47 protein-coding genes, 4 tRNA genes, 1 pseudogene and 1 riboswitch (1 of these 53 running past the window's edge) are annotated in these 57,671 nt (G+C 58.8%); of the genes and pseudogenes, 32 read left to right on the forward strand and 20 right to left on the reverse strand.

Features of this window, described 5'->3' with window-relative positions; all coding sequences use genetic code 11:
• Positions 1–81 precede the first annotated feature (81 nt).
• A complete protein-coding gene (locus KGA85_RS28550; protein ID WP_223455764.1) occupies positions 82–1,104 on the reverse strand; it encodes a transporter in 1,023 nt (340 codons plus the stop codon).
• A gap of 46 nt (positions 1,105–1,150) precedes the next feature.
• On the opposite strand from KGA85_RS28550, the gene KGA85_RS28555 reads away from it, so the two are divergent.
• Both KGA85_RS28555 and KGA85_RS28560 read left to right on the forward strand, forming a co-directional pair.
• A complete protein-coding gene (locus KGA85_RS28555) occupies positions 1,151–1,375 on the forward strand; it encodes a hypothetical protein (RefSeq protein WP_223455798.1) in 225 nt (74 codons plus the stop codon).
• A pseudogene (locus KGA85_RS28560) lies at positions 1,369–1,584 on the forward strand (integrase core domain-containing protein); the annotation flags it as partial. The gene KGA85_RS28555 and the pseudogene KGA85_RS28560, both read left to right, overlap by 7 nt.
• A 33-nt stretch (positions 1,585–1,617) precedes the next feature.
• Here the strand turns inward: KGA85_RS28560 and KGA85_RS28565 are convergent.
• Together KGA85_RS28565 and KGA85_RS28570 are read right to left on the reverse strand one after the other, a co-directional pair.
• The gene (locus KGA85_RS28565; protein WP_223455765.1) at positions 1,618–1,923 is read right to left on the reverse strand and encodes a PepSY domain-containing protein; all 306 of its coding nucleotides are present in this window, start codon (positions 1,921–1,923) and stop codon (positions 1,618–1,620) included.
• 207 nt (positions 1,924–2,130) lie between these two features.
• Positions 2,131–3,264 (reverse strand): glycerophosphodiester phosphodiesterase, encoded by a 1,134-nt coding sequence (locus tag KGA85_RS28570; RefSeq protein WP_223455766.1) that lies wholly within the window; start codon positions 3,262–3,264, stop codon positions 2,131–2,133.
• A gap of 211 nt (positions 3,265–3,475) precedes the next feature.
• Between KGA85_RS28570 and KGA85_RS28575 the strand changes: the two genes are divergently transcribed.
• On the forward strand, positions 3,476–3,802 hold the full coding sequence (locus KGA85_RS28575) for a DUF2025 family protein (RefSeq protein ID WP_223455767.1): 327 nt from the start codon (positions 3,476–3,478) through the stop codon (positions 3,800–3,802).
• A 157-nt stretch (positions 3,803–3,959) separates the two neighbouring features.
• Here KGA85_RS28575 and KGA85_RS28580 read toward each other — a convergent pair whose 3' ends face one another.
• The gene (locus KGA85_RS28580; protein ID WP_223455768.1) at positions 3,960–4,283 is read right to left on the reverse strand and encodes an antibiotic biosynthesis monooxygenase family protein; all 324 of its coding nucleotides are present in this window, start codon (positions 4,281–4,283) and stop codon (positions 3,960–3,962) included.
• Positions 4,280–4,987 carry a CTP synthase gene (locus KGA85_RS28585; RefSeq protein WP_223543564.1) on the reverse strand — a complete coding sequence of 236 codons (708 nt, stop codon included), beginning with the start codon at positions 4,985–4,987 and terminating at the stop codon, positions 4,280–4,282. Before KGA85_RS28585 ends, KGA85_RS28580 begins: the two co-directional genes overlap by 4 nt.
• Before the next feature lie 15 nt (positions 4,988–5,002).
• Between KGA85_RS28585 and KGA85_RS28590 the strand changes: the two genes are divergently transcribed.
• Positions 5,003–5,944 (forward strand): LysR family transcriptional regulator, encoded by a 942-nt coding sequence (locus tag KGA85_RS28590; protein ID WP_223455770.1) that lies wholly within the window; start codon positions 5,003–5,005, stop codon positions 5,942–5,944.
• Between the two features lie 6 nt (positions 5,945–5,950).
• Here the strand turns inward: KGA85_RS28590 and KGA85_RS28595 are convergent, their stop codons facing one another.
• Together KGA85_RS28595 and KGA85_RS28600 are read right to left on the reverse strand one after the other, a co-directional pair.
• On the reverse strand, positions 5,951–6,484 hold the full coding sequence (locus KGA85_RS28595; RefSeq protein WP_223455771.1) for a DUF1003 domain-containing protein: 534 nt from the start codon (positions 6,482–6,484) through the stop codon (positions 5,951–5,953).
• Between the two features lie 125 nt (positions 6,485–6,609).
• Complete coding sequence (locus tag KGA85_RS28600; RefSeq protein ID WP_223455772.1) at positions 6,610–7,221, reverse strand: TetR/AcrR family transcriptional regulator; 612 nt, start codon at positions 7,219–7,221, stop codon at positions 6,610–6,612.
• Positions 7,222–7,436: 215 nt separating this feature from the next.
• Between KGA85_RS28600 and KGA85_RS28605 the strand changes: the two genes are divergently transcribed.
• Positions 7,437–8,495 carry an MBL fold metallo-hydrolase gene (locus KGA85_RS28605; RefSeq protein WP_223455773.1) on the forward strand — a complete coding sequence of 353 codons (1,059 nt, stop codon included), beginning with the start codon at positions 7,437–7,439 and terminating at the stop codon, positions 8,493–8,495.
• Positions 8,496–8,556: 61 nt separating this feature from the next.
• On the opposite strand, the gene KGA85_RS28610 is transcribed toward KGA85_RS28605, so the two are convergent.
• From KGA85_RS28610 to KGA85_RS28620, 3 genes are all read right to left on the reverse strand, one after another.
• Positions 8,557–8,808 carry an XRE family transcriptional regulator gene (locus KGA85_RS28610; RefSeq protein WP_223455774.1) on the reverse strand — a complete coding sequence of 84 codons (252 nt, stop codon included), beginning with the start codon at positions 8,806–8,808 and terminating at the stop codon, positions 8,557–8,559.
• A gap of 10 nt (positions 8,809–8,818) precedes the next feature.
• Complete coding sequence (locus KGA85_RS28615) at positions 8,819–9,136, reverse strand: XRE family transcriptional regulator (RefSeq protein WP_046042301.1); 318 nt, start codon at positions 9,134–9,136, stop codon at positions 8,819–8,821.
• 119 nt (positions 9,137–9,255) lie between these two features.
• A complete protein-coding gene (locus tag KGA85_RS28620) occupies positions 9,256–10,221 on the reverse strand; it encodes a hypothetical protein (RefSeq protein WP_223543565.1) in 966 nt (321 codons plus the stop codon).
• 118 nt (positions 10,222–10,339) lie between these two features.
• Between KGA85_RS28620 and KGA85_RS28625 the strand changes: the two genes are divergently transcribed.
• From KGA85_RS28625 to KGA85_RS28640, 4 genes are all read left to right on the forward strand, one after another.
• Complete coding sequence (locus KGA85_RS28625; RefSeq protein WP_223543566.1) at positions 10,340–12,106, forward strand: SulP family inorganic anion transporter; 1,767 nt, start codon at positions 10,340–10,342, stop codon at positions 12,104–12,106.
• Positions 12,107–12,279: 173 nt separating this feature from the next.
• A complete protein-coding gene (locus KGA85_RS28630; RefSeq protein ID WP_223543567.1) occupies positions 12,280–15,783 on the forward strand; it encodes an alkaline phosphatase family protein in 3,504 nt (1,167 codons plus the stop codon).
• A gap of 413 nt (positions 15,784–16,196) precedes the next feature.
• Complete coding sequence (locus KGA85_RS28635) at positions 16,197–18,302, forward strand: AAA family ATPase (RefSeq protein ID WP_223455778.1); 2,106 nt, start codon at positions 16,197–16,199, stop codon at positions 18,300–18,302.
• Positions 18,299–19,594, forward strand: a complete 1,296-nt coding sequence (locus tag KGA85_RS28640; protein ID WP_223455779.1) for an McrC family protein — start codon at positions 18,299–18,301, stop codon at positions 19,592–19,594. Before KGA85_RS28635 ends, KGA85_RS28640 begins: the two co-directional genes overlap by 4 nt.
• Before the next feature lie 69 nt (positions 19,595–19,663).
• Here KGA85_RS28640 and KGA85_RS28645 read toward each other — a convergent pair whose 3' ends face one another.
• The 4 genes from KGA85_RS28645 to KGA85_RS28660 form a co-directional block, all read right to left on the reverse strand.
• Positions 19,664–20,161, reverse strand: coding sequence for a Bro-N domain-containing protein (locus KGA85_RS28645; RefSeq protein WP_223455780.1), 498 nt, complete (start codon positions 20,159–20,161; stop codon positions 19,664–19,666).
• Between the two features lie 406 nt (positions 20,162–20,567).
• Positions 20,568–21,815: a ribonucleotide-diphosphate reductase subunit beta gene (locus KGA85_RS28650; RefSeq protein ID WP_160389719.1), complete on the reverse strand. Its 1,248-nt coding sequence runs from the start codon at positions 21,813–21,815 to the stop codon at positions 20,568–20,570.
• Between the two features lie 527 nt (positions 21,816–22,342).
• Complete coding sequence (locus KGA85_RS28655) at positions 22,343–22,618, reverse strand: hypothetical protein (protein WP_223533447.1); 276 nt, start codon at positions 22,616–22,618, stop codon at positions 22,343–22,345.
• A 190-nt stretch (positions 22,619–22,808) separates the two neighbouring features.
• Entirely contained in the window at positions 22,809–23,072 is a 264-nt protein-coding gene (locus tag KGA85_RS28660; RefSeq protein WP_223455782.1) for a DUF2790 domain-containing protein, read from the reverse strand.
• A 474-nt stretch (positions 23,073–23,546) separates the two neighbouring features.
• Between KGA85_RS28660 and acs the strand changes: the two genes are divergently transcribed.
• The 6 genes from acs (at position 23,547) to argR (ending at position 30,350) form a co-directional block, all read left to right on the forward strand.
• The gene (acs, locus tag KGA85_RS28670) at positions 23,547–25,502 is read left to right on the forward strand and encodes an acetate--CoA ligase (protein ID WP_223533449.1); all 1,956 of its coding nucleotides are present in this window, start codon (positions 23,547–23,549) and stop codon (positions 25,500–25,502) included.
• A 700-nt stretch (positions 25,503–26,202) separates the two neighbouring features.
• Entirely contained in the window at positions 26,203–26,979 is a 777-nt protein-coding gene (locus KGA85_RS28675) for an ABC transporter substrate-binding protein (protein WP_223533450.1), read from the forward strand.
• Positions 26,980–27,069: 90 nt separating this feature from the next.
• Positions 27,070–27,759, forward strand: a complete 690-nt coding sequence (locus tag KGA85_RS28680; RefSeq protein WP_015096506.1) for an ABC transporter permease — start codon at positions 27,070–27,072, stop codon at positions 27,757–27,759.
• Positions 27,756–28,454, forward strand: coding sequence for an ABC transporter permease (locus tag KGA85_RS28685; protein ID WP_223455785.1), 699 nt, complete (start codon positions 27,756–27,758; stop codon positions 28,452–28,454). Before KGA85_RS28680 ends, KGA85_RS28685 begins: the two co-directional genes overlap by 4 nt.
• Before the next feature lie 37 nt (positions 28,455–28,491).
• Positions 28,492–29,256 (forward strand): ABC transporter ATP-binding protein, encoded by a 765-nt coding sequence (locus KGA85_RS28690; protein WP_223455786.1) that lies wholly within the window; start codon positions 28,492–28,494, stop codon positions 29,254–29,256.
• Positions 29,257–29,369: 113 nt separating this feature from the next.
• Positions 29,370–30,350, forward strand: a complete 981-nt coding sequence (argR, locus tag KGA85_RS28695) for a transcriptional regulator ArgR (protein WP_046042318.1) — start codon at positions 29,370–29,372, stop codon at positions 30,348–30,350.
• A 17-nt stretch (positions 30,351–30,367) separates the two neighbouring features.
• On the opposite strand, the gene KGA85_RS28700 is transcribed toward argR, so the two are convergent.
• Positions 30,368–35,398: a leucine-rich repeat domain-containing protein gene (locus KGA85_RS28700; protein ID WP_223543568.1), complete on the reverse strand. Its 5,031-nt coding sequence runs from the start codon at positions 35,396–35,398 to the stop codon at positions 30,368–30,370.
• A 309-nt stretch (positions 35,399–35,707) separates the two neighbouring features.
• Between KGA85_RS28700 and KGA85_RS28705 the strand changes: the two genes are divergently transcribed.
• The 7 genes from KGA85_RS28705 to astE all read left to right on the forward strand — a co-directional run bounded on the left by KGA85_RS28705 (position 35,708) and on the right by astE (position 43,598).
• A complete protein-coding gene (locus tag KGA85_RS28705; RefSeq protein ID WP_223543569.1) occupies positions 35,708–36,928 on the forward strand; it encodes an aspartate aminotransferase family protein in 1,221 nt (406 codons plus the stop codon).
• Between the two features lie 215 nt (positions 36,929–37,143).
• Positions 37,144–38,163: an arginine/ornithine succinyltransferase subunit alpha gene (gene aruF / locus KGA85_RS28710; protein WP_046042322.1), complete on the forward strand. Its 1,020-nt coding sequence runs from the start codon at positions 37,144–37,146 to the stop codon at positions 38,161–38,163.
• Positions 38,164–38,242: 79 nt separating this feature from the next.
• Complete coding sequence (gene astA, locus KGA85_RS28715; RefSeq protein WP_223455788.1) at positions 38,243–39,268, forward strand: arginine N-succinyltransferase; 1,026 nt, start codon at positions 38,243–38,245, stop codon at positions 39,266–39,268.
• Entirely contained in the window at positions 39,265–40,734 is a 1,470-nt protein-coding gene (gene astD, locus KGA85_RS28720; RefSeq protein ID WP_223455795.1) for a succinylglutamate-semialdehyde dehydrogenase, read from the forward strand. The genes astA and astD overlap by 4 nt, the downstream gene beginning before the upstream one ends.
• A gap of 142 nt (positions 40,735–40,876) precedes the next feature.
• Entirely contained in the window at positions 40,877–42,223 is a 1,347-nt protein-coding gene (gene astB, locus KGA85_RS28725; RefSeq protein ID WP_223543570.1) for an N-succinylarginine dihydrolase, read from the forward strand.
• A gap of 61 nt (positions 42,224–42,284) precedes the next feature.
• Positions 42,285–42,575 (forward strand): hypothetical protein, encoded by a 291-nt coding sequence (locus KGA85_RS28730; protein ID WP_046042326.1) that lies wholly within the window; start codon positions 42,285–42,287, stop codon positions 42,573–42,575.
• A 12-nt stretch (positions 42,576–42,587) separates the two neighbouring features.
• A complete protein-coding gene (astE, locus tag KGA85_RS28735; RefSeq protein WP_223534284.1) occupies positions 42,588–43,598 on the forward strand; it encodes a succinylglutamate desuccinylase in 1,011 nt (336 codons plus the stop codon).
• Between the two features lie 97 nt (positions 43,599–43,695).
• Here astE and KGA85_RS28740 read toward each other — a convergent pair whose 3' ends face one another.
• Positions 43,696–44,205: a 6,7-dimethyl-8-ribityllumazine synthase gene (locus KGA85_RS28740; protein ID WP_046042328.1), complete on the reverse strand. Its 510-nt coding sequence runs from the start codon at positions 44,203–44,205 to the stop codon at positions 43,696–43,698.
• A gap of 103 nt (positions 44,206–44,308) precedes the next feature.
• Positions 44,309–44,479, reverse strand: a riboswitch (FMN riboswitch).
• A gap of 196 nt (positions 44,480–44,675) precedes the next feature.
• Between KGA85_RS28740 and ltaE the strand changes: the two genes are divergently transcribed.
• From ltaE to KGA85_RS28775, 7 genes are all read left to right on the forward strand, one after another.
• Complete coding sequence (gene ltaE / locus KGA85_RS28745) at positions 44,676–45,680, forward strand: low-specificity L-threonine aldolase (RefSeq protein ID WP_223455791.1); 1,005 nt, start codon at positions 44,676–44,678, stop codon at positions 45,678–45,680.
• 146 nt (positions 45,681–45,826) lie between these two features.
• On the forward strand, positions 45,827–48,448 hold the full coding sequence (gene alaS / locus KGA85_RS28750) for an alanine--tRNA ligase (protein ID WP_223455792.1): 2,622 nt from the start codon (positions 45,827–45,829) through the stop codon (positions 48,446–48,448).
• Between the two features lie 91 nt (positions 48,449–48,539).
• Positions 48,540–49,781 (forward strand): aspartate kinase, encoded by a 1,242-nt coding sequence (locus tag KGA85_RS28755; protein ID WP_007971040.1) that lies wholly within the window; start codon positions 48,540–48,542, stop codon positions 49,779–49,781.
• A 188-nt stretch (positions 49,782–49,969) separates the two neighbouring features.
• The gene (gene csrA, locus KGA85_RS28760; RefSeq protein WP_002554426.1) at positions 49,970–50,158 is read left to right on the forward strand and encodes a carbon storage regulator CsrA; all 189 of its coding nucleotides are present in this window, start codon (positions 49,970–49,972) and stop codon (positions 50,156–50,158) included.
• A gap of 62 nt (positions 50,159–50,220) precedes the next feature.
• Positions 50,221–50,311 (forward strand) — tRNA-Ser (locus KGA85_RS28765).
• A 107-nt stretch (positions 50,312–50,418) separates the two neighbouring features.
• Positions 50,419–50,495, forward strand: a tRNA-Arg gene (locus tag KGA85_RS28770).
• A 72-nt stretch (positions 50,496–50,567) separates the two neighbouring features.
• A tRNA-Arg gene (locus tag KGA85_RS28775) sits at positions 50,568–50,644 on the forward strand.
• A gap of 19 nt (positions 50,645–50,663) precedes the next feature.
• Here the strand turns inward: KGA85_RS28775 and KGA85_RS28780 are convergent.
• A complete protein-coding gene (locus KGA85_RS28780) occupies positions 50,664–51,182 on the reverse strand; it encodes a cell envelope protein SmpA (protein WP_223455796.1) in 519 nt (172 codons plus the stop codon).
• Between the two features lie 321 nt (positions 51,183–51,503).
• Here KGA85_RS28780 and mgtE point away from each other — a divergent pair, with 321 nt between their 5' ends.
• Positions 51,504–52,946, forward strand: coding sequence for a magnesium transporter (gene mgtE, locus KGA85_RS28785; protein ID WP_103397747.1), 1,443 nt, complete (start codon positions 51,504–51,506; stop codon positions 52,944–52,946).
• Between the two features lie 100 nt (positions 52,947–53,046).
• Here mgtE and KGA85_RS28790 read toward each other — a convergent pair whose 3' ends face one another.
• From KGA85_RS28790 to KGA85_RS28800, 3 genes are all read right to left on the reverse strand, one after another.
• The gene (locus KGA85_RS28790; RefSeq protein ID WP_223455793.1) at positions 53,047–53,376 is read right to left on the reverse strand and encodes an Arc family DNA-binding protein; all 330 of its coding nucleotides are present in this window, start codon (positions 53,374–53,376) and stop codon (positions 53,047–53,049) included.
• A 411-nt stretch (positions 53,377–53,787) separates the two neighbouring features.
• The gene (locus KGA85_RS28795) at positions 53,788–53,967 is read right to left on the reverse strand and encodes a PA3371 family protein (protein WP_095944573.1); all 180 of its coding nucleotides are present in this window, start codon (positions 53,965–53,967) and stop codon (positions 53,788–53,790) included.
• Positions 53,968–53,986: 19 nt separating this feature from the next.
• Positions 53,987–54,211 carry a hypothetical protein gene (locus KGA85_RS28800; protein WP_223455794.1) on the reverse strand — a complete coding sequence of 75 codons (225 nt, stop codon included), beginning with the start codon at positions 54,209–54,211 and terminating at the stop codon, positions 53,987–53,989.
• A gap of 290 nt (positions 54,212–54,501) precedes the next feature.
• On the opposite strand from KGA85_RS28800, the gene KGA85_RS28805 reads away from it, so the two are divergent.
• Both KGA85_RS28805 and KGA85_RS28810 read left to right on the forward strand, forming a co-directional pair.
• Positions 54,502–54,578, forward strand: a tRNA-Arg gene (locus KGA85_RS28805).
• A 271-nt stretch (positions 54,579–54,849) separates the two neighbouring features.
• Positions 54,850–57,671 carry the 5' portion of a DUF5801 repeats-in-toxin domain-containing protein gene (locus KGA85_RS28810; RefSeq protein ID WP_223543571.1) on the forward strand. Its footprint extends 1,330 nt past the window's final position, so 2,822 of the gene's 4,152 nt are visible here — the first part of the coding sequence; the start codon lies at positions 54,850–54,852; its stop codon lies off the right edge, out of view.

Here is a 57,671-nt window from a genome sequence, read left to right on the forward strand (position 1 = left end):
GGCGGTGCGTCATTCAACATTGATATTGACTGGCCTGACGCCTTCGCGAGCAAGCCCGCTCCCACAAGATTCCAGCTGCGGTCAGTAATCCTGCTGCTTGCGAAACGCCCAGCGCCCGGCAATCACGGTAAAGGTCGCGACCAGCGCCACCAGGATCCAGAAACCCTCCGGATCGCCGGCCAGCGGAATGCCGCCCACGTTCATGCCGAAGAAACCGGCGATGATGTTGATCGGCAGCGCCAGCACTGTCACCACCGTCAGGGTGAACAGCGTGCGGTTGGTCTGTTCGTTGATGTTGGCGGCGATCTCTTCCTGCAACAGCTTGATCCGCTCACCCAGCGCCGTGAGGTCGTTGATGATCAGCGCAAACTCCTCGGTGGATTTGCGCAACTCCTTCACGTCTTCCTTTTGCAGCCATTGCGGCGGCCGGTTGAGCAGGCGCAGCAATGAGCCAGGCTCCAGCGCCAGCAGCCGTTGCAAGCGCACCAGCACTCGGCGGTTGGCGCCCAGTTCAGCGCGGTTGGTCGACAGCCGCGAAGAGAGCAATTCGTCTTCGATCTGATCTACGCTCTGGCTGGTCTTGCGCACGATCTGGGTCAGCACTTCACCTTGGTCGCGCAGCAAATGCACCAGCAACTCCAGCGGGGAGCGAAAGCATTCCCGGGCCTTCACCGACGAGCGTAATTTGTCCACCGAGTGCAGCGGTTGCAGGCGTGCGCTGATGATCAATTGGCTGCGGGCGCACACCCACAGCGTCGAGACATCCGACGAGACCATGTTGCTGAGGTTGAACACTACGTCGTTGACCACCGCCAGCAACGCGGAGTCGACATGTTCGATGCGCGTCGAGCGCGAGCCTTCGTGCAGCGCCTCGAAAAATTCCTCGGGCAACTCCAGATGACTTTTCATCCAGCGTTCGCACGCGGCATGGGCGAGGTTCAGGTGCAGCCAGAGAAATTGCTCGTCGCTTTCCGGTTGTTGCAGGTACTGCAAGGCCTCGGCGGAATTGATTTCCCGGCCGGCCTCACCGGGGCGAAAGCTGAAACCGTAAAGCAGGCCGAACAGATCCGTGTCTCGATGACTGTGATCGATGCTGTGGTTCATGAGGGCTCGCAAGGGGAGACGCCTGTCGCAGGTTTCGCAGGTTCACTTGAGCGGCATCATCGCAAGCGCTGATGACTTTTTTGTGACGCAAGTACTGGGGCAATTCGAAGATCGTCAGCGCGATGTGCAAAACATCCTATGCGAGCTTGCCACGCAGCAGGGCAACGAGCCGCAACTCAACAGCCGCATTGAGCGCTTGATGCAAACCACTGTGTACCGGGTTGCTTACCGAGTCGGTACACAGTCGATCTCAAGTACGGGCATGGGGTGACGATGACTGATGGCTACGACTGCTACCAAAATGCCTTGGCAGAGCGGGTCAACGGCATATTGAAAACAGAACTCTTGCTCCACCGGCCGACAGACCTGGCGCAAGCGGAGCAAATGGTGCGGGAGGCGATCTTGATCTACAACCAGGAGCGCCCACACCTGTCCTTGAAATACAAAACGCCCGATGCGGTGCATCGGGCGTTAGGGTGAAACAGGTGTAAACCTATTTCAGGACTAGACAGATTAAGTGTCCTGTTTGTTCTTCAGGACCTTGCCGTTGGAGGCATCGATGTCCACATCCCACTCGACGTTCTTGGCGTCACGCAGCTCGATCTCGTACTCGTAACCGTTGAAGTGGTTGTCCAGTTCGGTTTTGGTAATCGTTGCACCCGGGTGCAGATCCAGCGCGATCTTGTTCAGGTCTTCCAGCGGCTTGATCTTGCCGTCCTTGACCAGTTGCGGGATCTCATCGACCCGCACATCGGCCTGGGCCAGGCCCACGGTTAGGGTCAGGGTTGCAGCGGTCAACAAAGCAGTCAGGGTCTTCATGGGCTTCTTTCCTTGGGTGATCCGTTCAAGTGAGATCAGGTTAGCCTGTGTAACTTAATCCACCCTTAAAACCCTCTACATGTCCTGCATCAATTTCTGTGGGAGCGAGCCTGCTCGCGAAAGCGCAGTGTCAGTCAACGTTGATGTTGAAGCTGATGACCCCTTCGCGGGCAAGCCACGCTCCTACAGGTTTTGCGCAATTCTGGATCAATATCCGTTGTTCTGTAGCACCTGCGCCACACTCGCCGCCGCCGGGCGTTTATAGAACTTCAACAACTCGCTGGCGCGATTGGTGAAGATGCCGTCGACTCCGGCGTCCATGACTTTCTGGTAGTCCACCGCATCATCGATGGTGTAGACGTGCACCAGTAGGCCCTGATCGTGGGTGTACCGGTTCATCCACGGTTGCACCAGGTCCGAATAACTCTGGTCGCCGCCCTGGGTCAGTGCGGCGGACGGGCCGGTGCCGATGGCGCCCTGGGCTTTGGCGTAGTCGACCCAGTGCTGGAATTCGGCCTTGTCCTTCGGCTGCTGTTTGGCGTAGTAAGCGGCTTTATCCTTTTCGCCGGACTCGGCAAATGTCACCTTGGACTTGGGCTCGATACTGCCTTCACCGACCCACAACAGCAGGATCTTCGGCACCTTCGGCATCTCTTTTTGCAGCAGTTCGAGGCTGCTCTTCTCGAAGGTCTGCAGGACCACCTTGCCTTTGCCCTGGCCGACCGCCAGCTCGCTTTTTGCCAGTTTCGAAGCGGTCGGGCTCAGCCAGCCCCGGTCCTGAAGTTTTTCCTTGAGGTCGTGTTCGATGCCGGGGAACTGCTTGGGCTCCTTGGTCTCGATGTACAGGCCGGGCTTGTGCAGGCTGTTGCCCTCGGCTATGTCGATGATTTCATCAAGGGTCAGAATCTTCAGGCCAGCGAAGGCGGGACGCGCGCGATCCGGGTACGCGGCATTGAACCAGCTGCCCGCGTCCAGGGTTTTCAGTTCGGCCATGGTGAACGCATTCGCCGGGCTGTCCTTGCGCTCGGGAAATTTTGCCGCGACGTCGGTGGTGCGTTGCAGATTGTTGTCGTGCAGGGCAAACAGCACGCCATCCTTGCTGCGCTGCAGGTCCATTTCCAGATAGTCGGCGCCCAGGTCGCGGGCAGTCTTGTAGGCGGCGGCGGTGGATTCCGGCGCATCGAACGACGCGCCACGGTGGGCGATCACCGCTGGATGCGGAATGCCCAAACGAGTCGCCAGTGCCGCAGGGCCGGGTTCGCTGGCGGCCTGTGCCTGGCCGAGGCCGAGGCCGAGCAACAGGCTCAGTAACAGGGCACTTTTAGTAAAGGTTGCGGGCATGGTCGAGATCCTTTCGCAATGAGTGAGCGGTCCCTTTTAACAACTCATCTTTGCAGGCGCTATCGCGAGACCGACATAAACCTGTCTAAAGCTGATTTTCGTCAGCGCTTTTGTGCGCCCGTTTGCAGTACGCTGGGGCCCTGTAATTTCCCCAGCAGAGGGAAATGCAGGCCCTGCGTGCAAACCAACGATCACCATTGCGGGGTTTAACATGCGTATCACTTCCCAGCTCATCTGCCAGGCTGCCGACCAACTCAAGGGTTTCGTCGGCCTCAACCGCAAGACCGGGTACTACATCGTGCGCTTCAGCGAAGACTCGTTTGGCATGGACGTGGCGGACGACGGCATCATCCCTACCAGCGAATTCGTCTGGGCCATGGGGCCCGAGCAAACCATGATGCTCAAGCGTGAATTGATTCAGTTGCTGCTGGACCAGAACATCGATGACCGGATCAACATTACCGAGCCGTTGCGGGTGTACATGAACCGGCGGGAAGTGCCGGAGATATCGGCGGTTCGCAGCCTGGTTCAGGGCTGAGTTTTTGCGGTGATTTGACTGGCCTCTTCGCGAGCAAGTCGGATCGCCGCACCGCCGCTCCCACAGGGTGTGTGGGTGTACGCAAGCCATGTACCCGACACAAAACACTGTGGGAGCGGGCTTGCCCGCGAAGACGTCCTCAAGAACACCCCATCATTTACAGACTGAACCCGTAGGCCCGCTCAACCCGGCACACCCGCGTATGACACCGCGCATACCAGGTCGAGCGCCCACGCTCGCGAATCGCACTGTGCTCAGGATGATGTTTCCACGCCAGAATCGCCGCTTCACTGTCCCAGTACGACACCGTAATCCCAAGCCCATCCTCGCCCCGAGCCGATTCCACGCCGAGAAACCCCGGCTGTTCACGGGCCAGTTCCAGCATCCGCGCAGCCGCTTCGGCGTAACCCTGGTCACCTTCGGTGCGCAGTGAGGTGAAGATCACCGCGTAATAAGGCGCGGCTGGCGTATCGGCGATCATGACGAGCGCCCCGCACAGGCTTCGACAAAGGCGCCAACCAACGGCGGCAAGACGCCCTTGAGCGCCGCCCGCTCGGGCTGGAACAAGGTCGCGACAAAGAACGGATGACCGCTGAGTTCGACCGCGCGCAGCCCTTGTTCCGAATCGTGGCCGACGGCGTGCAAATCGTGCTTGAGCAACTCCCCTTCGAACTGCGGATTGACCCCATATCGACAGCGATAGCCTTCACGAATCTCGGCGCTTTCGTACGCCTGGGCGAGCAACGAACCCTCAAGCAAATCAATCGTATCGACCGCTTCCACCAGCGCGCACGACAGCGGCGTCAGTAGCGCCCGTGCTGCATCGGGATTTGTCTCGCTGTGTTCGGCATCCGACCAGCCCAGCACATTGCGCGCATATTCCAGCACCGCGTGTTGAAAACCGCCACAGGTGCCGAGGAAAGGTCGCCGTTGTTCGCGGGCAAAGCGAATCGCCAGCAGCGCACCGTCCATGTTCCGGTAAGGGGTGGCCGGCACACACCAGACCCCGTCGAATGTGTGCAACGGTGTCTCGGCGTGGATTTCATCGGTGGCCAGCCATTGCCATTGCACGTTCAGGCCACTGTGTTCAGCGGCTTTTTCGAGGGCGACGGGAATGGCCTGGTGGGCGGTGACTTGCGGGTCGTAGTCGCCGATCAGGACGATGCGAATCGGGCGGGTTTCCATGTGGGGCCTCTGCACTTGTTGATTGCTGGTGCCCACTATAGATTGGCGTTCACGCACTCAATATTGGCGTTTATCCAAGTGATCAATGCAGCAACGCACTATCGACTGGACTACCCGGACCTGGCCCTGATCCTCGCGCTGGTGCGCGGCGGCTCTTTGGCCCGGGCCGCGCAACTGCTGAAGGTGGATGTCTCGACGGTGTTTCGAGCGGTGCGCCGGCTGGAGGCTGCACTGGGTCAGCAACTGTTCGAAAAAAGCCGCGCCGGTTACCTGCCCACCACCCTGGCGCAGTCCCTGGCGGAACAGGCCGAGCGCGCTGAGCAGGCGCTAGAGGCGGCGCGCATCGGTGTGGAGCAGGGCGGTGAAGTGATCAGCGGCATCGTGCGTCTGACCTGTACCGATTCGGTCCTGCAAGGTTTGCTGTTGCCGGCGCTGGCGCAGTTCATGCCGAACTATCCGGCGCTGACCCTCGAGCTCAGCACGTCCAATGATTTTGCCAACCTCAGCCGCCGGGATGCCGATATCGCCCTGCGCCTGACCCGCACGCCACCGGAGCATCTGGTGGGACGGCGGCTGGCGGACATTTCCTACCGAGTGTGTGCCAGCGAGCGATACCTGCAATCGGTCAATACCCCTGACCTGGCCGCATTGACCTGGATCGCCCCGGATGACTTTCTGCCTGATCACCCGACCGTTACCTGGCGTCGCCAGGCCTTGCCGGGCGTAACGCCGGGCTATCGTTGCAACAGCATGCTTTCGGTGACCGAGCTGGTCAGGGCGGGGCTGGGTGTAGCGGCGTTGCCGGACTTCTTGATCGGCGACGGATTACAGCCGCTGAGCGAACCGTTGCACGGATACGACACTGCGCTGTGGCTGCTGACCCGTCCCGACTGCCGCGTCTTGCGCTCGGTGGTCACCTTGTTCGATGAGTTGGGGCGGGCGCTGAAACTGCCGTGAAACCGTTCAGGCCTTCGGCTCATCCTTGCGCACGAAGTGCTGATGCATTTCCGTGGTCAGGTTTTCGATGCGCTCGGTGAGGGCCTTGGTCATTTCCGTGAGGCGGGTGTTCTGCTCAAGCAACTCCAGCAGTTGCGCAGTGTTTTTCGCGGCTTGCGCCTGTCGCTCACTGTTGGCGGTCGCCAGCGCTTCGCGGTGTTGCGCATCGGCATCGGATTGGGCTTTGTCCCGCGCAGCCTGGCGAGTCTGGGCCAACAGAATCAATGGCGCGGCATAGGCCGATTGCAGGCTGAAAGCCAGGTTGAGCAGGATGAACGGGTACAAATCGAAATGGGTGAAACCGGACAGGTTGAGGCACACCCAGGCCACCACGATCAGCGTTTGTGCGCCGAGAAAAGTCGGTGTGCCGAAGAACCGCGCAAAGGCTTCGGCGCGCAGGGCAAACTTGTCATTGCCAAAGGTCGGCGCCAGGTGGGCATGAGGGCGATGGAAACGCAGGTGATCGACGGGGGCGACGGTTTCGTGGCTCGTGCTGGTCATGATGCTCTCTGTTTGGCGCTGGGACTGAGGCTCACTATAGCCTCAGCGCCAGTTTCATTCTGAAACACATCGCGCCATTCAAGTCAGCGCCATCAATCCTTCGACACCGCCGTCGACCTTGTCATTTATTGCACCTGATAGCAGGCCAGAAACATGTCCAGCGCGGAATCCGCCACCGTGTTTTGCTCCTTGGCTGACAAGCCGGGTTGCCCCATGGAAATCTGTGGCCAGAATGCAAAGGACTTGAGCAGGCCATGGATCTGTTGAGCGGCGAATTCGGGAGCCACGGCCTTCAATCGGCCATCCGCTTGAGCGGCCCGAATCCACACCGTCAGTCCCTCTTCGCGCGCGCCCATTCGGGCCACCATGTTCTGTGCCCGCTCTGGGGAATGAATCGTTGCCGCAATGGCCACCCGTGCCAGGTCGAGCAGATTGTCATCGCCCAACATTTGCAGCTTGGCCATCAGCAACACGCGCAGTTGATCGCGCAACGGCAGGTCGGGACGGTAGGCCGTTTCCTGTTCTGCCGTCACCCGGATCCATAACTGATTGAGGATCTCGGCGAACAACTCTTCCTTGCTGGGAAAGTGGTTGTACACCGTGCGCTTCGACACACCGGCAGTGGCAGCAATCTTGTCCATGCTGGTGATCTCGAAACCGTTGTCACGGAATTCGTTGATCGCGGCTTGAATGATCGCTTGGCGTTTTCGGTCGGTGAGGCGCTGTGGAGCTGTCATAAGTACGCTTCGGCAGGAAGAGAGGGGAAATTACACTCGGTAGTTTACTTGTCATCGACTTTGATGCAACCTAGAAACTACACTGTGCAGTGTAATGTTTTGTTAATCCTGCCCAGCAAAAATAGAAAGTCCGGCTGATGCGTGCGTGCCTTGGCCATTTATCGTCCCAAAGCGGAAAATCGTGATATGTGCGGTTTTTCTGGAGTCATTCAGTCATGGCCAATTCAAACTCCCCGGCGGACAACGCCTCCACACCTGAAGCGTCCCGACAGGCTCAAGGGCAGTATCAAAACTTCACGCCGGTTCAGCGTTTAAGCTTTGGCAAAACCATGGGCATCCTGTGGAACGTGCTGTTCCACAAACCGCAAAACACCCGCCCGAGCGCGCCCGTCCCGGTGCAAGCCCTGACTCAAGCCGCGCTGATTGCTGCGCCCAACCACAGCGTCTATCGCCTGGGCCACTCCACGGTGTTGCTCAAGCTGCGCGACAAGTTCTGGATCACCGACCCGGTCTTCGCCGAGCGTGCCTCGCCCGTGCAATGGGCCGGCCCCAAGCGTTTCCACCAGCCACCGATCAGCCTGGAAGAATTGCCACCGATTGAAGCGGTGATCTTGTCCCACGACCACTACGACCACCTGGATCATGCGGCCGTGCTGAAGCTCGCGGACAAGACCAAATACTTCCTGACCCCGCTGGGCGTAGGCGACACCCTGATCAAGTGGGGCATCGACGCCAGCAAAGTCCGCCAACTGGATTGGTGGCAAGGCACGGAAGTCGATGGCATCCAGTTCATCGCCACCCCGTCGCAGCACTTTTCCGGCCGTGGTCTGTTCGACAGCAACAGCACCCTCTGGGCCTCGTGGGTGATGATCGACGGTGACACACGCCTCTTCTTCAGCGGCGACAGCGGCTACTTCGACGGCTTCAAACGCATCGGCGAACAGTACGGCCCATTCGACCTGACCCTGATGGAAACCGGTGCCTACAACGTCGACTGGCCGCACGTGCACATGCAACCCGAACAAACCCTGCAAGCCCACCTCGACCTCAAGGGCCGCTGGTTACTGCCGATCCACAACGGCACCTTCGACCTGTCGATGCACGCCTGGTACGAACCCTTCGACCGCATCCTGGCCCTGGCCTGGGAGCGCAACGTATCGATAACCACGCCGCAGATGGGCGAGGCGTTCAACTTGATGCATCCGCAGCGTGGTGGGGCGTGGTGGCTGACGGTGGAAGGGGAGAGTGAGCGGGTGCTGGTGCAGAACGCGTAAAGTTGTGATCCCGGCCGGTCTGCGGACCGGCTTGGGAGCTCAACTAAATCAGTTAGCCACGCTAGTTCTTTAACTGCTCAAGGAACCCCGAGATCTTTGCCACGCTCAGGTCGCGAAACTTCCCTCGAAGTATTTCGTTTAGTTCTTCGGCAGATAATCCGAGCTTCTGCGCAGCATCAGTCTTACTCAACCGACCGCTTTCCAGCAGAAGGCCAATCTTCATAACGCATTCAGATTTGGCCCGCATATCACCAGCATCGGGAATGCCCAGTGCCTGATAAACGCAGTTATCGCCATCGTCGATTTCGTTCATCTGTTGACCCTCACTCCACCATCGCAAAATCCGCCCGCCCAACCGGGTTCGGCGTCGACCCCTTCACATTCATCCCTCGACCCGGCGCAAACCCCGGGAAGAACACCAACCCCTCCGATTCGAACCGATAGGCCAGCGCCAGGCGCGTGACATCCAGCACCTCCTGGCGTGCCTCGAAGCGTTGAATGGCATCCACCGAGACCCGGGACTCCCGCGACAGCTCTTGCACACTCCAGCCCAGCATCGCTCGGGCCTGGGCGCAGTGGGCCGGGGTGAATTGGAAGAGGGCGATACGTTCCAGGGTGATTTTCATCGCTTGAGAGGCCATGGTGTTCTCCGGGCTCGAGAGTGTAGGTCAAAATATACTGTGTTTTTGTACAGTTGTTTTGAGCCCGGATCAAACGCATTTTTTGATTTTTCTTTTCAGCCAGACGAACGGCACTGCGCTTATTTGCCCGCCAACCCCGGCGCTTCGCGCACAATAAAGTGATCCAGGTTTTCAATGTTGGCGCTGAACACCCCGAACGTCTGCTCGGGGGTTTTCTTGCTCGGCACCTGCTTCAGTTCGGGTGTTACGCCATAAAAGAAGCAGTACAACTCCCGCCCGCTCTCGATGGCGTGCTTGAGCTCCTCCAGGAACGCCTTGCGCTTGCGGTAGCTGTCTATGAGCTTCTTGCTCAGGTAGACATTGACCGAGTAAGGCTTTTTCTCGAACCAGACCTTCTTCTCGAAATCGATGCGAAAGCTCTGGGTGTAGTCCTTGATCTCCTTGATCTTGCCCCAGTAAATCAGCCCTTTGTTGTCTTGCAGGTATTCGATTTTCTTGAAAAAAGACCCGTAAGGCGCGGTGTGGTCGCCAATCTTCAGCGGCACGCGCTTGAGCAAATCCTTGTCGTCGAAGTTTGAAACGAAGCACTCCACTGGATGGGCAAAGACGCTGGTCTTGTCCGGGGCCGATTCCCTGCTCGGTTGATCGACATTACTAGCCGCCTTAGGCGCCAATGGCTCATCCCGAAGCACATCGGCAATCACCACCGGACTGGACGGCTTACGCATATATTCGCGCCGAGTCAGTAACAATTCCGACGGGAAATTTTCCTCGCGACTGTCATCCGTTTCCGCCTCATCCACACCCGACGCCGGCGTCTTCAAGCTGACATAAGGACAGCCCTCGACATGCCGCGTACTCGGCAGGTTCTTGAAGTGCGGCGTGCGCACGTAATTCACGTTCTTGGCGTTGAACGTGCCCAGCTCATTGGCCGCATCGAACGCCAGGCGACAGGCATCGTTGGGGCACTGGAAGTGTTCCCTGGCGGAGTCGAAATCCATCGTCTCGTCGAAATTCAGATCCCGCACGTCGTAGATCGACAACTTGTCGTTGAGACTGAGGCAGTAGGCGAGGTCGAATTTCATGTCGGGTTCCAAGTCCTTTAGGTGAACAGCTTCCAGTGATGGCGCATTCGAAGCAATAGCTACACTCAGATCACTTCGATATCGCCGAGTCTGCACAGTCCATCAAAGAGAGCGGTTTATGAGCCATTCAGATGCTTCGCCCCCTCTCCCGGAGCCGGGCCGGATAGCCCGCCGGGATGAACAGACCGGTTGGCGCCGCTGGCTACCGGGGCTGGGCATGCTGCGCGAATACCAACCGGCATGGTTGCGTTACGACTTCGTGGCCGGCCTGGTGCTGACCACGATGCTGGTGCCCGTCGGTATCGCCTATGCGGTGGCTTCGGGCGTGCCCGGTATTTATGGCCTCTACGCGACCATCGTTCCGCTGCTGTTCTATGCCTTGTTCGGCCCCAGCCGAATTCTGGTGATGGGGCCGGATTCCTCCCTGGTGGCCGTCATCCTTGCAGTCATCCTGCCACTCTCCGGCGGCGACCCGCAGCGTGCGGTCGCCCTGGCGGGAATGATGGCGATCGTCTCGGGAGCGGTGTGTATCCTGGCCGGTATCGCGCGCCTGGGTTTTATCACCGAGCTGCTGTCCAAACCGATCCGCTACGGCTACATGAACGGCATCGCACTGACCGTATTGATCAGCCAGTTGCCCAAGCTGTTCGGTTTTTCGATTGAGTCCAACGGTCCATTGAGAGACTTATGGGCCATCGCCTCAGCGGTGATGGAGGGTAAGGTCAACTGGACCACCTTCACGGTGGGCGGGCTCACCCTGGCGGCGATCCTGCTACTCAAAAGATGGCCGCGACTGCCGGGCATCCTGATCGCCGTGGTAGGCGCGACAGTCGCCGTGGGTGTACTCGACCTTGCGACACGCGCCGGTGTGAAAGTCCTCGGCTCGCTCCCGCAAGGCTTGCCGGGATTCGCCATCCCCTGGATCACCAGCGCCGATATCGTCCCGGTCTTGATCGGTGGATGCGCCGTTGCACTGGTCTCGTTCGCCGACACCAGCGTGCTCTCCCGTGTCTATGCGGCGCGGACCCGAACTTACGTCAACCCGAACCAGGAAATGGTGGGCCTCGGCATCGCCAACCTGGCGGCCGGTTTTTTCCAAGGCTTCCCGATCAGCAGCAGCTCGTCACGGACTCCCGTGGCCGAGGCCGCCGGAGCCAAAACCCAAATGACCGGCGTCGTCGGCGCACTGGCGGTTGCCTTGCTGCTGGTGGTGGCACCGGACCTGCTGCAACATTTACCGTCCAGCGCCCTGGCGGCGGTCGTGATTGCCTCGGCGATTGGCCTGATCGAGATCACCGACCTGCGCCGGATCTATCGCATCCAGCGCTGGGAATGCTGGCTGTCGATTGTCTGTACGGTCGGCGTGACCGTGTTCGGCGCGATCGAGGGCATCGGCCTGGCCATCGTGATTGCCGTCATTGAGTTCCTTTGGGATGGCTGGCGCCCGTACTCCGCGGTATTGGGCCGCGCCGACGGGGTCAAGGGCTACCACGACATCAAACGCTACCCCGACGCGCGGCTGATACCCGGCTTGGTCCTGTTTCGCTGGGATGCACCCTTGTTTTTCGCCAACGCCGAGCTGTTCAGCGACCGAGTACTGGACGCCGTGGCGGCATCGCCCACGCCCGTGCGCTGGCTGGTGGTCGCCGCAGAACCAGTCACCAGCGTCGACGTGACCTCCGCCGACATGCTCGCCGAACTGGACGACTCCCTGCACGCGGCGGGTATCGAGTTGTGCATTGCCGAGATGAAAGACCCGGTCAAGGACAAGCTCAAGCGGTTCGGGTTGTTTGCGCGGTTGGGGGAGACGGCGTTTTTTCCAACGATTGGGACGGCTGTGGATAGCTATGTTGCGATGTATTCGGTGGATTGGGTGAAAGGATAGGTGCTCCCGCCATTGGACAAGCCCTCATCGCCTGACTAGCGTTGTCTGGCAGATCGAATCGCCGCATGCCTCATGGGCAAGTGCCGGGCCAAGCGGACTGTCCAGCCGTCCAAGCCTTGATTGCCGTGAAACCCGAGAGGTCGAAATCGAGACTTCACAGCAAGGAGTGCACCATGCCGAACAACTGGCCCGCCGGGATTGAGCACGTTGTCGTGCTGATGATGGAAAACCGGTCGTTCGACCATTTGCTGGGGGATTACACAAGCATCAATCCCGCGTGTGACGGTATCAACCGCAAGGCGCCCAGCACCAACCCGCTGAAGCTGGCCAATGGCAATTCGACGGTTATCACCCAGGCATCGGAGTTTCCGGAGAACTACAGCCTGTGGGCGCCGCCGCCCCCTCTGCCTCCGGCACTGCCGCCGGGCAACAGTGAGGGTTTCGATCTTGGCCACGAGTTCGTCAACGTGGAGAAACAACTGGGCGTCTCCTTCAAGACCAGTCCGGCCAACCCCACGCTCAAGGGTTTTGCCCAGGACGCCTACGACAAGGCCCGCACCGACCTGAAGGTGTACAAAACCTGGTCGCAATCCATGGCCCAGCGGGCGATGAACTACATCCCGTTCGGCGCTACGCCCGCGAAGGATACGCTGCCGGCCATCCACGGGCTGGCGCGCAATTTCACCGTGTGCGACCGCTGGTTTTCCTCGGTACCAGGCCCGACCTGGCCGAACCGCTTTTTTGCCATGCTCGGCAGTTGCAATGGTCACCTGCTGATGCCTTCCACCGGCACGGTACTGGCCGGCATCAAAAGCCTGATCGCACAGTTCGGTGGCGAGAGCATTTTTTCGCTGCTGCGCAACAACGGCCATGACGCACGCATTTACTCCGATGGCGCCGTCCCGTTGGCGGCGCTGGTCAAGGGTGGTTTGCAGCACCTGAGCATCGACGACTTCAAGTCAGACGTCGCCGGTAACAAACTCCCCAAACTGTCCTGGATCGAGCCGAGCTATGGCCTGCTCAACGGTAAGCTCGGACCAAACGTGTCCCATCATCCACCTGAAGATTTGCGCTTTGGCGATCAGTTTGTCGGTGAGGTGTTCAATGCCTTGTCGGCCAATACCGCTGCCTGGAACAAAACCCTGTTCGTGCTGCTGTACGACGAACATGGCGGCTTCCATGACCACGTGGTGCCGCCAACTTGCGTGGCGACCGGTTCAACGGTCGATGTGCCCTGGAAAAATCCCTTCACCCGCCTCGGCGTGCGTGTACCGGCGATCCTGGCTTCGCCGTGGCTCAAGCCAGGCTTGATCCCCTGGACGGGCGATGTCCAGGCGCAGCACTACGATCACACTAGTTTGCTGGCCTTTCTTTGCGATCACTTCAAGGTGCCGCGCAGTGCCCTCGGCCCACGGGTGATCGCGGCACAACACTTCGGCAATGCCCCCATCTGGCGTGCCGCGCCGAGCGTAACGGCTGCGCCGACATTGGCGGCCACCGTGGTGCCGAGTCGCGCCGGGTTGCCATTGATCGAGTCCGAACTGGCGACTCAAAGTCGACAGGTGGTGGACAGCGCCACCGGTTACCTCGACGGCCTCGATCCCGAGCAGATCTGGAAGAGCAGCGCCCAGTGGGTCAGCGGTTTTCTTGGCAACCGCAGCCGAGCCTTGGCTGATCCAGGTCAGGCTGCGCTTACGCCGGCCGCGCCCAGTGCGGACAGCCTGGAGGCAAAACTGCGGCGCCTGCAGGATTTGATGGTCACCGCCCAAGGGCAAACGGTGCCTCCGGTTGCGGCGCCGGCCAGCAAAGCCTTGGTCGAGCCGGGAGCGGAGGTCGCACCAACGCGGCTGCGCGTCCTGTGCCTGCCCGGTGTCGGGTTCAGCCGGACAACGGGCGGGCAGGGCGGCATCGACGCGAACTGGCAGGAGCAATGGCGCACCTTGATCCGCACTCAACTGGCACAGAACGGTCGCCCCATCGATGACCAGGACATCGACGTTCTGTGCTTCGATGAGCAACTCAAGGAAGGACCGGACTTCGCCCAGATCACCCGAGGCCTGGCGATGCTGAGGGCCGATGCCGGGGGCAAGGCCGATGAGAATTTCGGCAGTTGGGGCCTGCCGGTCAACCAGATGTTGCGCACCACGGTGGGCGCCCTCGTGCAATGGATCGAAGACGCCGAGTTACGCACTGAGTTGACTCAACATCTGCTGGCGAAGATCGAGGCATTCAATCCGCAGATCATCTTCGCCCAAGGCCTGGGCAGCCTGATCGGCTACGACGCCCTGCGCCGTTCGGTGGCGAAAAAAGGGGCGTCGCTCAAGCGCATCGACGGCCGAGTGTTCGTCAGCTTCGGCTCACCAATCGCACTGCCGCTGGTGATGCGCGAAGTGTGGGGCGGGCGGGTCCTGCGCCTGAGTGAAAACGGCCGAGGCATCCGCCGCTGGTTCCATCTCCATAACCCCAACGACGGCTTGCTGACCCGGCCGATCACCTCGCCGGATTCCGCGCGAGTCGACCTGCAAACCGAATTCACCTTGCCATTGCGCGATGACCTGCTCGACCTCAATCACGCCGCCCAGGCCTACTTGTCGTCACCCACCAGCCAGACCGGCCTGTGGCCGCAACTGGCCCGCGACGTGGTGGCCGCACGCGCACTGGAAGTACCCGCATTCCTGTCCCGCAGCGGCCAACGCAAACGTCGCGCCCTGGTGGTCGGCATCAACGATTACCCCGACCCGAGCGCACGCCTCGACGGCTGCATCAACGACACCTACCTGATCAGCCGCATGCTCCAGGAAAGCGGTTACGACGCCGGCGACATCCGTTTGCTGCACGACGCTCGAGCGACCCGGGCCAACTTCGTCGAGCGCCTCGAATGGCTGGTGGAAGGCGCCCGCGCCGGGGACGAGCGCGTGCTGTTCTACTCCGGCCACGGCACTCAACTGCCGGTCTACAGCAGCAGCGGCGAAGCCGATTGCATGGACGAAACCCTGGTGCTCCACGACTTCGACTGGGACGATGAAAGCACCCACTTCACCGACAAACTGTTCCGCCAGTTCTACAGCCACCTGCCATTCGACCCGGACGGCCACGGCGCCAAACTCACCGTCATGTTCGACTGCTGCTACGCCGGCGGCATGACCCGCGGCAACGGCCGCGTGCGTGGCATCACCCCACCCAGCGACATCCGCCACCGCATGTTGCGCTGGGATCCCTACGCAGGCGACTGGGACCGCCGCGTCTACGCCGTCGACACCGACCGCCGCGACTTCAGCGAACAAGACAACAAAACCCGCGGCCTCACCCGCACCCGCACCACCCAAGGCGCCGCCACGGGCCTGCGCCCCGAGAAAAAAGCCCAACTGCTGCGTCAGGGAAAGCTCTACGGCCACCACGGCCCCTACATGCCCCTGATGCTCTATGCCGCGAGGGAAAACGAAAAGGCCAATGAGTATGAGGTGGGGTCGAACAGCTATGGGGCCTTCACTTATGCCTTGGTTGAGCAACTGCGCAAATTGCATCAGGAGGATGCGACGTTGGGGTTTGATCAGTTGATTGAGCGGGTGGGGAGTGTGTTGAGTGCGAGGTCGTTGGGGCAGACGCCGGAGATTGTTGGGCCGAGTGGGGTGAGGGCGGCGGTTTGTCCGTGGCGGATTAGTGGGTTGGGGAGGTGAGGTTTTAGCGGTGTCGCGGGTAGAGAAAAGGGCCGCAGGAAAATTCTGAGGCCCTGATAGCACCAACTTTCCCAAGCCGACCACAGACCCCCTGTGGGAGCGAGCTTGCTCGCGATGGCGTAGGTGAATAAGTCGCATAAACAAAGTCCGCCACCGAGTCCCTAAGTGGAGTTCGCTCCGCAGAACGACTGTTTGATGATCGGCGGTCGAATGCTTCTAATCTCCGTAGCAGATTCGCCTCTCTGTACTGCTTTACCCGTGATGGCAATGTAGTTACCGTTGTAGGATTAATCTCCTGCGGCTGTAGCCTGTTTCCATGGTCGGGTTTTGGTTCCTTAACTCCTACCGACTTTGATTGAGCCGCCACCACGCGATGCCCCTTTTTTGCTCTCGTAGCCAAGGAAAGCGACTCGATGACCTCGCCTGCACTCAACCAGATTTTGTTTGGCCCCCCCGGTACCGGGAAGACTTTCGCCACCATCGAGGCAGCGCTAGAAATCCTTGCCCCTGAGTTTCTTCAGACCAACAAAGAAAATCGGGCTGCGTTGAAGAAGCGCTTCGATCAATTAGCCGCAGACGGACATGTCGAGTTCGTCACGTTTCATCAAAGCTTCAGCTATGAGGACTTCATTGAAGGTCTGCGCGCAGAAAGCGGAGACGACGGGCAATTACGTTATGACGTTGTAGATGGTGTGTTCAAAAACTTGTGTACCACTGCCAGCGCTAAAGTCACTCAGCAAGCGCCAGCGCCTATGGATATTGAGCGGCGTCGCGTCTGGAAGATGTCATTAGGCAACATTCACGGAGGCGATGCGTACATTTTTGATGAGTGCATAAAAAACAACTATGCGTTGCTTGGCTATGGCGGATACATCGATTTCAGTAGTTGCAAGAGCAGAGAAGACATAGCCCAACGCTTCGCTGAGGCAGGCGAGGTTCTTCCTCAAGATGCCTATGGGATTAACGTTGTTTACAGCTTCCTGCTGAAAATGAAAATTGGCGATTTGCTAGTAGTGACCGAAGGAAATACGAAGTTTCGGGCGATTGGTGAGGTGACTGGTGAGTACCGATGCCTAAGCAGCGAAGATCGTGAGTTCGAGTACGGCCAATGCCGCTCGGTGAAATGGCTAAGAATTTATGAACCATCCTTGCCACATGATCAACTCATGAATAGCAAATTCACCCAACGCACGCTTTACGAGTTGAATTCTGGATCGATGGATCGCAGTAAGCTGGCTCAACTACTGGGGGCTGAATCTCCGGTTGCTACCGCAGAGGTTGGCCCGAATGAGCTTTTTAAGCTGGGTGAAAGCTTCGGGACTGGATACGTTGTAACCCATGCTTCTGCCGATATAGTGGAGTTAAGCAAACCTAAAGGTAACCAGTTGCCTATAGGTATGAGCATTCTTAGTACGCTTGCAGGCTACGTGCGAGAAGGCCGTTTATCGATAGCAGATATACGCAACAGGCTTGTATTTGAAAAAATACCGGAAACTAAGCTTGATCCGTTTTTGGTCAACGGTTATCTCAATATTTTGCCCGCCTTGGTTGAGCGCCTTCTGGAGGCTTCGAGCAACCGATCGGCAGTGACGGCAATACCTCAGCGAAATGATGCCCGTGTACTCATCATCGACGAAATAAATCGCGGCAATATCTCCCGGATCTTTGGTGAGCTGATCACGTTAATTGAGCCTTCCAAGCGGGCGGGAGCCGATGAGGCTTTGAGAGTGACACTGCCATACTCGAAGCAGCATTTCAGCGTACCAAACAACGTCTATCTTATTGGCACTATGAACACCGCTGACCGTTCTTTGTCTGGCCTAGATATCGCATTGCGCCGTCGTTTCACTTTCCGCGAAATGCCGCCTAAGCCTGAGCTGCTGGAAGACGTTGCCGTGGACAAGCTCAACATTGCCCAACTTCTGAGGGTGATGAATCAGAGAATCGAAATGCTGTTAAATCGAGATCATTGTTTGGGGCACGCGTATTTTATGCCGCTAGCTAGCGATCCTACGTTGGAGCGATTGGGGCAGATCTTTCGTGAACAAGTTCTCCCGTTGCTGCAAGAGTACTTTTTTGAAGATTGGCAGCGGATTCAATGGGTGCTCAACGATCATCGTAAAGCCGCTGAGAATTGCTTTATCGAACAGCCACCATTCAAGCCAGATTCGTTGTTTGGTGATCAAGTGGTGCTCAGTAACCAAAATAACCAATGGATGATCAATGAAGAGGCCTTTGCTCGGATCGAGTCCTATTGGGGCGTCATTGATCACCAAGCTGTGCTTCCAAAGCTGCAAGACGCTATCGAAGCTGAAAAAGGCGATATCCAGGTTCGTCAGCTTGAAAGTGGTTCAATCGAAGTTCTACAGGCGGGAAAGATCGTCCGTCCCTCTAGGCCTATATTGCGTGAGCTTGCGGCAGAACATGGCCTGACAACACACCATTCAAGCGGTCTTGAGTTTAATACTCGTCATCTTGGCGTAGCAGTTATCCGAGCATTGAAAGGCGTGACGGCGTGAAACCCATCGTCACGGTTCGCGAATACGCGAGGCTGACGACAGATCACGTCGCTATGCCGACGTTAGATCTTGCTCAGGTATCGGTTTCAGCCTTTGACTGGTTGTGCAGGTTAAGTGCTTTTTTCAGCAAGGCTGGGGCGGGGCTGGTCCAGCTCGAAAACCGTTGTTTGCTCAAGCTCGACAACTACGTCGGCGTATTGGAAACACCCTGTGGTACGCGCCTTGAAATTCTTCCCAAGCATTTCGAGCGCGAGGACTGCATCAAGCAGAGCAGAGCGTTGCTGAGGCGCATGATCCAAGCTTCCCTAGATTTACCCACCCGTGAAGTCGGTGCGGCGGATCTTCAGAGTTTCGATGCGCCGTTGAGCGAATGGGTCATGGGCCGATTCTTACTGGCTCTGGATCACTTGATCAATCGAGGCCTACGCTTTGACTACCAGCGAGTGGAGGAGGAACAGCGATTCCTTCGTGGTCAGTTAGATGTGGTCAAGCAAATGCGCCAACCCCCTGGTCGACAACACCATTTCCAGATACGACATGATATTTATTTGCCCGACCGACCAGAGAATCGCTTAATCAAATTCGCGTTAGATCAGGTCTGCAAAACAACAAAAGATGCTGGTAACTGGCGACTGGCTCATGAGTTAAGAACCGTGTTGTTAGAGGTGCCTACAAGCCGTAACGTGCAGCAGGACTTCAAGCAATGGAGTAACGAGCGACTGATGGCGCACTACGTACCGGTGAAACCATGGTGCGAGCTGATCCTCAAACAACAGATGCCTTTAGCGGTCGCTGGGGATTGGCACGGCATGAGCTTGTTATTCCCTATGGAAAAGCTATTTGAGCGTTATGTAGCTGCGAGCCTAAATAGGGATCTGCTGCACGATGCGCGACTGCTCACCCAAACCCGCAGCGAACACCTGTGTAAGCATAGGGATGAAAACTTCTTTCAGCTGCGGCCGGACCTGATGATCCACCATCAGCAGAAAAGCTGGGTGCTCGACACAAAGTGGAAGCGGCTGAGTTCATCGGGAGAGTATAAAAACTACGGGTTGAAGCAATCAGATTTTTATCAGTTGTTCGCCTATGGTCATAAATATCTATCGGGTGATGGGGAGTTGGTGCTGATCTACCCAAGGCAAGCTGCGTTTGATGCCCCATTACAGGTGTTCGAGTTCGCACCACAACTTAAGCTCTGGGTGCTGCCATTTGATTTGGAGCAGGGCATCTTGATGGGTGGGCCTGAGGGATTGCCGCTGCAATCTCAGTGGTTACAGACGGCCAGTGGTTAGTCGATTGGATGTTCTGCGGGCCAAATCAATATAGGGTGCAGAAGGTTGCACCCTTTTTGCGACAGCCTGTTAAAACAGAAAAAACTGCGAAACCTTCCGCCACCAAGACGTTTGCTGCTGGCCCAGCAGTAAACAAGGCATATCCCGCAATCGAATCCACGGCTCATCCTGCCAATGCAGCAGGCTCAGCGACATCTCAGGCCAATCCAACAAACTCAACATCGGTCGATCCGAATTACCCGACTGCTCCGCATCACGTAAGGCCGGAACGACTTGATGGGTGATCCACTCACGCAGCAACCGATTTCCTGGTGCGTAGTGATAGACCAGCAGCGCATAGACACCGGACTCACTTAGCATCAGCTGCTTTTCCGGTTGCCGGTAATACTCAATCCACAACGGGCGGTGTTGGTCTTTGTCCAGTTTGTTGACCATGCGCTCACTCAGATGGAAACCCATCAAACGACCGATATCGCGGGCGCAAAACCATGGCTGGTTTTCTAGGAGAAGGGCGTGGAGAGGGAGGTTGTGGCGGGTGAAGACTGTTACAGAAAAGAGATCAGACATGACCGATCTCCATGGTTCGGAGAGTGACGAGAAGGTTGTGTTCAGGCATATCCATTACCTCTACGTTTGGACTTTGGTGGGCCTGACCCCAGCGTAGAGTGGACATAAGAAGCTCCAACGAGCAAAAGCCTCACACAGCCGTACGATAAATCACCAAGGGTGACTGCTCGTCTGTGCAATTGGCTAGCTTTCTACGTTGGGCGTTTCTTAGGCACCTGCAGTAGAGCTTAGGGCCGCTTGGAATGGCCCTCAATACAGAAGGTGCTGGAATACATGTAGGAGATTTAGCTACTACTGAGATTGCGAGTAAGAGTTTTCCCACTCCATAAAAAAGCCCCGATCAGATCGGGGCTTTTTGGTTTTCGATTCGTCGACTCAAGTCGTCAAATCTCGGCAAGCTCTGGAATCAATCCCAGCTCAAAGCCCCACCAGTCTGATACTCAATAACCCGAGTCTCAAAGAAGTTCTTCTCTTTCTTCAAGTCCATAATCTCGCTCATCCAAGGGAACGGGTTAGTAGTCCCTGGATACTCTTCCTTCAAACCAATCTGCGACAGGCGACGGTTAGCGATGAACTTGAGGTAGTCCTCCATCATCGCCGCATTCATACCCAACACCCCACGAGGCATGGTGTCACGAGCGTATTCGATCTCCAGCTGAGTGCCCTGCAGAATCATCTGCGAAGCTTCTTCCTTCATCTCGGCATCCCACAAGTGCGGGTTTTCGATTTTGATCTGGTTGATCACGTCGATGCCGAAGTTCAGGTGCATGGATTCGTCGCGCAGGATGTACTGGAACTGCTCGGCGACGCCGGTCATTTTGTTGCGGCGGCCCATGGAGAGGATCTGGGTGAAGCCGCAGTAGAAGAAGATGCCTTCCAGAACGCAGTAGTAGGCGATCAGGTTGCGCAGCAGTTCTTTGTCGGTTTCGACGGTGCCGGTTTCGAACTTCGGATCGGAGATCGAGCGGGTGTATTTCAGGCCCCAGGTGGCTTTTTTCGCGACCGATGGGATCTCGTGGTACATGTTGAAGATTTCGCCTTCATCCATGGCCAGCGATTCGATGCAGTACTGGTAGGCGTGGGTGTGGATCGCCTCTTCGAAAGCCTGGCGCAGGATGTACTGGCGGCATTCCGGGTTGGTGATCAGGCGGTACACGGCCAGGACCAGGTTGTTGGCAACCAGGGAGTCGGCGGTGGAGAAGAAGCCGAGGTTGCGCATCACGATGCGGCGCTCGTCGTCGGTCAGGCCTTCCGGGTCTTTCCAGAGGGCGATGTCGGCGGTCATGTTGACTTCTTGCGGCATCCAGTGGTTTGCGCAGCCGTCCAGGTACTTCTGCCAGGCCCAGTCGTACTTGAAGGGTACGAGTTGGTTGAGGTCGGCGCGGCAGTTGATCATGCGCTTTTCGTCAACGGCGACACGGGCGGAGGCGCCTTCGAGTTCGGCGAGGCCTTCGGCGACGTCGAGGGAATCCAGGGCGGCTTTGGCGCGGGCAACGGCGGCGGAGTCAGCGGCGGTCACGGCACGGGCTTCCAGGGCGGCGGCACCGCCAGCGCTGTCGAGACGGTCCATGTTGGCTTCGGTGGCATGGCCAGCGTTGGCGCTCTTGACTGCTACTTCCGTGTCTTCTTTGTCGAATTCGTCCCAGCTCAGCATGACGTGTCGTCTCCTGCGTGAGGGCCAGTGTGCCCGTGTGAAATTGGATAGGTCGGTTTTTCACACAGCCTTACTGGCCGCGTTGGATCTAAAGGAATCGTTTTTTGCAGCAGCTATACGCAGGCATCAAACAGAATTTTGTACGGGGTTCCGAGAGCCACTGATGGGCGCAGCAAGCTTTGATCGCTTGTGCGGGGCTTCAGACTGGCTTTTCATCCCTGTAAGGGAATATTGCAGGCCCGTTTAAGGCCGCATTATAGGGAAGTTTTGCGTGCTGTGGTGCGGCGAAATGGCTCACGGATCGGTCGACGGGGGCCGTTTTTCGGTCGGAGTGAGGGTTTACAGGGCTTTGAACGATGTTGGCGGGGGAAGATTTTTTTTCATGATTTTTTGCCCTGGATTATTTTTGCTCAAGAAATAACCAAAAAAGGCTTTTTTTACTACATCTTGTGTTTCGGTGGGGTTTTCTCAGGCTCCAGACACAACTAAGCCCGACCGAAGTCGGGCTGTGAAGTCACGCTGGCGGATCAGCTCAGGCGACCAGCACCGATGTGGTCGGCACCATCGGCGGCGAGGCGGGCGGCGCCAGTGTGGTCAGCGCCATCGGAAGCCAGTTTGCCTGCGCCTATGTGGTCTGCGCCATCGGCTGCGAAGGACGCTGAACCGGTGTGGTCGTAACCGTCGGAAGCGACAGTTGCTTCGCTGGTGTAAGCAGCCGAGCCGGTGCGGTCGTAACCATCGGCAGCGAAGGTGTTGGCAGCCAGGACGGAGAGGGTCAGGGCGAGGATCAGTTGGGTTTTCATGGTCGTTGCTCCAGTTTCGTAAGCGTTGTTTGTCTTGGGTTGCAGTTGATACTACGTCGACTATTTCGATTAAAAAGCGCAAATAAATGCTTAAAGCAATCGATTTAATCGATCATTAAGGTTCGGCGCTTCATCTGCCTGATCGAGGCGGGTGGGTCGAACCTTATTGGGGGAGGGGTGAAGCAGGGGATCAGCCGTTAGAGCAGCCATTGCCCATCGCGCTGTAACGCAGGATATGCCGTTGACCGTTGGAGTCTTCGTATTCCATTTTCATGGGTACAACTTCACACACGTTCGGGGCTTCGCTCATGGAGATCACTTTGGCGATGTCCAGATTCATCGAGTAAGTGTATTCCTCAATGGGTGGTTGTTGCTGGGCGACATCAGTCGGGACCTCGCCGGCCATGGCGGTTACGCACACGCTGCTGAGGGCCAGAACCCATAAAGCTTTCATTTGATATTTACCTTTTAAAGGTCGAGAGGGGGCACGCAATCCTTTTGGGATTGCGTGTGGAGCTTCAGTACCTGGGTGTTTGATTAACTGCCTTCGTGGGGGCTGCAACTTGGTTAATCAGGTTGCCTTGTTGGCGTGGCAGATTTTAGAGGCGGGGGATACGTTCATATAGACGTGGTTTTGATAAACACCTTTGACGGATCCTGTAACAATCCCCAAATAGCCTCTTCTTTTGTAGGAGCCAGCTTGCTCGCGATGAGCCAGAGGGCGCCGCGGGGTGTCAGGTTGGGCGCGTTATCGTTGACGACCATCGCGAGCAAGCTCGCTCCCACGGGTACCGCGGCGGTAGTGGGTTTGAAGGTTTTTCATGACATTTTGTAGGGGCTTGTTACTACCATCGTCGAATGGTTCTATAGGCCCGGCCCGGCTAAAACGTGGTCATACAAAAACAACTATTCCACCGAGGTAAGAAAGATGAGTGCGGCTTCCCTGTATCCCGTTCGTCCCGAGGTTCTGGCTAACACGCTGACCGACGAGGCGACCTACAAGGCCATGTACCAGCAGTCGGTCGTCAACCCGGACGGCTTCTGGCGCGAGCAAGCCAAGCGCCTCGACTGGATCAAGCCTTTCACCACGGTGAAGCAGACTTCCTTCGATGATCACCATGTCGACATCAAGTGGTTCGCCGACGGCACCCTGAACGTTTCCTACAACTGCCTCGACCGTCATCTGGCCGAGCGCGGTGATCAGGTCGCGATCATCTGGGAGGGCGATGACCCTGCCGAAAGCCGCCACATCACCTACCGCGAGCTGCACGAGCAAGTGTGCAAGTTTGCCAACGCCCTGCGTGGCCAGGACGTGCACCGCGGCGACGTGGTGACGATCTATATGCCGATGATCCCCGAAGCCGTGGTCGCCATGCTGGCCTGTACCCGGATCGGCGCGATTCACTCGGTGGTGTTCGGCGGTTTCTCGCCGGAAGCCCTGGCCGGTCGCATCATCGACTGCAAATCCAAAGTGGTGATCACCGCTGACGAAGGCGTTCGTGCCGGCAAGAGGATCCCGCTCAAGGCCAACGTCGACGACGCGCTGACCAACCCGGAAACCAGCAGCATCCAGAAAGTCATCGTGTGCAAGCGCACCGGTGGCGACATCAAGTGGAACCAGCATCGCGACATCTGGTTCGAGGACCTGATGAAAGTGGCCGGCACCGTTTGCGCGCCGAAAGAGATGGGCGCCGAAGAAGCGCTGTTCATCCTTTACACCTCGGGTTCCACCGGCAAGCCGAAGGGCGTGCAGCACACCACTGGTGGTTACCTGCTGTACGCAGCCATGACCCACGAGCGCGTGTTCGACTACCGCCCGGGTGAAATCTACTGGTGCACCGCCGACGTCGGCTGGGTCACCGGCCACAGCTATATCGTCTACGGTCCGCTGGCCAACGGCGCGACCACGCTGCTGTTCGAAGGTGTGCCGAACTACCCGGACATCACGCGGGTGGCGAAGATCGTCGACAAGCACAAGGTCAACATCCTCTACACCGCACCGACCGCGATCCGCGCCATGATGGCTTCGGGCACCGCGGCGGTTGAAGGTGCTGACGGCAGCAGCCTGCGCCTGTTGGGTTCGGTGGGCGAGCCGATCAACCCGGAAGCCTGGGACTGGTACTACAAGAATGTCGGCAAGTCCCGTTGCCCGATCGTCGACACCTGGTGGCAGACCGAAACCGGTGGCAACATGATGAGCCCGCTACCGGGTGCTCACGCGCTCAAGCCAGGCTCTGCGGCGCGTCCGTTCTTCGGCGTGGTGCCGGCACTGGTGGATAACCTGGGCAACATCGTCGAAGGCGAGGCCGAGGGCAACCTGGTGATTCTCGATTCGTGGCCAGGCCAGGCGCGTACGCTGTTTGGCGACCATGACCGCTTCGTCGACACTTACTTCAAGACCTTCCGTGGCATGTACTTCACCGGCGACGGCGCCCGTCGCGATGCCGATGGTTACTACTGGATCACCGGTCGCGTGGACGACGTGCTCAACGTGTCCGGCCACCGCATGGGCACCGCCGAGATCGAAAGCGCGATGGTCGCGCACCCGAAAGTCGCCGAAGCGGCGGTGGTCGGTGTGCCGCACGACATCAAGGGGCAGGGCATCTATGTCTATGTCACCCTTAAAAACGGTGAAGAGCCGAACGAGCAGCTGCGCCTGGAACTGAAAAACTGGGTGCGCAAGGAGATCGGCCCGATTGCTTCGCCGGATGTGATCCAGTGGGCACCGGGGTTGCCGAAGACCCGTTCGGGCAAGATCATGCGGCGGATTCTGCGCAAGATTGCTACGGCTGAATATGATGGGTTGGGCGATATATCCACCCTGGCTGATCCGAGTGTGGTGCAGCATTTGATTGATACGCACAAGACCATGAATGTCGCGTAAGCGCTGGTTCTGAGTCACTGAAAGCCCTGTCAGGTGTTGAGCCTGGCGGGGCTTTTTTGTGCCTGGGTTTATGTGTTGCCTGGGCTGGCCTCATCGCGAGCAGGCTCGCTCCTACAGGGATTTGCGGTGTATAGGCGATCTGAACCACACCACAAAACCTGTGGGAGCGGGCTTGCTCGCGAAGGCGATCTGCCATGCGTCGAAGCAACATCTACCAATAATTATCGGGATACTCTGTCGGCATTTTCCTACTGTTACCTGCGTTCTTTCAGGTTACTGAATGTGTAACCGCATCGCTTCAACACGGGGCATTGGGAAACGCCAAGCCCCACATCGGGGTGTAAAAAGCACCGCTGAAAAATAAGAACCCACGCTACGCTTGCCGGATTAGAAGGGTTTGCCAATAATAGGCCCGCAATTTGCAAAACAGATCGGTTCTATGTCTTTTGCTCTTGCATGATTTTGCAGGGCTGTCAACGCGCTAAAACGGCTTTCTCGGTGCTTCTGTAATTAGTTGTCGCATTGAAGAAATATCGGCCTCGGGCCTGTCGTTAGAATGCCGATCACTCGCTCGTCGTTGCTCGTGTTGAATTTCAACACCCGCTTCCCAGGACGCAGCACTGCTTTCCGGTTCCACTCACTCGCATATTGGGCTGTTGCTCACTCTGCCGTTTTTGCCCTTTACCGATGGAGTCCCAAGATGAAGAAACTCGTGCTGCTTGGCGCCCTGGCACTGTCCGTGCTGTCCATGCCAACCTTCGCCGATGAAAAACCTCTGAAAATCGGTATCGAGGCGGCTTACCCTCCGTTCGCGTCGAAAGCGCCAGACGGCAGCATCGTTGGTTTCGACTACGACATCGGCAATGCACTGTGTGAAGAGATGAAGACCAAGTGCGTTTGGGTCGAGCAAGAGTTCGACGGCCTGATCCCGGCACTGAAAGTGCGCAAGATCGACGCGATCCTGTCGTCCATGTCGATCACTGAAGATCGCAAGAAGTCTGTGGACTTCACCAACAAGTACTACAACACCCCGGCTCGCCTGGTCATGAAGGAAGGCACTCAGGTCAGCGAAGGCCTGACCGAGCTCAAGGGCAAGAACATCGGTGTGCAACGTGGTTCGATCCACGAGCGTTTCGCCCGCGAAGTCCTGGCCCCGCTGGGTGCCGAGATCAAGCCTTACGGTTCGCAGAACGAAATTTACCTCGACGTGGCCGCCGGCCGCCTCGACGGCACCGTGGCAGACGCTACGCTTTTGGATGACGGTTTCCTGAAAACCGACGCCGGTAAAGGTTTCGCGTTCGTCGGCCCTGCGTTCACCGACGTCAAATACTTCGGTGACGGCGTAGGTATTGCGGTTCGCAAGGGTGACAAGGCTGAGCTGGACAAGCTCAACGCAGCCATCGCGACCATTCGCGAGAACGGCAAGTACAAGCAAATCCAGGACAAATACTTCGCCTTCGATATCTACGGCAAGTAACACGTCTCTGCGACAAGTCCGAAATGGCGCAAGCAACAGGATCTCTGAGGTTTGCGCCATTTTTTCATCCTACTTTCGAGGACCTGAATCATGTTGAAAGGCTACGGGGCTGTCATCCTCGATGGCGCTTGGCTGACGCTTCAGCTCGCCTTGTCGTCCATGGCCATGGCCATCGTTCTGGGCCTGATCGGCGTGGCACTGCGCCTGTCGCCGGTGCGCTGGCTGGCCTGGCTGGGCGACCTGTATTCCACGGTGATCCGCGGTATTCCCGACCTGGTGCTGATCCTGCTGATTTTCTACGGCGGCCAGGACCTGCTCAACCGCGTTGCACCGTTGCTCGGCTTTGACGAGTACATCGACCTGAACCCGTTGGCGGCCGGTATCGGCACCTTGGGCTTCATCTTCGGTGCGTACCTGTCGGAAACCTTCCGTGGCGCCTTCATGGCGATCCCCAAAGGTCAGGCCGAAGCCGGCATGGCTTACGGCATGAGCAGTTTTCAGGTGTTCTTCCGGGTGTTGGTGCCGCAGATGATTCGTCTGGCGATTCCGGGGTTTACCAACAACTGGCTGGTATTGACCAAGGCTACCGCGCTGATTTCGGTGGTGGGTCTGCAAGACATGATGTTCAAGGCCAAGCAGGCGGCCGATGCCACCCGCGAGCCTTTCACCTTCTTCCTCGCAGTAGCCGCGATGTACCTGGTGATCACCAGTGTGTCGTTGCTGGCATTGCGTCACCTTGAGAAGCGCTACTCGGTAGGCGTAAGGGCGGCTGATCTATGATCTTCGACTACAACGTCATTTGGGAGGCCTTGCCGCTGTACCTCGGCGGCCTGGTGACCACCCTTAAACTGCTCGCGCTGTCGCTGTTCTTCGGCTTGCTGTGCGCCTTGCCGCTGGGTTTGATGCGCGTCTCGAAAAACGCGGTCGTCAACATGTCGGCCTGGCTCTACACCTACGTGATCCGCGGCACGCCGATGCTGGTGCAGCTGTTCTTGATCTACTACGGTCTGGCGCAGTTCGAAGCGGTGCGTGAAAGCTTCCTCTGGCCGTGGCTGTCCAGCGCAACGTTCTGTGCGTGCCTGGCGTTTGCGATCAACACCAGCGCCTACACCGCCGAAATCATCGCCGGCAGCCTGCGCGCTACACCGAACGGCGAGATCGAAGCGGCCAGGGCCATGGGCATGTCGCGGGTCAAGATGTACAAGCGCATCCTGCTGCCGTCGGCCTTGCGCCGGGCGCTGCCGCAGTACAGCAACGAAGTGATCATGATGCTGCAGACCACCAGTCTGGCGTCCATCGTGACCCTGATCGACATCACCGGTGCCGCGCGCACGGTCAACGCCCAGTTCTACCTGCCGTTCGAGGCGTACATCACCGCCGGCGTGTTCTACCTGTGCCTGACCTTCATCCTGGTGAAACTGTTCAAGATGGCCGAGCGCCGCTGGCTGGGCTACCTGGCCCCGCGCAAGCACTGAATACCACTGACTGACTGTTTTTGTGAGAACCGACAGCATGTACAAACTTGAAGTCCAAGACCTGCATAAACGCTATGGCAGTCACGAAGTGCTCAAGGGCGTGTCCCTGAAAGCGGCAGCCGGCGATGTGATCAGCATCATCGGTTCCAGTGGCTCCGGCAAAAGTACTTTCCTGCGCTGCATCAACCTGCTGGAGCAGCCGCACGCGGGCAAGATCCTGCTCAACAACGAAGAGCTGAAGCTGGTGGCGAACAAGGACGGCGCGCTCAAGGCTGCCGACCCGAAACAGCTGCAACGCATGCGTTCGCGCCTGTCGATGGTGTTCCAGCATTTCAACCTGTGGTCGCACATGACCGCGCTGGAAAACATCATGGAAGCGCCGGTGCATGTGCTGGGCATGTCCAAAGCCGAGGCTCGCGACAAGGCCGAGCACTACCTGAACAAGGTAGGCGTTGCTCATCGCAAGGATGCTTACCCTGGCCACATGTCCGGCGGCGAGCAGCAGCGCGTGGCGATTGCCCGTGCGCTGGCGATGGAACCTGAGGTGATGTTGTTCGACGAACCGACTTCGGCCCTCGATCCGGAACTGGTCGGCGATGTGCTGAAAGTCATGCAGGCCCTGGCCCAGGAAGGCCGGACCATGGTCGTGGTGACCCACGAAATGGGCTTCGCCCGTGAAGTGTCGAACCAGTTGGTGTTCCTGCACCAAGGTGTGGTCGAAGAAAGCGGCAACCCGCGCGAAGTGCTGGTGAACCCGCAATCCGAGCGTCTGCAGCAATTCCTCTCGGGTAGCCTGAAGTAATCGCTCCCGTTACGCACCAAATTAGGCCATGCTGCGCAGCGCGCGCCAGATGGTCTAATTTGGTTGCAGCCGCTTCTGGCTTCTAACACTGTTTTCGCTTCGGATTGCCCACCATGACTGCCCATCGAATTGGTTTCCTGATTTGGCCCAGCACTAAAGCACTGACGCTTGCGCTGGCTGAGGAGGCCTTGCGTGTTGCCCAGCGTGTGCATCCGGACGTGGTTTACGAGTTGTCGTTCCTGCAGGCCGAACCGCCGGCCGAAAGCGCCTGGCAATTGCCGGGTGAAGCGTGGACCGGCAAGCTCGAGAACTTCCAGAAACTGTTCCTGCTCGCTGACGAACCACCGACCGCACTGGCGCCGGCGCTCAGCAGTGCGCTCAAGCAACTGGTGCGTTCCGGTTGCGTGATCGGCGGTCTGTCTGCCGGTGTTTACCCGCTGGCACAGCTGGGCTTGCTCGACGGTTATCGCGCGGCCGTGCATTGGCGCTGGCAGGACGATTTCGCCGAGCGTTTTCCGAAGGTCATCGCCACCAGCCACCTGTTCGATTGGGATCGCGATCGCCTGACGGCGTGCGGCGGCATGTCGGTGCTCGACTTGTTGCTGGCGGTGCTGGCCCGCGACCATGGTGCGGAACTGGCCGGTGCGGTCTCCGAAGAACTGGTAGTCGAGCGCATCCGCGAAGGCGGTGAACGCCAGCGTATTCCGTTGCAGAACCGCCTCGGTTCCAGCCATCCGAAGCTCACACAAGCCGTGCTGCTGATGGAAGCCAACATCGAAGAGCCGCTGACCACCGACGAAATCGCCCAGCACGTGTGCGTGTCCCGTCGGCAACTGGAGCGGATCTTCAAGCAATACCTCAACCGCGTGCCGAGCCAGTACTACCTGGAACTGCGCCTGAACAAGGCCCGGCAGATGTTGATGCAAACCAGCAAGTCGATCATCCAGATCGGCTTGTCCTGTGGCTTCTCCTCGGGGCCGCATTTCTCCAGCGCCTATCGCAACTTCTTCGGTGCCACGCCGCGGGAAGATCGCAACCAGCGGCGCAGCAGCAGCCCGTTCGAATTGTCATCGGTGCCGCCGGAGCGCGGTTGATCCGCGCCTGATGGCGATCACTCGTCCGGATCAGTCTCACCGGAAGAGGACACTTCCATTTCTGCCCGTTCGATTACCTCCTGAACTCCGAAGTCGACGCTGGTCAGCCTGAAGTACTCAAGCAGAATTTGCAGGCTTTCTTCAGAGAGCGGATTACCCCGCAGGCTGATGCTTTCGGCGACCTCCAGCGGCAGCTCGAGGATGTCGGTGGGTATCCGGCTGATCGCGTTACCGCTCAGGTCTACGGTTTCCAGGCTCTTGAGCTGCAACAGTCCAGCAGGTAATTCGGTGAGCCCGCAGTTGTCCAGTTGCAGGGTCGTCAGGTCCGCCATCTGGCTGATATCCGGAGTCAGCCCCAGCGGATTGTTTCTCAAGTCGATGAATTCCAGGTGGGCCATCTCGGCCAGGTTCAGGACCGACTGCGGGGTCAGGGTGATGTTGCAGTCGAGGAGATTGAGCGACTTCAAATCGCTCATCCGGAAGATCGCCTCCGGGATATCGCCCAGCCTGAAGTCAATGATTACGAGGGTCTTGAGTTTGGGGAAGCGCTCCAGGAACCCCGTGACACCTGTGGTCAGGCCGCTCTCGCTACTCAGGTAAACCAGGGAAACATGGCTGAAATCTGCGCTCAGTGTCGGCAGGTTTCCGGTAATCCGTGTGTCCAGACTCAGATCATAGGTAATCGCTTGTAGCGAACCGTTGAAATCATCCAGATCGGTTTCCCGGTGCCAGCAGCGCAGTACGGACTCTCTGAAGGCGTTCCGCGTCGAATGTTCGATCTGCAGTTGCTGCGCAGTGAACGGTTGATTGCTGTGAGGGTGGACGGCAGGGATATCGACGGTCCAGGCGGACAGGTCGTTCTCCAGGGTGGCAAGTTCTGCCTCCAGGCGTGTCAGTTCGACTCGCCCCTCAATCAGGGTCCCGGGCAGTTTGTAGACGAATTTGCTGGCATCTTCCTGGTCCATCCAGGGGTACAGCGCCTGCGCGCGGAGGATATCTGCTTCTTCGGCGTAGATACCGAAGTCTTGACGGGTCTGCTGGAAGTGCTGTTTGAGGCGTTCACGGGTTGCGCTTGAAAACGGGTTGTTGCTCAGGTCGAAGCCCTCTTGGGTGCTTTGTTGCAATGTGAACAGGGCGCCGGGCAACTCCTTGATCTGGTTGTCATTGAGCAAAGCGGTGCGCAGGCGCGGACGAGTCAGTAGGTTAGTCGGTAGATCAGCGATGCGCGTCTGCGATAAATCGATGTAATTCAAATCGGGCATGCTGCCGACATCGGGTGTCAGGCCCAAGGGGTTGTTGAACAAGTCCAGAGTGGTCAACCGATGCAGGCCTGAGAGTCCGAGCTGGCTTTCGGGGCTGAGGGTGATCGCGCAATTGCTCAGAATGAGTTCTTCGAGTTGCAGCGATGGCACGGTGTCCGGCAAGCGGCCAAGGTTGAAGTTGCGCAGTTTCAGGATGCGTAAACCGGTAAAACTGCGCAGAAACTCATGCACGCCCCGTGTGGCGCTACTGCCTTCCAGGGTCAGCATTGTCACGCCGCTGAAGTCGGTGCTCAGGGTCGGCAATTGGCCGATGATGGGTTGGAAGAAGTTGAAGTCGGCCGTTTCAAGGGGGGGGTCGGCAACGGTCCATTGCTGTCGCCAACAGTCCGCCAGATTGATGGTGAATTGATGGCGGGCCTGCTTTTGCGCAGCGAACTGCTCGGGAGTGATCCTGATTTGTGTGTCTGGAATGAACAGCGGAATTTCATCGCGCCAGGAAGAAAGCGTCTCCAGCAGTTGCGCATGTTGAGCCATGAGCCGACTCAGCTCTGCCCGCGGTCCGCTGGGATGCAGTTGCAGGCGTTCGACGAAGGCGTCGAGCTCTTCGGCGGACAGATGGGGAAACAGTGTCTGAGCCCGGGTTTGCAAGGTGGGTGTGTTGCCTGGCATTCGACGATACCCGTCACTGCCACCGAGCAAGCGCATCACCTTGGGGTCGTAGGTGGGTTTGAGGTTGGGGTGTTGAATCAGCAGCGCGCGCAATGCATCACGGTTCAAGGCGTGCTGGCGAATCAACTGCTTGAGCCGTTCACCTTCACCGATATGAAGATTCAAGGCAGTACGTTCGCTGTCCGGCATGGCCTGTAGCAGGCAGGTGTATAGCGAGCCCATACCGCTGAGTTCTTCGCCGTCATGATCGAACGCCTGATACGAGCCTTCTTCTTTGAGTACCAGCACTTTACGCAGAGGCGCGTCGACACTGCCAACGCTGTCGATCAGGAGACCCTCATGGGCATACTGGCGGATTTCCAGCCGTAGCTGTCCCGTCCAGCCCGGCAGTTTTTCCAGGGTGTGCAAGGCCAGCCGGTCGGTGTCGAGGTTGTTCTCGGTCGATGGCAAATCAAGCCCCTCGTAGGCGCGTGTCACGCGTACTTGCAATCTGGCCTCCCGGCTCAGCTCGGCCAGGCGAGGGGCAACGGTTGCGTTTTTTAGCTGCTGCAGTTCCAGATCGTTTGCTGTGTCCACAATCGCTTGTGCAACGCTGCGTGGCAGTCCGGGCTCGGCATCCATGACCACTTGTATGGCTGCGCGAGCGCCACGTTCGAGTCTGCGGTAACACTGCTCGAACAGGCTTTGCCGTTTTTGTTTGGCAAGCCGCGCGAGTATCTGGCGCAACCGCTGCGTCCGGTTTTCAAGGCCAGGAGAGGGGTGGCCGAATTCTTCGCCCATCAGCGTTCTGGCTTCGCTGTCCGACAGGGTCAGGAGAAAGGTTTTCAGCAGGTCGCCGTCGGTGAGGCGGGCGGTATCGATTTGCACGATGGGCACATCGGGCGCCGGGCTTTGCCAAAGGGTTTGCGCGTTGTCGTCTATCAGTCGCAGGCCTTTGTCTGCTGGCCAGTAGCCGTTTTCATTGAGCAGTTCCAGCTGCGTCACCGGATCCGCCTTGAGGAAGTGTTCCGGTTGGTCACTGCCAATCTGATCGATAAAGGTTTGTATGGCCTGATCGATCCTGAAGCGTTTGAGTGTGTCGGCCAATAGCGGTGGCACCTGTCCGGCATTCACGTGCATCTTGCGCAGGACATCTTCGTGGCTGCCGCTGATGTTGAGGATGCGCTCGCGGGTGCTGGCTGGAAATCGCTGCATGTCTGGACCGACACGGTGCAATACGGTGGCCTGGTCCCAGCTCAACGGCTGGTCGAGTTCGGTTTGCCAGGCACCGCTGCCGTTGTGTTGCAGTTGTGGTTTATAGGCGTCAGGGCGGGTGGGGTGGTCGATGCGGTACTCGCCGGTTAGCGGGTCCTTGCTCACGGCGTAGTGCTTGTTTTCCAGGGGCAGCAGTTTTTTGCCCTGATGCGGGTGCAGCCCCAGTTCATCCGGTTTTGCATCCTTGGGTAACACCGCAGGGTGTTCATAGCCGGTCAGGTCGGGCTGCCAGTAGCGGGTGTCACCGTTTGGCCGTTTTACCGTATTGAAGCGGTCGATGAATTCAACGATCTCCCGGGGCAATACCGAGCGAAATTCGCCGGCGGCGATCGCACCCCCTGCGGCAAAGGTCCCCAGTTGCACCGCGGACTCCACCACCCCCATCAAGTGCCCGAAGGCCTCGCGACTTTGCCCCTCGGCCCAATCGACCACGCTTTCGAAGGTTTCGTCGAGCAACTGGTAGGCCATGTAGCCCAGCATCAGCTCGCCGAGAAACGGCACGAACGGCAGTGCCACGAAAGCGGCGATGTTCAGCAGTGCCGAGGCAATTTCCGTGAAAGAGTCCCACAGCGCCCAGCGGGCTTTCTGGTCGACCGTTGCAGTGGACACCGCGATCACTCGCGCATCGTTGAGGATCTTGTTGAGCTTGCTCTGGTAGAGGTGAGTCCACAGTTCTCCTGTGACAGGCGTTGCCACGATCTGCAGATCCGCGCGCGGGTTGGGTTGTTCCCGCCAGGTCGGACGAGAATCGCCTGGCTGAATCGGTTGCCAGGTGATCGGGACAAGCAGCTGGTTCAGCTGTGCGAAAAAGTAACCGCGATCCTCATGGTTAATGAAGCGGCTGAAAAACTGTTGATAGGCGGGGTCGCATAGGCGCCGGCCCAGTTCCTCGGCGAAGGCCGCAGACGAGGGGTATTCCTTGATCGGCTGTTCGGGGTCGCCCGGTATGTAAGCCACCACACGAACCACTTCCCGGGCGCGCTCCAGGTCCGGGGCAAACAACAGGATGCCGGTCAGGCGCGCGTTGAGGATCGTCAGGTCATGATAGCGCCATGGCTGCTTGTGCAGGCGCAGATGCGGCAGGTTGTCGAGCAGGCCGAGAATCAGGCTGTGGGTGCCGCTGCCCAGGAGGTTTTGCATCTGCGCCAGGTGCAATGCAGCGGTGATTGCGGATTTCTGGCTGTCGCGGATTTTCCCTTGCAGGAGTGCCGAGTCCACTGGGTTGCCAATGGCCAGGTTGTCTTCCAGATAGGTTTTATAGCGCTGGCCAATGTCCAGCTCCCGGCACATGCCGGTAAATACCGTGACAGGCATTTTTTCCAGGATCTGCGGCAAGGTCAGGAATTGCCCGTTGGAAGACGGCGCGGTGATGTAAGTCGAGGCGGGCTCGAAGGCATCGGCGCGGGTCTCGGCACTTTCGAAATTGTGCAGTGCGGCGTCCAGCAGCGATACCGTCCAGGTGCGCGCAGCGCCCGACTTCAGCCTTAACCACGGTAGGTGATCAGGCATGTAGAGGCGCAAAAACGTTTCGCGCACATTCACATCCAGACCGAAGCGGCGTTTGAGTTCGGCCTTGAGCAGCGGTTCGGCGAAATCCGCGGGGTTCTGCAGGTTGGCCAGCGCCTTGTCGACCTGGTTCTGGCTGGCGACCTGGCGGGCGATCAACCGGGCGAGTTCGGTGTGGTGATGTTTCGACGCGGCCCTTAGCCCGGCGGGCAGGGCGGGGGTAATGTTGCGCAGTGCCCCACGTCTGTGGGGCGCCGCCTGACGGAGCCAGGAGGGGATGACATTCTGCAGATGCTGGAAATGAGCGTCCGGCCTGAAAGCGTCAGAGGCAATAGTGGTAGTAGATTCGGTAATCATCGGGTCAGTGGCCGTTGGCTTTGAAAGGCCACTAGGAAAACCCGCGAAGCTGGACGCTGTGCGGTACATATCTACCGCACTCGGACCATTGGCAAGAGTTACAACACAGCAAGCCTGCCGCAAACGCCCGCCGCCAGTTAAACTGCGCCTTTGCGACCCTATATGTCGCATTGCCGTAAACCCGGGAAAATCCGGGGTTTGCGCTATAAGAAGTTGTCGCTTGGCGGCAAGGCCGGGCTGAAAACTGTCCTTACAATCCTCACCAAGCTCGCCAGTTTCAGGCGAGTGTTTTCTCTTCAGGAGACTCCGATGTCCGTTGAGCACGCTGCGGTACAACGCGCCGATTTCGATCAGGTAATGGTTCCCAACTATGCGCCTGCCGCATTCATTCCTGTGTGTGGCGCCGGTTCCCGCGTTTGGGACCAGTCCGGCCGCGAGCTGATCGACTTCGCCGGCGGGATCGCCGTTAACGTCTTGGGTCACGCGCATCCGGCGCTGGTCGGCGCCTTGACCGAGCAGGCGAACAAGCTGTGGCACGTGTCCAACGTGTTCACCAATGAGCCGGCCCTGCGCCTGGCCCACAAGTTGGTCGACGCCACCTTTGCCGACCGCGCCTTCTTCTGCAACTCCGGCGCCGAAGCCAACGAGGCCGCCTTCAAGCTGGCCCGTCGTGTCGGTTTCGACCGTTTCGGCAGCGAGAAGTACGAGATCATCGCCGCGCTCAACAGCTTCCACGGCCGTACCCTGTTCACCGTGAACGTCGGTGGCCAGTCGAAGTACTCCGACGGTTTCGGCCCGAAAATCACCGGCATCACCCACGTGCCGTACAACGATCTGGCTGCGCTGAAAGCCGCCATTTCCGACAAGACTTGCGCCGTGGTACTGGAACCGATCCAGGGCGAAAGCGGTGTGATCCCGGCTGAACTGGAATACCTGCAAGGTGCCCGCGAGCTCTGTACCGCGCACAACGCGCTGCTGATCTTCGACGAAGTGCAGACCGGCATGGGCCGTACCGGCCATCTGTTCGCCTACCAGCATTACGGCGTGATCCCGGACATCCTGACCAGCGCCAAGAGCCTGGGCGGTGGTTTCCCGATCGCGGCGATGCTGACCACCGAAGACCTGGCCAAGCACCTGGTCGTCGGCACCCACGGCACCACTTACGGCGGCAACCCGCTGGCGTGCGCTGTCGCGGAAGCGGTGATCGACGTGATCAACACGCCTGAGGTGCTGGCCGGTGTCAACGCCAAGCACGACAAGTTCAAGGCCCGCCTTGAGCAGATCGGCGAGAAGTACGGCCTGTTCACCAAGGTTCGTGGCATGGGCCTGTTGATCGGTTGCGTCTTGAGCGATGCCTGGAAAGGCAAGGCCAAGGACATCTTCAACGCCGCTGAGCAAGAAGGCCTGATGGTCCTGCAAGCCGGCCCGGACGTGGTGCGTTTCGCCCCGAGCCTGGTGGTGGAAGACGCCGATATCGATGCCGGTCTGGACCGCTTCGAACGTGCCGCAGCAAAACTGACGCAAGCCTGATAGACCCGTCGACGCCTGACCTTTCAGGCGTCGAACCCAATTTTTGTTCCGGGCCGGATCAAATGTGGGAGCGGGCTTGCTCGCGAAAACGGTGTATCAGTCAACATTTTTGCTGTCTGACCCAGCGCTTTCGCGAGCAAGCCCGCTCCCACAGTCTCCTGCGGAGATGGCCCGGGATTTTTTTTCTGTAAGTTCTGAGATTAAGGAGTGACACCATGCTGGTGATGCGCCCCGCGCAAATGGCTGATCTGGGCGAGGTACAGCGTCTGGCTGCGGACAGTCCGATTGGTGTCACTTCCTTGCCGGATGACGTTGAGCGCCTGAGTGACAAGATCGCCGCAAGCGAAGCCTCGTTCGCCGCCGAAGTGAGTTTCAACGGTGAGGAAAGCTATTTCTTCGTCCTCGAAGACTCCGCTACCGGCAAGCTGGTCGGTTGCTCGGCCATCGTGGCGTCGGCCGGTTACTCCGAGCCGTTCTACAGCTTCCGCAACGAAACCTTCGTGCACGCTTCCCGCGAGCTGAAGATTCACAACAAAATCCACGTGCTCTCGCAGTGCCATGACCTGACCGGCAACAGCTTGCTGACCAGTTTCTACGTGCAGCGCGAGCTGGTGGGGTCGCCGTGGTCGGAGCTCAACTCCCGTGGCCGTTTGCTGTTCGTGGCCAGCCATCCGGAGCGTTTTGCCGATTCCGTGGTGACCGAGATCGTCGGTTACAGCGATGAAAACGGCGACTCGCCTTTCTGGGATGCCATCGGTCGCAACTTCTTCGACCTCAACTACGCCGAAGCCGAGCGTCTGTGCGGGCTGAAAAGCCGTACGTTCCTCGCCGAACTGATGCCGCATTACCCGATCTACGTGCCACTGCTGCCGGACTCCGCTCAAGAAGCCATGGGCCAGGTGCATCCGCGGGCGCAGATCACCTTCGACATCCTGATGCGCGAAGGTTTCGAGACCGATCACTACATCGACATCTTCGACGGTGGCCCGACCCTGCATGCCCGTGTCTCGGGGATCCGTTCGATCGCCCAGAGCCGCGTGGTGCCGGTGAAGATCGGCGAGCCGGTCAAAGGCGTCGGTCGCCAGTATCTGGTTGCCAATGCCCAGTTGCAGGATTACCGCGCAGTGATGCTCGAGCTCGATTACGCGCCAGGCAAACCAGTGACCCTGGACCTGGAAGCGGCCGAAGCCCTGGGCGTTGGCGAGGGTGCCAGCGTGCGCCTGGTCGCGGTTTGACAGCGGCCTGGCCTGATTGCTTGTTTAGAAAGCAGCGAAGTTTCACGGGTGGCGCAAGCGGCCCGTTTGAGGAGATAGCATGATCGTTCGTCCCGTACGCAGCAGCGATTTACCCGCTCTGATCGAACTGGCCCGCAGCACCGGCACCGGCCTGACCACCTTGCCGGCCAACGAAGAGCGGCTGGCCCATCGGGTCGGCTGGGCCGAGAAGACCTTTCGCGGCGAAGCCGGGCGGGGCGATGCGGACTACCTGTTCGTGCTCGAAGATGACGACGCTCGCGTGGTGGGTATTTCCGCCATTGCCGGCGCCGTCGGCCTGCGTGAGCCCTGGTACAACTTCCGGGTCGGTCTGACGGTCAGCGCTTCGCAAGAGCTGAACATCTATCGTGAGATCCCGACGCTGTTCCTGGCCAACGACCTGACCGGCAACTCCGAGCTGTGCTCGCTGTTCCTGCACGCCGATTACCGCAGTGGCCTCAACGGCCGCATGCTGTCCAAGGCGCGGATGCTGTTCATCGCCGAGTTTCCGCAACTGTTCGGCAACAAGATCATTGCCGAAATGCGCGGGGTTTCCGACGAGGCCGGGCGCTCGCCGTTCTGGGAAAGCCTGGGCCGGCACTTCTTCAAGATGGAATTCAGCCAGGCTGATTACCTGACCGGCGTGGGCAACAAGGCGTTCATCGCCGAGCTGATGCCGAAATTCCCGCTGTACACCTGCTTCCTGTCGCCGGATGCGCGCAACGTGATCGGTCAGGTTCACCCGGACACCGAGCCGGCGCTGGCCATGCTCAAGAGCGAAGGTTTCAGCTACCAGGGCTACGTCGATATCTTCGACGCAGGCCCGGCCATCGAGTGCGAAACCGGCAAGATCCGCGCCGTGCGTGACAGCCAGGCACTGGTGCTGGCCGTCGGCACGCCGGGTGACGATGCCACGCCATTCATCATTCACAACCGCAAGCGAGAGGACTGCCGGATCACTGCTGCGCCGGCACGTCTGGCCGCCGGCACCCTGGTGGTCGATCCGCAGACCGCCAAACGTCTTCAACTCAACGCTGGCGATCAAGTGCGCGCCGTGGCGTTGTCCGCAGCTCGGGAGTCGAAATAATGAAGTCGCTTTACATCGCAGGTGAATGGCTGGCAGGTCAGGGCGAAGCCTTCGAGTCGCTGAACCCGGTGACCCAGCAGGTGCTGTGGTCCGGCGTTGGCGCCACCGCCGCTCAGGTCGAGTCGGCTGTGCAAGCGGCGCGTCAGTCGTTCCCTGGCTGGGCACGGCGTACCCTGGAAGAACGTATCTCGGTGCTGGAAGCCTTTGCCGCCGCGCTGAAAAACCATGCGGACGAACTGGCCCGCACCATCGGTGAAGAGACCGGTAAACCCCTTTGGGAAGCCGCGACCGAAGTAACCAGCATGGTCAACAAGATCGCGATCTCGGTGCAGAGCTACCGCGAGCGTACCGGCGAGAAGAGCGGCCCGCTGGGCGATGCCACCGCTGTGCTGCGCCACAAGCCCCACGGTGTGGTCGCGGTGTTTGGTCCTTACAACTTCCCGGGTCACCTGCCGAACGGCCACATCGTTCCGGCACTGCTGGCCGGTAACAGCGTGCTGTTCAAGCCAAGCGAACTGACACCGAAAGTCGCCGAGTTGACGGTCAAGTGCTGGATCGAGGCTGGCCTGCCGGCCGGCGTATTGAACCTGCTGCAAGGCGCTCGCGAAACCGGCATCGCCCTGGCGGCGAACCCAGGCATCGACGGGCTGTTCTTCACCGGTTCCAGCCGCACCGGCAATCACCTGCACCAGCAATTCGCCGGTCGTCCGGACAAGATCCTCGCGCTGGAAATGGGCGGTAACAACCCGCTGGTGGTTGATCAGGTCGCTGACCTCGATGCCGCGGTGTACACCATCATTCAGTCGGCGTTCATCTCCGCCGGCCAGCGTTGCACCTGTGCCCGTCGCTTGCTGGTGCCGCAAGGTGCCTGGGGTGACACGTTGCTGGCGCGCCTGGTGGCGGTCAGCTCGACCATTGAGGTCGGTGCTTTCGATCAGCAACCGGCGCCGTTCATGGGCTCGGTGGTTTCCCTTGGCGCGGCAAAAGCGTTGATGGATGCTCAGGAGCACCTGCTGGCCAACGGCGCTGTGGCGCTGCTGGAAATGACTCAGCCTCAGGCTCAATCGGCCTTGCTGACCCCGGGCATCCTGGACGTGAGCGCCGTTGCCGATCGTCCTGACGAAGAACTGTTCGGCCCGTTGCTGCAGGTGATCCGCTACGCTGATTTTGAAGCAGCGATCGCTGAAGCCAACGACACCGCCTACGGTCTGGCCGCCGGTCTGCTGTCGGACTCCGAAGCGCGTTACCAGCAATTCTGGCTGGAAAGCCGTGCCGGTATCGTCAACTGGAACAAGCAGCTGACCGGTGCCGCAAGCAGCGCGCCATTCGGCGGTGTCGGCGCCTCGGGCAACCACCGCGCCAGCGCCTACTACGCGGCGGATTATTGCGCGTACCCGGTGGCCTCGCTGGAAACGCCGAGCCTGGTGATGCCGTCGGCCCTTACGCCTGGCGTGAAAATGGCGTAACGCCCATTCGCGGGCAGGCTCGCTCCCACAGGGATTATGCAAAACCTGTGGGAGCGAGCCTGCTCGCGAAGGCCACGCCTCGGTCGCACTGAACAGTTAGTTACTGAAGCCTATAACAACAGATTCTCGTGGAGCCTCGCTGATGAAATCCTATGAAGTCAATTTTGACGGTCTAGTGGGGCCGACCCATAACTACGGCGGCCTGTCCTACGGCAACGTCGCGTCCCAGAGCAACAGTCAGCAGTCTTCCAACCCCAAGGAAGCGGCGCTGCAAGGCCTGGCAAAGATGAAAGCGCTGATGGAAATGGGTTTCCAGCAAGGCGTACTGGCACCGCAAGAGCGCCCGGATGTGGCCGCACTGCGTCGCCTGGGTTTTGGCGGCACCGATGCTGAAGTGATCGAGCGCGCTGCCAAAGACGCGATGCCGCTGCTGGTGGCCAGTTGCTCGGCCTCGAGCATGTGGGTGGCCAACGCCGCTACCGTCAGCCCTAGCGCCGACACGGCTGATGGCCGCGTGCATTTCACCGCCGCCAACCTCAACTGCAAATACCACCGCAGCATCGAACACCCGACCACCAGCCGCGTGCTGGGGGCGATGTTCGCTGACCAGAAACACTTCGCCCACCACGCGGCCTTGCCGGCCGTGGCGCAGTTCGGTGACGAAGGCGCGGCCAACCACACGCGTTTCTGCCGTGAATACGGCGAAGCCGGTGTCGAGTTCTTCGTGTTCGGCCGCAGCGCGTTCGACACCCGCTACCCGGCACCGCAGAAGTACCCGGCGCGCCAGACTCTCGAAGCGTCCCAGGCCGTTGCCCGTCTGCACGGTTTGAGCGATGACGGCGTGGTCTACGCCCAGCAGAACCCGTCGGTGATCGACCAGGGTGTGTTCCACAACGACGTGATTGCGGTCGGTAACGGCGAAGTGCTGTTCTATCACGAGGACGCGTTCCTCGACACCGAGAAGATGCTCGCTGAATTGCAGAGCAAACTCGCCAAAGCCGGTGGGAAATTTCAGTCAGTCTGCGTACCGCGTTCCGCAGTAAGCGTGGAAGATGCCGTTCGTTCCTACCTGTTCAATAGCCAGCTGCTGTCGCGTCCTGACGGCTCCATGCTGTTGATCGTGCCGGAAGAATGCCGTGGCAACGAGCGTGTCTGGCAATACTTGCAGGGTTTGACCAGCTCCGGCGGCCTGATCCGCGAAGTGAAAGTCTTCGATCTCAAGCAGAGCATGCAGAACGGCGGTGGCCCGGCTTGCCTGCGGTTGCGCGTCGCACTCAACGAAACCGAGCTGGCGGCCGTCAATCAAGGGGTTATCATGACGGCGCCGTTGTACGGCACACTGACCGAATGGGTCGAGAAGCACTACCGCGACCGCATGACCGAAAACGATCTGGCGGACCCGCAATTGCTGCTTGAGTGCCGGACGGCACTGGATGAACTGACGCAAATCCTTAAACTGGGCGCGGTTTATCCATTCCAGATCAATTGATCGGCGGCGCGCCGCCTTCTACGGCAGCGCGCTGCTTCATCTCAAACGAGAGCGTAAAGACATGAGCGATACCCTGCAGCTGATCCTTGAAGACACCGACGGCACGCAACTGGAGACGTCCTGCACCCGCGTCGCGGTCCTGTGGCAAGGTAAAGAGCTGTGGATCCAGCAGGACGGCCGCGGCCAACTGTTGATCGGCGTGGACGTCGAAGAAGGCGACGCCGAATACGCAAACCTGCTGTTGCGCCCATTGGCGACTAATCTGGTAAGTCTGCAACTGGAGATGGAACCCGCTGAACTCGGCGACGACGAGGATCACGTTCACGGCCCGGATTGCAACCACGACCACTAAGGAAACCGCTCTATGCTCGCCCTCGGCAAACTGCTTGAACTGACCCTCGCCGGCCGCGAACCGGCGGAGAAGACTCAACTGACTGTCGAAGGCGTGCGCATGCGCTGGTTGAGCGAAGGTGCGCTGGAAGTCCGGCCACCTGAAGCGCGTGACAATGGCCTGGACCTGCTGCTGTCGGCGGGGATCCACGGCAACGAAACAGCGCCGATCGAGTTGCTCGATCGCCTGTTGCACGACATTGCCCGCGGTGATCTGAAGCCGCGCGCACGTATTCTGTTCCTGTTCGGTAACCCCGAAGCGATTCGCAAAGGCGAGCGTTTTGTCGAGCAGGACGTCAATCGGCTGTTCAATGGCCGTCACGAACAAAGCAGCGGTTCCGAAGCCCTGCGCGCCTGTGAACTGGAGCGTTTGGCCGCCAGTTTCTTCAGCCTGCCGGATCGTCAGCGTCTGCATTACGACCTGCACACGGCGATTCGTGGTTCGAAAATCGAGCAGTTCGCCTTGTACCCGTGGAAGGAAGACCGCCAGCATTCGCGTCAGGAACTGGCGCGCCTGCGCGCCGCCGGCATGGAAGCGGTGCTGTTGCAGAACAAGCCGTCGATCGTCTTCAGCGCCTACACCTACGACAAGCTGGGTGCCGAGGCCTTTACCCTGGAGTTGGGCAAGGCGCGGCCATTCGGTCAGAACGCCGGGGTCAACGTCTCGCTGCTGGAGAAGCGCCTCAAACAGATCATCGAGGGCACCGAGCCGGAACTGACTGAAGCGGCACTGGACGGTTTGCAGCTGTACAGCGTGGCGCGGGAAATCATCAAGCACAGCGACAGCTTCCGCCTGAACCTGCCGGCGGACATCGAGAACTTTTCGGAACTGGAAGTGGGTTACCTGCTGGCGGAAGACATCGCCAACACCCGCTGGATCATCGAAGAGGAGGGCGCCCGGATCATCTTCCCGAACCCCAAGGTGAAGAACGGTTTGCGTGCCGGCATCCTGGTCGTGCCGACCACCGACGAAAACCTGGCTTAAGCCCAACACAAAACCAATGTGGGAAAACCCTGTGGGAGCGAGCTTGCTCGCTCCCACAGTTGATTTGGGTGAAGCCAGAAGCTTCACCCGGGTCACTTCAGACCGCTACCGCACGCGGCTCACTGCGACGCAGCGAACGGATCTTCAGCAACGTATCCGCACAGGTCTTCGCCGCTTCCTGGCCTTTATGCAGGAAATGCTCGAAAAAGAACTTCTGGTGTTCTTCGCCTGCATGGAAGTGGTGCGGGGTCAGGGACACCGAGAACACCGGCACTTCGGTTTCCAGTTGTACCTGCATCAAGCCGCTGACCACCGACTGGGCGACGAACTCGTGTCGGTAGATCCCGCCGTCTACCACCAGGGCTGCCGCGACGATGCCGGAATAACGACCGGTCTTGGCCAGCAACTTGGCGTGCAGGGGCATTTCAAAGGCGCCGCCGACTTCGAAGAAGTCGATGTCGGACTCCTGATAACCCTGGGCAATCATTTCGGCGACGAAGCCTTTACGGCTCTGATCGACAATGTCCTTGTGCCAACAGGCCTGGATGAACGCAACGCGCTCGCCGTGATGGTGTTTGCTTTTGCTGTCGATTGCGGTGGGTTGCATGTTCTGACTCCTGTTTGTGTGAAAAACAGGGCGTTATGAATCGAAGGGGATCTGAGGGTACGCACGCTTGCACGAATGCCGGCGGACGGCCCTTTGTTGTCAATCCCGTTCTCTCTTCATCCGGACTATGACCGTCGGCCCCGGGATCACACCGGGTCTGCTGACCTTGCTGCCAGGCACCGCCGAAGCCGTGCTGTCACCAAGCGCTCGCGGGCTATGCGCAGTGTGCGCAATTACCGCCGGTGGGGAGTTGCACCCCGCCCTGAGAACGTTTTTGCCGCCGGAATGTGTGGCGGCGCAGCGTTTTTATCACATATTTCCGGTATGCGCATGACCCCTTTTGGATGATTGTCATCGACTTTTCCGTTGGTTTAATCGGCCTTTTCCTACGCGAGGGTTGATTAATCGTCGCCATGCCCGCAGTAATTCTTTCCTGAAAGGGATTTCCCCTGCTTACCGAGGCCAGATTCATGAGCGTTATCGATCTTCGCAGCGACACCGTCACCCAACCTTGCGCCAGCATGCTCGAGGCAATGACCAAGGCCGCCACCGGCGATGACGTGTATGGCGAAGATCCGACGGTCAATCACCTGGAAGCCGAACTGGCCGGGCGCCTGGGTTTTGCCGCGGCACTGTTCGTGCCGACCGGCACCATGAGCAACCTGCTGGGGTTGATGGCTCGTTGCGAACGCGGTGACGAGTACATCGTCGGCCAGCAGGCCCACACTTATAAGTACGAAGGGGGTGGCGCGGCGGTGCTTGGCTCGATCCAGCCACAGCCGCTGGAAGTACAGGCCGATGGTTCGCTGGACCTGGCGCAGGTCGCGGCGGCGATCAAGCCGGACGACTTCCATTTCGCCCGTACGCGTTTGCTGGCGCTGGAAAACACCATGCAAGGCAAAGTCCTGCCGCTGGAATATCTGGCGCGGGCGCGCAGTTTTACCCGCGAGCATGGCTTGCAACTGCACCTGGACGGCGCACGCCTCTACAACGCGGCAGTGAAACTGGGTGTCGATGCCCGGGAAATCACCCAGTATTTCGATTCCGTCTCGGTGTGCCTGTCCAAAGGCTTGGGTGCACCGGTCGGTTCGGTGCTGTGCGGCTCGGCCGAGCTGATCGGCAAGGCCCGGCGCCTGCGCAAGATGGTCGGTGGCGGCATGCGTCAGGCCGGCATTCTGGCGGCGGCAGGCCTGTATGCACTGGATCACAACGTAGAGCGCCTGGCCGACGACCACGCGAACGCACAGTTGCTGGCCGAAGGCCTGCGCGCGGCAGGCTACGAGGTCGAGCCGGTGCAGACCAACATGGTTTACGTGCAGATGGGCGACCAGGCCGAGGCCATCAAGGCCTTTGCCGCCGAGCGCGGGATCAAGCTCAGTGCCGCCGCGCGTCTGCGCATGGTCACCCACATGGACGTCAGCCGTGCGCAAATCGAGCAAGTCGTCGCGACATTCGTCGGCTTTTCGCGCAAGTGATAGCGTTAGCGCTCCAATTGAGCGTTTCTATCGTATAAACACGCTGTACCCCGCGCGCAGGGCCGATATAATGCGGCCCTTTGCCGTCGCTTCGTCTGTTGACGTTTCGAACAGGCCTTTGGCCGCAGCCTCCGTGGAAGAACCTAATGAAAAGCGCAGAAATCCGTGAAGCCTTCCTTCGCTTCTTCGAAGAGCAAGGCCACACCCGTGTAGCCTCCAGCTCTTTGATTCCGGGCAACGACCCAACCCTGCTGTTCACTAACGCGGGGATGAACCAGTTCAAGGACTGCTTCCTGGGCCAGGAAAAGCGCGCGTACACCCGCGCCGTCAGCAGCCAGAAATGCGTGCGCGCCGGCGGCAAGCACAACGACCTGGAAAACGTCGGTTATACCGCTCGTCACCACACCTTCTTCGAAATGCTGGGTAACTTCAGCTTTGGTGATTATTTCAAGCGTGACGCGATCACCTACGCCTGGAACTTCCTGACGTCCGACAAGTGGCTGAACCTGCCGAAGGAAAAGCTCTGGGTCACCGTCTACGCCAGCGATGACGAGGCGTACGACATCTGGACCAAGGAAATCGGGGTTCCGGCCGAGCGCATGGTGCGCATCGGCGACAACAAGGGCGCGCCGTACGCCTCCGACAACTTCTGGACCATGGGCGATACCGGCCCGTGCGGTCCTTGCACCGAGATTTTCTACGATCACGGCGCCGACATCTGGGGTGGCCCACCGGGCTCGCCGGAAGAAGATGGCGACCGTTACATCGAAATCTGGAACAACGTGTTCATGCAGTTCAACCGCACCGCCGATGGCGTGTTGCACCCGCTGCCAGCGCCGTCGGTGGACACCGGCATGGGCCTGGAGCGGATCAGTGCAGTGCTGCAGCACGTTCACTCGAACTATGAAATCGACCTGTTCCAGAGCCTGCTGAGCGCTTCGGCCAAGGCCATCGGCTGCACCAATGACGCCCAGGCTTCGCTGAAAGTCGTGGCTGACCACATCCGTTCCTGCGGCTTCCTGATCGCCGACGGCGTGCTGCCGTCCAACGAAGGCCGCGGCTACGTGCTGCGCCGGATCATCCGTCGCGCCTGCCGTCACGGTAACAAGCTGGGCGCCAAGGGCAGCTTCTTCTACCAGATCGTTGCGGCCCTGGTTGCCGAGATGGGCGAAGCCTTCCCGGAACTGAAGTCCCAGCAGGCGCACATCGAACGCGTGCTGAAGGCCGAAGAAGAGCAATTCGCCAAGACCCTGGAGCAGGGCCTGAAGATCCTCGAGCAGGATCTGGCTGAACTCAAAGGCGACGTGGTGCCGGGCGACGTGGTGTTCAAACTCTACGACACCTACGGTTTCCCGATGGACCTGACCGGCGACATCGCTCGCGAGCGCAGCCTGACCATCGACGAAGCAGGTTTCGAGCGTGAGATGGAAGCCCAGCGCGTCCGTGCCCGTTCCGCCAGCTCCTTCGGCATGGACTACAACAGCCTGGTCAAGGTTGACGTGGCCACGGAGTTCACCGGCTACACCGATACCCGTGGTTTGGCAAAAATCGTTGCGCTGTATAAAGATGGCCAGTCGGTCGACGTATTGAGCGAAGGCGATGAGGGCGTGATCGTTCTCGACAAGACGCCGTTCTACGCCGAGTCCGGTGGCCAGGTCGGTGATTGCGGTTACCTGCAGGCGGGCAGCGCGCGTTTCGACGTGCGTGACACCACCAAGACCGGCGGTGCATTCCTGCACCACGGTATCCTGGATTCGGGTAGCCTGATCGTCGGTACGCCGGTCGAGACCCACGTTGATGCCGAGGTGCGTCACGCCACGTCGTTGAACCACTCCGCGACTCACTTGCTGCACGCTGCATTGCGCCAGGTGCTGGGCGATCACGTTCAGCAGAAAGGCTCATTGGTCGACAGTCAGCGCCTGCGTTTTGACTTCAGTCACTTCGAAGCCATCAAGCCTGAACAACTGAAAGCGCTGGAAGACATCGTCAACGCCGAGATTCGCAAGAACTCCGAAGTTGAAACCGAAGAAACCGATATCGAAACCGCCAAGCAGAAAGGCGCCATGGCGCTGTTCGGCGAGAAATACGGCGACAACGTGCGTGTACTGAGCATGGGCGATTTCTCCGTCGAGTTGTGCGGCGGTATCCACGCCAACCGTACCGGCGACATCGGCCTGCTGAAAATCATCAGCGAAGGCGGTGTGGCATCGGGTGTGCGTCGTATCGAAGCCGTCACCGGTGCGCAAGCGCTGGCCTACTTGAACGCGGCGGAAGAACAACTCAAGGAAGCGGCCAGCCTGGTCAAGGGCAGCCGCGACAACCTGATCGACAAGCTGTCGGCTGTGCTGGAGCGCAACCGTCTGCTGGAGAAGCAACTCGAGCAGTTGCAAGCCAAGGCTGCCAGTGCCGCGGGCGACGATCTGTCGGCCCAGGCGCTGGATGTCAAGGACGTGAAAGTGCTGGCCGTGCGTCTGGACGGTCAGGATGGCAAGGCGCTGCTGGCGCTGGTCGATCAACTGAAAAACAAACTCGGCCGCGCAGTGATCCTGCTCGGCAGTGTCCATGAGGAAAAGGTCGTTCTGGTTGCAGGCGTAACCAAAGACCTGACTGGCCAACTCAAAGCCGGTGATTTGATGAAGCAAGCCGCTGCGGCAGTGGGCGGGAAGGGTGGTGGTCGTCCAGACATGGCGCAAGGCGGCGGTACCGACGCTGGCGCACTGGATGCGGCACTGGCCCTGACCGTTCCGTTTGTAGAGCAGGGTCTATAAGGCAGTACTTGCGGCCCGCAGTCTAGTGGTGGGCCGCAACGCTGTTTGAGTGATTATTTGGGCGCCCTTCATGGGCAGAGGCGGCTTTGAAATGGCTTTGATCGTACAGAAATTTGGAGGCACCTCGGTCGGCACTGTCGAGAGAATCGAGCAGGTCGCCGACAAGGTTAAGAAATTCCGCGATGCCGGCGATGACCTGGTGGTTGTGCTGTCTGCAATGAGCGGCGAGACCAACCGTCTGATCGATCTGGCCAAGCAAATCAGTGGCGACGGCCAACCGGTTCCGCGCGAGCTGGACGTGATCGTTTCCACCGGTGAGCAGGTGACGATTGCCCTGTTGGCCATGGCGCTGATCAAGCGCGGCGTGCCGGCGGTGTCGTACACCGGCAACCAGGTGCGGATTCTGACGGATAGCGCGCACAATAAAGCGCGTATCTTGCAGATTGATGACCAGAAGATTCGCGGTGACCTGAAGGCAGGTCGTGTGGTGGTTGTCGCCGGTTTCCAGGGCGTCGACGAGCACGGCAACATCACCACCCTCGGTCGTGGCGGTTCCGACACCACCGGCGTGGCGCTGGCGGCAGCCCTGAAGGCTGACGAATGCCAGATCTACACCGACGTCGACGGTGTCTACACCACCGACCCGCGTGTGGTGTCCGTGGCTCAGCGCCTGGACAAGATCACCTTCGAAGAGATGCTGGAAATGGCCAGCCTCGGTTCCAAGGTGCTGCAGATCCGCGCGGTCGAGTTCGCCGGCAAGTACAACGTTCCGCTGCGCGTACTGCACAGCTTCAAGGAGGGTCCGGGCACCCTCATTACTATTGATGAAGAGGAAACCATGGAACAGCCGATCATTTCCGGTATCGCTTTCAACCGCGATGAAGCCAAGCTGACCATCCGTGGCGTGCCAGACATCCCGGGCGTTGCCTTCAAGATTCTCGGCCCGATCAGTGCCGCGAACATCGAAGTCGACATGATCGTGCAGAACGTCGCGCACGATAACACCACCGACTTCACCTTCACCGTGCACCGTAACGACTACCAGGCGGCGCAAGCCGTACTGGAAAAAACCGCTGGCGAGCTGGGTGCCCGTGAAGTCGTGGGCGACACCAAGATCGCCAAGGTGTCGATCGTCGGCGTTGGCATGCGTTCTCACGCAGGCGTGGCCAGCCGCATGTTCGAATCCCTGGCCAAGGAAAGCATCAACATCCAGATGATCTCGACGTCGGAAATCAAAGTCTCCGTAGTGATCGAAGAGAAGTACCTGGAACTGGCTGTGCGCGCTCTGCACACGGCTTTCGAACTGGACGCACCGGCCCGCCAGGGCGAGTGATGCGTTTGCCAAAAGGCGCGGTCTGACCGCGCCTTTTGTTTTTTTGAATGGCGTGACCCCCGAGGCTGTTCTTTTGCTCGCGCTAGTCAATACTCAGGCATGTAGGGCTGCGACCGCTCCGGTTGTGGGTCGAGTGCCTTTTTTTTGCAGACTGTTGTCCCTGAAATGTAATGCGTGAGGAGAAAGGTATGCTGATTCTGACTCGTCGGTGTGCAGAAAGCCTGATTATCGGTGATGGCGAAATCACCGTGACCGTGCTCGGCGTCAAAGGAAATCAAGTGCGCATCGGTGTTAATGCCCCCAAAGAGGTGGCTGTTCACCGGGAAGAAATTTACCTGCGTATCAAGAAAGAGAAGGACGAAGAACCAAGCCATTAATTTTTATCGTTTTTTATGTTTGCAAACGGGGAAGAAGCTGGTTAATATACGCCCCGTGTTGCGGAGAGCTGGCCGAGTGGCCGAAGGCGCTCCCCTGCTAAGGGAGTACACCTCAAAAGGGTGTCGGGGGTTCGAATCCCCCGTTCTCCGCCATTATTTGCGTAGTACGTTGTAATCTGGCTTCTTCGGTAAGTTGTTGAAATTACTAGAAAAAGTGCTTGACATAGAGATTAGACGGCCTATAATGCGCGGCAACAAATGCACTCGTAGCTCAGCTGGATAGAGTACTCGGCTACGAACCGAGCGGTCACAGGTTCGAATCCTGTCGAGTGCACCATTTAAGAGTTGGTTGCAGTAATGCAAGTAACTTGGCTTCAGCCAGTTGTGGTCTGGTCTAAAAACACAAAATGCACTCGTAGCTCAGCTGGATAGAGTACTCGGCTACGAACCGAGCGGTCACAGGTTCGAATCCTGTCGAGTGCACCATACAACAGAAAGCCCGCATCTAATGCGGGCTTTTTGCCGTCCGGGATTTGGCTTTTCCTTTCGTGCATCCCCTCTCGTCGAACTCCACCTGTGCGCTGCGACCTCGCAGGGTGTCGTAGCGGTAGCTCGTGGCTGAATTGCGAATACTGATCCTGTCCGGCTTGCCGAGGGCGCTTTCGACGTCTTGCTGGCTCATGCCGGCGACCACTCGCTGATTGATGATCGCCTCCCGGCGCTGCCTGGCACTGATCAGGTTTGCGCACTTGTCCTGCGCCTGATCGACCACGGTCGGCTCTTTCCTTTGGATTTTCATTCCTGATGTTTCACGGGGTTCGGCTGGCGGCATAAGCGCCATCGTGCTGCCGGGTGTAAAGGCACGGACGTCCTGAAGTGAAACGCTTTCTCCCGCGGCACAACTCAGTGTAGTGAAGGTAATGCGCCCATTGGCCGCCTCGCAGCGCTGAACGGTGGTGGCGAGCGCCAGGGGCGGGGGGCTGAGCAGGCCGAGCAGTAAAAGGAATTGTGCAACTGATGGCATCAGGCGTCCTCCATGACGTTCCTTTTCAAGGGTAGCGGCTACAATTTTCGAAGGGTGGTGTGTTTTCTTTTCAGAATACGTCGTCGCATTTTTGTGGATCAGGACGATGCTCAAGTTTGTTGTGCAAGCGCTTGTTTCAGCCAAGATTTTTTAACGTTTAAAACCGTCAGGCGGTGTATCATTGCGCCCGTCAGCCCCGCCGGGGCTTGTGGAATACCTCCATGGACTTACCCAGTAGTTACTCGGTACCCCGTTTCACCAATCATGAATTGACTGATTGATCCTTCCGGCGTGCCCCGCTGCTGGGAGTGGAGTTCGCCTATGTCCGATGTTGAAGTAAAGAAAACGCAGGAAAGCTTGCAGGATCGCCTGGCTCAGGTGGTTGAGTTGCTGCAGCGCCAGCGAGTGGTAGAAGACCTGACTCACCGCCAGGAAGGCCCGCATCATGACCGGGTCGAGAACCTGGTCCACCGGCAGAACCTTGTCGAGTTGCAACGCAAACTCGATGACCTGCACTCCGCCGACGTCGCCTACATCCTTGAAGCCTTGCCGCTGGACGATCGTCTGACGCTCTGGCAACTGGTCAAGGCCGATCGCGACGGCGACATCCTTCTTGAAGTATCCGATTCGGTTCGTGAATCGCTGATCGCCGACATGGACGATCACGAGCTCCTGGCAGCCGCCAAGGACATGGATGCCGACGAACTCGCTGACCTGGCCTCCGAGCTGCCGCGAGACGTCGTCCATGAGCTCATGGAGACCCTCGACCAGCAACAACGCGAGCGTGTGCGTTCGGCACTGTCCTACGACGAGGAACAGGTCGGTGCGTTGATGGACTTCGAGATGGTGACCATCCGCGAGGATGTCAGCCTTGAAGTGGTCTTGCGTTATCTGCGCCGTCTCAAGGAGTTGCCGGGCCATACCGACAAACTGTTCGTGGTCGATTACGACGGCGTCCTCAAGGGCGTGTTGCCGATCAAGCGCTTGCTGGTCAACGATCCGGATAAACAGGTTTCCGAGGTGATGGCCAGCGATCCGGTGAGTTTCCACCCGGACGAAGACGCCTACGATGCGGCCCAGGCGTTCGAACGTTACGACTTGATCTCCGCGCCCGTGGTCGACAAGAACGGCAAGCTGATCGGCCGTCTGACCATCGATGAAATGGTCGACCTGATCCGTGAAGAGAGCGAAAGCGAAGTTCTCAACATGGCGGGTCTGCGTGAAGAGGAAGACATTTTTGCGTCGGTCTGGAAATCCCTGCGTAACCGTTGGGCCTGGCTGGCGATCAACCTGATCACCGCGTTCGTGGCTTCTCGGGTCATCGGTTTGTTTGAAGGTTCGATCGAGAAGCTCGTGGCGCTTGCGGCGTTGATGCCGATCGTGGCGGGGATCGGCGGTAACTCGGGTAACCAGACCATCACCATGATTGTTCGGGCCATGGCGCTGGACCAGGTGAGTACCGGCAATACCTCGCGCCTGATGCGCAAGGAATTGGCGGTAGCGCTGATCAACGGCGTGATCTGGGGCGGGGTGATCGGTGTGGTTGCCTACCTGCTCTATGGCAGTTGGTCATTGGGCGTGGTGATGACCGCCGCGATGACGCTCAACCTGTTGCTGGCGGCGTTGATGGGGGTTTTGATCCCGATGACCCTGGCGAAGATGGGGCGCGATCCGGCAATGGGGGCCAGTGTGATGATCACGGCCATGACCGACAGCGGCGGCTTTTTCATCTTCCTGGGGCTGGCGACAATCTTCCTGCTCTAAAGTCCGTTTCACTAAAACCCGCCGTCCGGCGGGTTTTTTGTGCCCGGATTTCAGGCAAAAAAAAGCCAGCGATCAGGCTGGCTTGAACTTTCTGGCTGAATCAGGACGCGTCGGCGGTCGTCATTTCAGCGTCATGAGCGATCAGTGAAACCAGGGCGTTCTGCTGTCGATGGGAGAGTTGGCGGAAGCGCTGCAGCAGTTCCCGTTCGTGCAAGGAAAGCTCCGGGCTGTCCAGGCGCATGCTCAGTTCTTCTCCCAGTGCGCCTTCCTGAATAAGACTTTGCTCAAGGCGCGCAATAATTTCGGAGTTCATGCTGCGATGATGATTGCGAGCCACCTCGGCAATGCGTTCACGCATTCCGTCTGGCAGACGTACGACGAACTTGTCAGCCGTACGGCTGGAATAAATTGCCTGTTTCAATGGGCGCATATATTTAACCGGTTAGTTCAGGGGAGCGGTTTTCGGGATTGGCCGCAGGATGTCTGATAGGACAAGCGCTCTGACCAAATGTTCAACCTGAATTGATAGGCGCGCATCATGCCTCAAACAAGCCAGATCCTTGGCGTCAATTCTGTGACAAATATTGAACTGTATAAAGGCTTTCTGCCAGCACCAATTATCAGAAATGCTGACTGGTTTGAAAAGTTCGACCGGGCCGTATCGCTTAGCGCTTTCTCCAACCCACGAAAGGCTTCTGACAGGCAGCAAAAGCGGACTCGATCCCTGTTCCTTGTCTTTTACAGAATAGTGGCAAATGGCCGATTTACTAGGGGAAGTCGTATGGATGGGGTGAATTCAGGATGGATGGCAGGCCCTTGCGCCGGGTCTGCCATACCCGGATTAACGTAGGACCGGATCAAATTTGATCTTGCGTCCGGCAATCAGTGCGAGCACGAACAGGGCGCTGAATACACCACAGGCGATCAGGGGGAGGGTGACGACCATGTCCTGGGTCAATGACAGATGAAAAATGCCGCTCAACAAGGCGAGGATGAAGAAACTCGCGGCTGATCTGGACATGCTGTGCTCCTGGAGGGGTTCATTCAAAATACCAAGCTTCGGCAGACGGAGCCGGTACCAGGATGTTTTCCTGGCTGACAAAGCCGTGCTGGTCGCCCATAACTGCCAAATGCGGGGCTTTCTGCAGTTGAAGGTAATGTGGCATTCGCTGGGCAACCTGCGCAGCACCGCTCTCGGGGGTAAAATGAAAACCCGGCAAAACCGTCAGAGCGATTGCACTCGAGAGTAAAAGGGCGATGTTCATGGGGCGGGCCTCAATTGTTCTGTAAGAACAGGAGAAGCCGCTCGCATGCCAGAGTCTATCGGCAATTAAATTCTTTAAAAACAACGAATTAAGTTATTTTTGGTAAAGCGCCATATTGCATTTTGCAATGCTGGCTTTTTGTAATGGCGCAATTTGCAGGGTAAACAAGTCCGCGCCCGGCCGAGGCGTCTGCCTACACTTAAAAAGCCTACGGACGACATGACAAAAGCCAGCCCGGCCGTTAACATGCACGCCGTCCATCGCATCGCGTTTCGTCGCGGTCAACGTGTGTCTCAGTAGCTCAATTGGATAGAGCATCCCCCTCCTAAGGGGAAGGTTGGCAGTTCGAACCTGCCCTGGGACACCATATTTTGCAGCTCCCCCGCCTGTTTCAACGCTTCATTTTCACGACTTGTAGATAACGTTCGAAAAGCCCGGATGCCGGGGATTTATCGAAGCCATCAACTCTACCTTCGTGACGTTCCATCTCCTCTCCCAAGTAGTCTGAATCTCCCATCCCGCCTGGGAGTATCGGTCGATGTGTAGCCTGCGGTGCTTGTTCATAGTTGGGACCTATAGAAGATCATAAAATGGTCCAAGGTCGACCCCCGATGACTGGACCCACTCAGGAGAAAGTCATGACTATGCGCAAGAAAACCTCATCGCCAACGAGTGACCTGACCAACAACGCCGATGACCATCTTTCACCCGCCAGCCACGACTGGACCTTTACCTACGTGAGCGATCCACCCCGCCCAAACACTCCGTTCGTCACCACCGACCTTAAAGACTACGCACCCGGCAGCACCGCCATTATCACGGCCAGCGGCTTCGCCGCCGGCAGCACAGTGACGCTCGAAGTGGACCATGCCATCGGTGCTGGCGCGGATGGTGTGTGGGGCACGTCCGACGATGTGCTCGATACCAACACCGGCGAGGGTCACGAGCCCTGGTCCGTGACCGACGGCGGCGCCGGCGATCTCGACGGCCAAGTCAACGGCAGCGTCACCACTTCGTGGTACGTGAATCCCGACGACTCGGCAGGCGCAACGTTTCTGCTCACAGCGGCCTCTGCGGGCGCCGATGGAGTGGTCGGCACCGCTGATGACGCCGTGGCGACAATGTCGTTTACGGACAGCGTTTTGGGCGTCGTGGCAACCGGCGAGGACGTTACGCTGGACGAAACGGCCGGATTGCAGAACGCCACTGCCACTCCAACCCCTGCGGGGGACGCTGACGACAATGACATTCTGGTGGCGTCCCTGCCTTCGACCTTCACTACCCGTTTAGCCGCACTGGGGGCAGGTACCGCCACGGGGGCGGCCTTGAGTGGCTATACCGGTGCCGCGGACAACACCGGCAGCAATGCATTCACCATCACCGCTGACCCCGGAGCAAGCAGTATCGATATCAGCTTCGTCGGCTTCTCTGGCGCACCGCTCAATGGCGAGGACAGCGGACTGGATACCCTCGATGGCACCAGCATCCTTCTCTATACGGATACGAACAACAACATCGTTGTGGGCCGAGCCGGGAGTGCAACCGGCGCGATCGTGTTCGCTGCCTATATTGATGAAACCGGATCGCCGGCCACGGGTGGCAAGATCTGGACCGTGGAGTACCAACCGCTCAAACATCCCGTTATGACGAATGCCGATGATTCGCTCAATCTGCTGGATAAGGTTTTCATCGGGGCTAGCCAGGACCTGGAATTCAGTCTGACCGGTGTGCCCTCCGGTTCGAACCTGTTCCTGATGTTCACGAAGGCGAATCCGAACATTGTCGATGACGCTGGTGTGTTGCGGATCACGGATCCCACCATCATCGCCACCGGCAAGGACCCCGCTGACCAGTCAAGCGGCGCCAATATAAACACTGGCGACACGATCATTACCAGCCAGGCGGCTAACCCGACCACCTTAGGCACCAACAACCAGATGATTACGGAACAGGAAGGCATCCGTTTTTCGTTCGTCACGGGTGCCAGGCAGGATCTAACCATTCCCAACCTCAGTCAAAACGAAGCCGATGTTGAATCCAACATCGACTTTACCGACGTCTTCAATGCGAAGATGGCCAGTTTCGACGTTGTGCAGTTGCAAAGTGGCAAGAGTGCCGTGGTAAGAGTCAGCGCATTCAGCACCGCTGCTGAGCCTGGCGCGGATTTCATCAATGGGTATGCGGGTGATGCGTCGGTGGCCATCACCAATGTTCGAGTCTTCAACAATAGCACCGGGCAGGTGATCGAGAATTCAAACGGCTCGGTGAATGATCCGGCCATCACCATCAGCATTGCTGCAGGGGTCGCAACCATCACCGGCGTTAAAGCCGGCTACCAGATTGAATACACCACTACGTCGGACCACAACCGCGTGCTCGTCGAGAACGGCGCGGCCGTCACTGCCAAGGGCAATGAGCACGCCGATTTTGATATTGGTGGTTTCACGCTGGTCCAGGCCTCAATTACAAAAACCGAAATCGGCTCCAGGATCATCTTCGACGACGATGGACCGAGCATTACCACCACCGGCACGGAGCCGACATTGACGGTGGACGAAACGATACTGACGACCAATGACACCCAGAGCTTCGCCGCCAACTTCAACTCGGCGTTTGGCGCCGATGGTGCCGGCACGCTGACCTATGCGCTGGGCGTGGTGGCCGGGGCTTCCGGATTGACGGACACGGCCTCGGGCCAGGCGGTGAACCTGTCGCTCAATGGCACGGTGGTGGAAGGGCATACGGCCCTCAGCAACCTGCTGGTGTTCACGGTCAGCGTGGCCGCCAATGGCAGCGTCACGCTCGACCAGGTCCGCGCCGTGGTGCATGCCAACACCGCCAATCCCGATGATTCGACGAGCCTGACCTCGGACAGCCTGGTGACGCTGACCGCGACCAAGACCGACGGGGACGGCGACAGCGCCCAGGCGACGCTGAACATCGGGCAGAACCTGGTGTTCAAGGACGACGGGCCAAGCATTACCACCACCGGCACGGAGCCAACATTGACGGTGGACGAAACGATACTGACGACCAACGATACCCAGAGCTTCGCCGCCAACTTCAACTCGGCGTTTGGCGCCGATGGTGCCGGCACGCTGACCTATGCGCTGGGCGTGGTGGCCGGGGCTTCCGGACTGACGGACACGGCCTCGGGCCAGGCGGTGAACCTGTCGCTCAATGGCACGGTGGTGGAAGGGCATACAGCCCTCAGCAACCTGCTGGTGTTCACGGTCAGCGTGGCCGCCAATGGCGGCGTCACGCTCGACCAGCTCCGGGCCGTGGTGCATCTCGACCCGACCAATCCGGATGATTCAACGAGTTTGACCTCGGACAACCTGGTGACGCTGACCGCGATCAAGACCGACGGGGACGGCGACAGCGCCCAGGCGACCCTCAACATCGGGCAGAACCTGGTGTTCAGGGACGACGGGCCGGCACTCAGTTTCGGCAACTTGAT

Source organism: Pseudomonas sp. GL-B-12, assembly GCF_019955895.1.
Lineage (GTDB): Bacteria > Pseudomonadota > Gammaproteobacteria > Pseudomonadales > Pseudomonadaceae > Aquipseudomonas.

Excerpts from the sequence above, each read along its gene's own strand:
- KGA85_RS28550 (WP_223455764.1), bottom strand. The coding sequence starts at position 1,104 with ATGAACCACAGCATCGATCACAGTCATCGAGACACGGATCTGTTCGGC.
- KGA85_RS28565 (WP_223455765.1), bottom strand. The coding sequence starts at position 1,923 with ATGAAGACCCTGACTGCTTTGTTGACCGCTGCAACCCTGACCCTAACC.
- KGA85_RS28570 (WP_223455766.1), bottom strand. The coding sequence starts at position 3,264 with ATGCCCGCAACCTTTACTAAAAGTGCCCTGTTACTGAGCCTGTTGCTC.
- KGA85_RS28575 (WP_223455767.1), top strand. The coding sequence starts at position 3,476 with ATGCGTATCACTTCCCAGCTCATCTGCCAGGCTGCCGACCAACTCAAG.
- KGA85_RS28580 (WP_223455768.1), bottom strand. The coding sequence starts at position 4,283 with ATGATCGCCGATACGCCAGCCGCGCCTTATTACGCGGTGATCTTCACC.
- KGA85_RS28585 (WP_223543564.1), bottom strand. The coding sequence starts at position 4,987 with ATGGAAACCCGCCCGATTCGCATCGTCCTGATCGGCGACTACGACCCG.
- KGA85_RS28595 (WP_223455771.1), bottom strand. The coding sequence starts at position 6,484 with ATGACCAGCACGAGCCACGAAACCGTCGCCCCCGTCGATCACCTGCGT.
- KGA85_RS28600 (WP_223455772.1), bottom strand. The coding sequence starts at position 7,221 with ATGACAGCTCCACAGCGCCTCACCGACCGAAAACGCCAAGCGATCATT.
- KGA85_RS28605 (WP_223455773.1), top strand. The coding sequence starts at position 7,437 with ATGGCCAATTCAAACTCCCCGGCGGACAACGCCTCCACACCTGAAGCG.
- KGA85_RS28610 (WP_223455774.1), bottom strand. The coding sequence starts at position 8,808 with ATGAACGAAATCGACGATGGCGATAACTGCGTTTATCAGGCACTGGGC.
- KGA85_RS28615 (WP_046042301.1), bottom strand. The coding sequence starts at position 9,136 with ATGGCCTCTCAAGCGATGAAAATCACCCTGGAACGTATCGCCCTCTTC.
- KGA85_RS28620 (WP_223543565.1), bottom strand. The coding sequence starts at position 10,221 with ATGAAATTCGACCTCGCCTACTGCCTCAGTCTCAACGACAAGTTGTCG.
- KGA85_RS28625 (WP_223543566.1), top strand. The coding sequence starts at position 10,340 with ATGAGCCATTCAGATGCTTCGCCCCCTCTCCCGGAGCCGGGCCGGATA.
- KGA85_RS28630 (WP_223543567.1), top strand. The coding sequence starts at position 12,280 with ATGCCGAACAACTGGCCCGCCGGGATTGAGCACGTTGTCGTGCTGATG.
- KGA85_RS28635 (WP_223455778.1), top strand. The coding sequence starts at position 16,197 with ATGACCTCGCCTGCACTCAACCAGATTTTGTTTGGCCCCCCCGGTACC.
- KGA85_RS28645 (WP_223455780.1), bottom strand. The coding sequence starts at position 20,161 with ATGTCTGATCTCTTTTCTGTAACAGTCTTCACCCGCCACAACCTCCCT.
- KGA85_RS28650 (WP_160389719.1), bottom strand. The coding sequence starts at position 21,815 with ATGCTGAGCTGGGACGAATTCGACAAAGAAGACACGGAAGTAGCAGTC.
- KGA85_RS28655 (WP_223533447.1), bottom strand. The coding sequence starts at position 22,618 with ATGAAAACCCAACTGATCCTCGCCCTGACCCTCTCCGTCCTGGCTGCC.
- KGA85_RS28660 (WP_223455782.1), bottom strand. The coding sequence starts at position 23,072 with ATGAAAGCTTTATGGGTTCTGGCCCTCAGCAGCGTGTGCGTAACCGCC.
- acs (WP_223533449.1), top strand. The coding sequence starts at position 23,547 with ATGAGTGCGGCTTCCCTGTATCCCGTTCGTCCCGAGGTTCTGGCTAAC.
- KGA85_RS28675 (WP_223533450.1), top strand. The coding sequence starts at position 26,203 with ATGAAGAAACTCGTGCTGCTTGGCGCCCTGGCACTGTCCGTGCTGTCC.
- KGA85_RS28680 (WP_015096506.1), top strand. The coding sequence starts at position 27,070 with ATGTTGAAAGGCTACGGGGCTGTCATCCTCGATGGCGCTTGGCTGACG.
- KGA85_RS28685 (WP_223455785.1), top strand. The coding sequence starts at position 27,756 with ATGATCTTCGACTACAACGTCATTTGGGAGGCCTTGCCGCTGTACCTC.
- KGA85_RS28690 (WP_223455786.1), top strand. The coding sequence starts at position 28,492 with ATGTACAAACTTGAAGTCCAAGACCTGCATAAACGCTATGGCAGTCAC.
- argR (WP_046042318.1), top strand. The coding sequence starts at position 29,370 with ATGACTGCCCATCGAATTGGTTTCCTGATTTGGCCCAGCACTAAAGCA.
- KGA85_RS28700 (WP_223543568.1), bottom strand. The coding sequence starts at position 35,398 with ATGATTACCGAATCTACTACCACTATTGCCTCTGACGCTTTCAGGCCG.
- KGA85_RS28705 (WP_223543569.1), top strand. The coding sequence starts at position 35,708 with ATGTCCGTTGAGCACGCTGCGGTACAACGCGCCGATTTCGATCAGGTA.
- aruF (WP_046042322.1), top strand. The coding sequence starts at position 37,144 with ATGCTGGTGATGCGCCCCGCGCAAATGGCTGATCTGGGCGAGGTACAG.
- astA (WP_223455788.1), top strand. The coding sequence starts at position 38,243 with ATGATCGTTCGTCCCGTACGCAGCAGCGATTTACCCGCTCTGATCGAA.
- astB (WP_223543570.1), top strand. The coding sequence starts at position 40,877 with ATGAAATCCTATGAAGTCAATTTTGACGGTCTAGTGGGGCCGACCCAT.
- KGA85_RS28730 (WP_046042326.1), top strand. The coding sequence starts at position 42,285 with ATGAGCGATACCCTGCAGCTGATCCTTGAAGACACCGACGGCACGCAA.
- astE (WP_223534284.1), top strand. The coding sequence starts at position 42,588 with ATGCTCGCCCTCGGCAAACTGCTTGAACTGACCCTCGCCGGCCGCGAA.
- KGA85_RS28740 (WP_046042328.1), bottom strand. The coding sequence starts at position 44,205 with ATGCAACCCACCGCAATCGACAGCAAAAGCAAACACCATCACGGCGAG.
- ltaE (WP_223455791.1), top strand. The coding sequence starts at position 44,676 with ATGAGCGTTATCGATCTTCGCAGCGACACCGTCACCCAACCTTGCGCC.
- alaS (WP_223455792.1), top strand. The coding sequence starts at position 45,827 with ATGAAAAGCGCAGAAATCCGTGAAGCCTTCCTTCGCTTCTTCGAAGAG.
- KGA85_RS28755 (WP_007971040.1), top strand. The coding sequence starts at position 48,540 with ATGGCTTTGATCGTACAGAAATTTGGAGGCACCTCGGTCGGCACTGTC.
- csrA (WP_002554426.1), top strand. The coding sequence starts at position 49,970 with ATGCTGATTCTGACTCGTCGGTGTGCAGAAAGCCTGATTATCGGTGAT.
- KGA85_RS28780 (WP_223455796.1), bottom strand. The coding sequence starts at position 51,182 with ATGCCATCAGTTGCACAATTCCTTTTACTGCTCGGCCTGCTCAGCCCC.
- mgtE (WP_103397747.1), top strand. The coding sequence starts at position 51,504 with ATGTCCGATGTTGAAGTAAAGAAAACGCAGGAAAGCTTGCAGGATCGC.
- KGA85_RS28790 (WP_223455793.1), bottom strand. The coding sequence starts at position 53,376 with ATGCGCCCATTGAAACAGGCAATTTATTCCAGCCGTACGGCTGACAAG.
- KGA85_RS28795 (WP_095944573.1), bottom strand. The coding sequence starts at position 53,967 with ATGTCCAGATCAGCCGCGAGTTTCTTCATCCTCGCCTTGTTGAGCGGC.
- KGA85_RS28800 (WP_223455794.1), bottom strand. The coding sequence starts at position 54,211 with ATGAACATCGCCCTTTTACTCTCGAGTGCAATCGCTCTGACGGTTTTG.